Origin of the sequence: Pueribacillus sp. YX66 (assembly GCF_041725775.1) — a bacterium.
Classification (GTDB): Bacteria; Bacillota; Bacilli; order Bacillales; family UBA6769; genus Pueribacillus.
Genome location: NZ_JBEUEL010000006.1, coordinates 1 through 57671, shown reverse-complemented (window position 1 = coordinate 57671; position 57671 = coordinate 1). Strand labels below are relative to the sequence as shown.

Below are 57671 nucleotides of genomic sequence, written 5' to 3'. Positions count from 1 at the left end.
TTATTTTGCAAATGCAGCGTACTTGGAAGAGAAGCTGTGTGAACGAATCGAAGCAAATCCCGATGTTAAATGGGTCATAATCGATTTTTCAGGAGTGAATTCGATTGATGCGATCGCTATTCATTCGCTGAAAGAAATGGTCGATTCATGCGGCCAAGGGAAAATCGAATTTTTATTTGCTGGAATAAAAGGTCCTGTCATGGATGTGCTGAAAAAAGCAAGGTGGGAAGGCGAAAATAAGCAGCAACTTTCCTACTTGTCAATTAATCATGCGATCAAAGCGATTGGGAAATGACAGGGAGTGATTGATGTGGAAGACTTGCGAAGAAAAAATGAAGAATTTATTCGTAAAATAAAAGAAATCAATCCCGCTTATTTTGATGAATTAAAAAAAGGGCAGGCACCTGAATATTTTGTTTTGTCGTGCAGTGATTCACGAGTAAGTCCTTCCGTCATTACACAAATGCCTCTCGGTCATATGTTTGTGCATCGCAATATTGCGAATCAAGTCGTATCAGATGATGAAAGCTTTTCAGCTAGCCTGTATTTCGCGCTAAAGCATTTAAAAGTTAAAGCGATTATTGTAAAAGGGCATACTGGCTGTGGGGGAATAAAAGCGGCTTCGTCAGACAAAGAAGAAAATGAATTGCGCGGATGGATTTCACACATTCGAAACAGTTTTCCGAACGATAGTTCCGAACTTTCGTTAGATGAACTAGCAAAAATTAACGTCTTACAACAAGTGGAAAATTTAAAAACACATCCGATCTATAAAGCTTATGGAGATAATGTAGAAATTAGAGGTTGCTTGTTTCACGTGGAGTCAGGAGAATTGGAGAGATTAACGTAGAAAAGATTATGCGCTTAGCAAGAGTAAAAGGGTTGGGGTACTTAAAAATGAACGATAATAGCCGACAAGAATCTAAGTACATTCAACAACATATTTAGCATGGGTTCGCACTGCTCTTGGAATGATTGGAGTTGGATTCTTAGCAACGACATTACATTTTTACACACCGCTAAATGAAGTCATCGACAATACTCTTGCATTAATGATTAGTCTTTTTTCATTAGTATTAGGATTAATTACGATTTTCTTTTCAACGTTTAAATATTTTCAAAATCAGAAAAATATTAATTCACAATCTTTTCGCTCTTCATCTAAAATCATCGTGTTTAATGATTTGCGTCATTTTGCTGTTAATTGCGGCTTATTACGTTTACGTCATGACTTGAGGTTTGACAATATACCACCGTGGGTATATATTAAACATTGCATACCGTTATCCAGTCGAATACTTGTTTGCTTATTAAAAGGGAGCAAAGAACGGAGAAATAAAAGCAAGCATATAGAAAGTTTTTCGAAGTAAACAGAACTTGATTACTCATTCAAAATGGTATAAATGCAGATGAAGGAGGGAGTCGAATGGAATACGACACGAAAGTTAAGAATAGAGTGCGTAGAGTTGAAGGTCAAGTTCGAGCTATTTTGCGAATGATGAATGAAGGTAAAGATTGCAGAGAATTAGTTTCGCAAATGTCCGCTGCAAGGAATGCTATGGATCGGGCAATTGCAATTGTTGTAAGCTCTAACTTGGAACATTGTGTAAGAGAACAAATTGAAAAAGGCGAAGATACAGATTCTCAAATTAAAGAAGCTGTTGACCTTTTAGTAAAAAGTAGATAAAGCGAGATTTATTAGGATTCTACCTCCCGTTTGAACTAAAGTAAATGACGGGTGATTGAATATGGAAAAGCTAAACACGTGCGGTTGCGACATCATAAATGAACGAATTTTTTTAATTAAAAATATACCCACGTGGGTATATGGAAATAGGAGTGTTTGTATGTCTGAAAAGAAAACAACAAATATTATTTTATTTAGTGGAGATTACGATAAGGCAATGGCAGCGTTTATCATCGCGAATGGCGCTGCAGCATATGACCATGAGGTGACCATTTTTGCAACATTTTGGGGTCTGAATGCGTTTAGAAAAGACGAACCTGTCCCTGTGAAAAAAGGGTTTTTAGAAAATATGTTTGGAAAGATGATGCCACGGGGTGCCGAAAAAATGGGACTTTCTCAAATGAACTTTGCAGGCATCGGACCTAAATTAATCAAACGTGTTATGAAAAAGCATAATGCGTTGCCGTTAGGAGACTTGATTTCCATGGCTCAAGAACAAGATGTAAAACTTGTTGCATGCACGATGACAATGGATCTTCTTGGGCTCCAAAAAGAGGAACTCATTGATGGAATTGAGTATGCCGGTGTTGCTGCTTATTTAGCTGATGCTGAAGACGGAAATGTAAATCTGTTTATTTAAGGAGTGGTCCAGTGGGTTTCATCATTTATGGTCTTTTATTTACCTTAGTTGCTTTGTTTTTCGTAAGTCGAATGTTACCTGCAAAAGGAGTGCGTCAAATATCAACTACAGAATTAAAAGGGTTGCTGAACCAAAAAGGCTATCAATTCATTGATGTTCGAACTCCTCAGGAATTTAAAGCAAATCATATACGTCGTTTTATAAATATTCCATTAACTCGTTTAATGAATAGTCAAAACAAACTATCGAAAGACAAGGAAATTGTCGTCATTTGCCAAACCGGGGCAAGAAGTAACAATGCAACGAAGATATTAAAAAAGCGAGGCTTTACAAAACTCGCAAATGTAAGAGGCGGGATGTCAGCATGGAGATAACGAGCAATGGTAACGTCAAAAGATTTATGAAAACTCTCCGAAAATTGAAGGCTTGACATTGAGCCTCCACGAGCATGACTCTTTACGCAAAGACGTAGCAATCCTTGTTGCGTAAGGCTTTATAGCCTATCATTCTCGTCACTCAATGTAAAGCCTCAGTATCTCCTCTCATAAAGGGGGGGAGAACACTTTTTACCCTTAAGTACATTAATACCAAGGGTTTTACAGTTTTTCATTAAAAAACTTTTGACAGTACGCGAGCAATTGGGGGGGGATTTGTTATGAGTGTCATTACACCGGAGGAAGTGGAGAAATTGCTAGAAACAGAAGAAATTACATTAATTGATGTTCGTGAATCCGATGAAGTTGCATTCGAGAAAATACCTGGAGTTCTTCATATTCCACTAGGTGAGTTGAATTTACGTTTAGGAGAGTTGAATAAAGAAACTAAATATGTGATTGTCTGTCGTTCAGGAAATCGGAGTGGTATTGCGACGCATCTAATGAACTTGCAAGGTTATCGAGCACTGAACATGGTTGGTGGAATGCTGCAATGGAAAGGGAAAGTTGTGTCAACGGTTTGAGAATTTAACAACGATATTTAATGGAGGAATAAAAAATGACAGTTCAAGCAATTACAGCAAAGGAAGTAACTCAGAAAGTATTGAATAAAGAAAAAGTTTTTATTCTTGACGTTCGTAATGAAGATGATTTTAACGATTGGAAAATTGAAGGGGAAAACTTTGAATATGTAAATGTTCCTTACTTTGAATTAATTGATGGAATTGAACCTATTCAAGATCGGCTCCCAAAAGATAAAGAAATTCTTGTCGTTTGTGCGAAGGAAGGCTCTTCCTTGATGGTTGCAGAAATGCTTGTAGAAGCAGGCTTCAAAGCTGTATACCTTCAAGGTGGAATGAGAACGTGGAGTGAACATCTCGAAAAAGTTAAAGTCTACGAAGATAACGACATTACAGTGTACCAATTTATCCGTGTTGGAAAAGGCTGTCTTTCCTATATGGTCGTATCAGAAGGTGAAGCACTTGTTGTTGATCCAGCACGTTTCATTGAAGAGTATGAAGCAGCAGCAGGTGAAGTTGGAGCGACAATTACACACGTCGTTGACTCTCATCTTCATGCAGACCACATTTCAGGCGGAAAAGCGCTATCTGATAAACTTGGTGCGAAATATTATTTAATGAAAAGCGAAGGCGCCATCTTTAACTTTGAACATTTAGAGAATTATGAAAAAATTGAGTTTAGCAAAGTATCTGTTGAAGTGCTAGCAGTAAAAACACCTGGGCATACACCTGGAAGTGTATCATTCTTCGTCAATAACAAATTGCTCTTTTCCGGAGATACGATTTTCATTAGTGGATTAGGTCGTCCCGACCTCGGAAACAAAGTGAAAGAATGGGCAGAAGATCTTTATAATACAGTTCATTCGAAAGTATCAGGGATTGCTGACGAAGTTGTTGTCCTGCCAAGTCACTATGCCAACTTAGATGAAGAAATTAATGAAGTTGGTTACATCGGTGATACGCTAGGTAACATTCGTGCACGAAATGAAAAAATGTTTACTGCGCCAAAAGAGGAATTTCTCGATAGTGTTGAACAGTCAGCAAGCTCAGTAAAACCACCGAACTTTGAAGAAATCATTGCGATTAACCGCGGACACGAAACAGCGACTGTTGAACAAATGTCAGAGCTAGAAATTGGACCAAACCGTTGCGCTGTTCACCATACGCATTAAAATAATGAAGCTGTCATGAATTCATGGCAGTTTCTTTTTTGAGCTATTAGTGTTGGGATTAGAAGGAAAAAGGAAAATTTGTTAAAATGATCTTTAATATATGTTTTAGGAGGCGATTTCGTGGCAGTTGAAGTCGGAAAACGAGCACCAGAATTCGAATTAAAAGCAAATACAGGCGAAAGCGTTAAGCTTTCAGACTTTAGAGGGAAGTACGTTATCGTTTATTTTTATCCGAAAGATATGACGCCAGGTTGCACAACACAAGCGTGTGATTTTCGCGATCATCATGAAAGTTTTAAAGAACTAGATGCGGTCATTCTTGGGATTAGTCCTGATCCGATTGATCGCCATCAAAAGTTTATTGACAAGCATGATTTGCCTTTTTTACTATTAGCTGATGAAGATCATAAAGTCGCTGAAGCGTACGATGTTTGGAAACTAAAAAAAATGTTCGGAAAAGAATATATGGGTATCGAGCGCTCCACCTTTCTCATTGATAAAGAAGGCATCGTCATGAAAGAGTGGAGAAAGGTGAGAGTAAAAGGTCACGTTGAAGAAGCGCTCGAATATTTAAAGGAAACAAAAGCATAAAGCTAAGCAAAGGAGAATCTTGGAAAAGACTCTCCTTTTTATTTTTTATATGGATCATTCTGGTCTTCATGGTACGATTTATTTTGTACGTTTTGATGATATGTTGTACCGTCTTGGACATCGGTTTCATCAGCAAACTCTGTCGAAAACGATTCGTTTAGAGTTTGGTTATCTTTATTTTGTCCATCAAATACTTGTGCATTGACGTAGGAATGATAAAACCATTCTCCCACTGCAATCGCTAATGAAGAAATTAGTGATGCAGTTGCAACGGAAATGGGTTCATTTATGACAGCTGTACCGATTAACCAAATCGTAATGAAAGAAAGACCAAAGTCTGCAAAGGTCGCAATTGTATTATTGAAATTGCGAAGAATAAGTAGATCACCAATCACATATGCAAGTGGTGTTAAAATGACTGAAATCGTAATAATTTCACCAAAATCAACACCGAAGAAAAGCCCGAGTATAACCCAAAGAACGGCGGTCACCATGATAAACTTTATAATTAGTGCTTTCACATGCTCCACCCGTCGTTCACCTCCTTGTGTTTAGTCTTTCTATAGCGTTTTCTTATTCCAAAAAATTATCCATGACCGTGAAACTTTTTTTCAGTAAAAGATGTCTAAATAATTAAAGGTTAATTATTGCTTCATCAATTCTCACAGTTGAACGAAACGGCGAGTGGAGTTAATTGCAGGCTCGGACGTTGCCACAGGATTCAAACAAAGCACTGAGAGTACCTAGAACAACAGAAGGTGTCTTGAACGTGGCGTTCTTAGTCAGCGTTACATAGCGTCTGCATCGGAAAAGCGAAGGATTTTGTCAGAACGACTTAAGCTAACTTTCCTCCGAAAGAAATTACGGATTGAAGACCTCTATATGAAGGGAATGTCGCAAGTATTCCATTTCGGCTAATACTGTATGGGGAGAAAATCGATAGTTACGTAAAGGAGTCTTCTTTTTTTATGAGCGTATCTTTTGCTGTCCTTGTATTTTGTAGTAGACCGTGTTTGGAATGGAACAGCTCGATTGCTAAGTAAATTGATGCGTTAAATAAAGCGTAGGTAGGGTAGTTCACTTACGGCAGTTTATCGATATTGTACTTTTTCGATAAATCCAAAGAATAAAAGGGTGGTTTTAAATGAAAAATGTATTAAAGTCAACGATGCTTTTATGTTGTCTATTTCTGTTCACGGCATGCAACAGTAACAGCTTTGAAGATGATACTCGATCGAGCGACCAGTTAGCGACAACGGAGCAAACAAAAATGGAACAAGAGGAAAGTGATATCGCGATTGAACAAATGGAAAGTGGGCAAAATAATATTCCAGAAACGCGAAATATAGCTAAAGATGAGCGGAAAGTGATGTATACCGCACATATGGAAATTGTAGTCGCTGATTATGCTGAAACTGTAGAAAACGTTACAGAACTTGTAAAAAAAGAAAAAGGGTATATCGTCAGTTCGACCGTTCATCGTGATAACACGAATAGCATATATGGTTATGTAACAATCAAAATTCCCCAAGAGAGATTTGAGCCAGTTCTGAAAAATATTGCCAATTTCAGTCTTGAAGTGAAAGAACAACAAGTACAAGGCGAAGATGTAACAGAGGAGTATGTTGATTTAGAAGCACGTTTAAAAGCAAAGCGTGATGTGAAGGACAAGTTAGAAGCATTTTTAAAAGATGCGACAGAAACAAAAGATTTACTCGCGATTTCAGAACAAATTGGCAACGTACAAGAAGAAATTGAACAGATAGAAGGAAGATTGAATTATTTAAAAAACGAAACAGATTATTCAACCGTAACGATTTCAATGACAGAGAGGAATGTAAATGTCGGAGAAATCGGCTCAAAAGAACAAAATACGTGGGTACGTGCGAAACAATTGCTCGTATCAACAATGAATGGAATTCTTTCGGTCATTTCAGGAACAATCGTAATTGTCATTGGTCTTTCCCCAATTATTATTCCAGTTCTAATCATCGCCATTGCAATTTTGATTTATCGGAAGCGGAAAAAGAAAAAAGAAGCAAGTCGGGAGTGACGCACTCCCACTTATTTCTCTTTAACAATCTTAAATAGCTCTTCAAGTGAGGTAATTTCGTAATCAGGGACAATTTCTTCATCGTGTTGTTTATTATCACGGTTAATCCAGACAGATGTGATGCCCGTTTGATTTGCACCGTGTATGTCTGTCGTTAATTTATCACCGACCATAATTGCTTCTTCTTTACTTACATCAAGTAAATCAAGTGCATAGTTAAAGAGTGATACATCGGGTTTTCCACGACCGAATCCCCCAGAAATTACAATATGATCAAAGTAAGGAGGTAATTTTGGTACACCAGATAATTTTTCGTTTTGTAAATCAGGCGAACCGTTCGTAAGTAATAGCAGTTTGTAATTTTTTTTGAGCTCTTCTAAGACTGGATACGTTTCATCATAAACGTAATGTTTCGTGCGACGAATTTTAGGGAATAATTCAGCTAATGTCGCTCCGAGCTCTTTGTCTTCATAACCGAGCGCTTTTAACCCTGCCGTCCAAGCGTCTTTTCGGTATGTAGGAACGATGTTTGCAAGTTTACGAAAATCATCCGTATCATCACGGAATTTCCCCCAAAACCCTTCAAATGGATTAATCCCAATCATTTTTGTAAATTCAAAAGTTTCATATGAAGCATATAATTTGCGTGCTGCTTTTTTCACTTCTTCTTCTAACTTCTTCGGATCGAGCTGGTATTTTTCCGCAGCCACTTGGCACGTTTCCGCAAATGCCTCATTTACACTTCGATCATCCCATAAAAGAGTATCGTCTAAGTCAAACATAATCGCTTTGATCATTTCTTTCCCTGCTTTCCCTCAGTCATTCAGCCTATTTTCTTATTCGTAATACGTATAGTGTAGCACGAAAACGCTCTGTTACAAAATAGTAATCTAGTAAACATAGATTTGAAATACAAATTTTGTAATATGGAACGTGAGCAGCTAAGAATGGAACAACAAGGGGGACATCAAATGGTACAGACATCAGGAAAAAACCTTTTTAAAAAAGTAACAATTTCAGTAGCGTTAGCAGGAGCTTTTGCATTTACGTCATTTGTCATTGATTTTGATAGTCATGTTGCATCTGCTTCGCAAGAGTATAACGTCAATCAAATATTAAAAGTAGGCTCTCGTGGTGCAGAAGTAACGAAACTGCAAAAAGAACTCAAAGCGCAAAAACACTTTTCTTCCAAAGTGGATGGCATCTATGGTCCGTTAACGAAAAATGCTGTCGTTAAGTTTCAGCAAAAGCACAACTTGCAAGTAGATGGCATAGCTGGACCACAAACATTACGAGCATTGAACCACTCCTTGTCAGCGACAACATCGAAGCAAACATCGTCTACCGTATTACGAAATGGAAGTCGCGGGCAAGCAGTGAAAGACTTGCAATCTCAGTTAAAAAAGCTAAATTATTATAAATCAGCAGTCGATGGGATTTACGGTTCACAAACAATGAGTGCGGTTCGTGCGTTTCAGCGCGATAATGGGTTAGCAGTAGATGGCATAGCTGGATCTCAAACTTTTGCAGCTTTAAAAAATCCAGTGAAATCTTCCACTGAAAAAGCGCAAGTAAAAAGCAACGTTATCGTCGATATGTCTGCACTCGTAAAAACAGCGAAAAAGTACAAAGGCGTTCCTTACAAATGGGGTGGAACAACACCGAAAGGTTTTGACTGTAGTGGATTTATTAATTATGTATTTAAAGAACACGGAATTTCACTGCCACGGACCGTTGCATCCATGTGGAGTAGCGGAACGAAAGTAAACAGTCCAAGCGTTGGAGATATAGTCTTTTTTAATACGTCCGGATCTGGTGCTTCACATGCTGGTATTTATATCGGAAATAACGAATTCATCCATGCTGGCTCATCGACAGGGGTAACAATTGCAAACTTAAATAATAGCTATTGGAAACCACGTTATTTAGGTGCAAAAAAACTACATTAATATAGAAGCGACACCTTCACCCAACAATCGGGCAAGGTGTTTTTTTATTATTGCTAAATTCAAATCGGACTTTAGTCCGAGATAAAACCAACCTGTAGCTCGTTATGAATCGTTAAGATGAAAGGTAACATGAAAGATAAGAAAGTAGCGAAAGGGAGGTGGTTCCTATGATGGCAAAAACAGTTTTCGGAATGATTTTTCTATTGTTTGGTGGCTTGATCTTTTTCAATGTCCTTGGCTTAGGCTGGCTTGTAAGACTAGTCTTTTCTCTCGTCATCATCGTTTATGCAATAAACAAATTAAAGCAGACAGAAACGTCGAAACAAAAAGGCTTTTGGATCGTCATTCTTCTTTTTGGAATGCTTCTCTTGTTTGGTGGTGTCCATCTGTTGTTTGGCTTGTTAGTCGGTCTTTCTCTCATATTTGTCGGGTTTAAAATAGTGAAGAGCGATGATAGGTGCAATGCACCAGGTGATCCATTAAAACTTTACGGAAACACAGCTATGTATGAAGACGCGTTTGACATCGAATGGAATAAAAGAATGAAAAAGTAAGGAGAATGGTAATATGGTATTTAAAAGAATCCGAGATTTTACAACCGCTACGATCCATGAATGGATCGATGGTCTTGAAGATCCGATGATGATGCTAAAACAGTATATTCGTGACATGGAAGTTGAAATTGAGAAGGCTGAACGTGCAATAGCAAAGCAAAAAGCATTAGTGAGTAAATTTCAAAGACAGGCTGACGAGGCGAGAAAGTTTGTTGTAAAGCGTACTGGTCAAGCTCAGTTAGCTGTTGAAGCGGGTGAAGAAGATCTCGCAAGACAAGCTTTGCATAGTAAGTTACAATATGAAGAACAAGTTCAACAATATGAAAAATTTCAAAGAGATGCAGACGTACAACAACAACAGTTAATGAAACAACTACACGAAATGAAAGAACGCTACCAACTTTTAAAAGATCGTAAACATGCGATGGCAGCAAAAGCACAAGCCGTGAAATCGAAGGAATCAATTAGTGAGATGATTGCAAAATTAGATTGTGACAGAATTATTTCGAGTTTTTCACGAATTGAAGACAAAATCTTTGAAATGGAACATCGTTCAAAATTAAATATGAACGAGTCATACGATCTCCGAATGACAAAGCTAGAGCATCATAAAGCCATCGAAGAGGAATTAAACAAACTAAAAGCGTAATCTTATTCTATAATCTTGTTTAAAGCGAGACATCCATTGGTGTAGCCAATAGTTAGTGAGACTTATCAGAGTCTTATAGCATCCGGAGGAACGATGAGATGTACGGTACGCTTAACCGTAGAAAAGCAAAGCTTATCAGGTTATTAGCGCCCGTTTATCATAAGGTGCTACGGGCGCTTAACATGTTGAAAAGGAAAGCTTATTAGGTTCAACTGTAAAGCATTTATGTGTGTTTGACTCGTGGAAATAACGAGACGGACATCGTAATGGATGTCCGTTTTCAAACGTATCGATAGAGTGGAAGGGAGGACGCGATGCAAACACAAAACAATCGTTATATCGGGCTAGCTATCATTGTGATTGGTGTCATCATTTTAATTAATAGTTTACAAATTCATGCGTTTGTTAGTCGGTTTTTATTGCCTGTCATTTTTGTAGCCATCGGTCTTCACTTCTATCGGCATCATCATCGTTTACTAGCAGGTATTTTGTTTGGATTAGCGATTATTTTATTTTTTAAGATTAATATTTTCGGGCTCATTGTCGCAGGGCTATTCATTTATTTTGGGTATAACATGTTAAAAAAGGAAGATCCAGATGACGAGTATCAAAATGGCAATGAAAAGACTTTTCATACGCATCAGAGTGTAGGCAATGTAAAAAAATCTTTCATTGGGGAAGTGCATTATACTCATGCCCGTTTCGACCTTGAAGATTTAACGATCCAGCAAGGCATTGGTGACGTGAAAATCGATTTAACAAAGGCGATCATTAAAGACGGTGAGACGGTCATTATCGTAAATGGGTGGGTCGGCGATATTGATATTTATGTTCCTTATGATCTGAATGTCAGTGTTGATGCATCGGTGAGCTTTGGCGATCTTAAAGTACTAGGACAAAGTGAAGGTGGCGTGAATCGGAACATTTCTATAAGAACCGCACAGTATGAAGAATCGTCGAAAAAAGTGAAACTCATTCTCTCCCTTTTTATCGGAGATATTGACGTGAGGTACTTATAATGAAGCGAAGAAAACGATTATTGAGCATTCAATGGCAATTTGTCCGTGTTGCGATCGGTCTTTGTTTCGTGATGACCATCATTCTTTTGCTTCTGCTTTTTAATCATCCGAAAGAGTTGTTTCTACTATTTAAACAAGTAAAATGGGGTCTTCCCACAATTCTTTTACTATTGTTTACACCGATTGTAGTTGGAGCCATATTTGGTTATATCTATGGAAATTACGTTAAAAAACGGCTTGAAGTGATTACAGAAGGAACACTTGCTTACGAACGTGGAAATTTCACGTATCGAGTACCACATATCGGGGAAGATGAAATTGGGCAAATGAGTATGCATTTAAACGAAATGGCAAAAAGAGTTGAAGACCAAGTTGCATCTTTACAGCGACTGTCCACTGAAAAAGCAGAATGGAATGAAACGTTGAAACAAGCGGCAATTACCAAAGAAAGGCAACGACTTGCTCGCGAACTTCATGACGCAGTCAGCCAGCAATTGTTTGCAATTTCAATGATGACATCTGCTGCCGGAAAAACTGTCGCTCACCAGCCCGACAAAGCTAAAAGCCAAGTTGCAGCGATTGAACAGATGGCAAATGAAGCACAATCTGAAATGCGAGCGCTTCTCCTTCATTTGCGTCCGACACATCTTGAAGGAAAAAAGTTAAAAGAAGGAATCGACAATCTTCTTGATGAATTAAAAACGAAATATCATTTATCAATCTCTTGGCAAGTTGAAGAAATTACAGGTTTGTCAAAAGGGATTGAAGACCATCTCTTCAGAATTATTCAAGAAGCGATTTCGAATACGCTTCGTCATGCGAAAGCATCTGCGATCGAGCTTATTTTGTATATGGTTAACGAACAAGTGCGATTAAAAATAACAGATAACGGAATCGGATTCAACGTAAATGAGCAGAAAACATCGTCTTATGGGTTACGTACGATGGTAGAGAGAGTCAATGAAATCGGCGGAATGATCGAAATTTTTTCGCGTCCGCAAAAAGGAACTGAAATCGAAGTAAAAGTTCCTGTCGTTAAAGGAAGGGATAGCGATGATTAAAGTATTGTTAGTCGATGATCATGAAATGGTAAGAATGGGGCTAGCTGCTTATTTAGCAACGACAGAAGATATTGAAGTCGTTGGTGAAGCAAGAAACGGAAAAGAAGGTGTTGAACTCGCAAACGCACTCAAGCCAGATGTTATTTTAATGGATCTTGTCATGGATGAGATGAATGGAATCGAAGCGACGAAGCAAATTACAACCCAATTGCCGAATACGAAAGTCATTGTGCTCACGAGCTTCGTCGACGACGAAAAAGTGTACCCGGTAATCGAAGCGGGTGCGTTAAGCTATTTGCTGAAGACATCAAAAGCATCTCAAATTGCTTACGCAATTCGAGCTGCTGCTAACGGTGAGCCTGTCGTTGAAAGCAAAGTGGCAGGAAAGATGATGTCACGTTATCGCAAAATGAATGATCCACTTCCGCACGATGCACTAACCGAACGAGAACGTGAAGTTCTAAAACTCATTGCCCATGGAAAATCGAATCAAGAAATTGCTGATGAGCTATTTATAGGAATTAAGACTGTTAAGACACACGTGAGTCATATTTTTCAAAAGTTAGCTGTAGAGGATCGGACACAAGCGGCAATTTATGCACTCCGAAATAAACTTGATGTTTAATTTAGGATTCAGTGAATGATTCGTCGTTAGGCAACGTATTCTATTGTCGGAGACTTTAAAATTTAGGAAGAACATGACTTTTACAAAAAAATGAGAATTTAATGTCGGGAACGGTCTGACCATTGGTTTGGAATTCTTAACAATGATTATAACGTTAAATCATTAGCAAGCTAGAGGCAGGTACAACACATAAAAAGGTTTTTGAAAATTACACATTCAGAAATTTTAACGGCGGCTTTTTTTGACACCATCAATTTCACTACCAATGGTCCCTTCAGTCAGTGTATCGCTCATTAGTTCATGAATTATCGCAAGACGCCATGATAACTCAGAATTTCTGTTTAATCTTCAGACTCATAATTTTTAGTCATTTGTTCGGATGTTTTTCGTCGTTCACGATTATAATCCCCCAGGTTTTTTGACCTCTCTTTAGTTTATTAAGTTTTTATTCATATTTATTTCTCTTTTTTGTTATGTCATGATATTAAAAACATAACAAACTACGAAAAAAATAAATTTAATTTTAACACTTGATTTATTGGAAAAAACAAGATATTATAAATGCAACCATTAAACCTAGTAAGTGGATATGAAAAGTGTTTTTAGTAAGTCTTCGTATGAAGGGGGACTGCTGGTTGGATAAACGACAGAAAGAATTAAACGGGTTAATGGAGCGACTTGATGAGATGTTACAAACACTTGCATACGGTTCCATCACGATCATTGTTCAAGACGGCAAAGTTGTTCAACTTGAAAAACATGAAAAAATGCGAATCAGAGAGCGCTGACTAGACAACTAGAGGCGGTTTATCGTTCGGTCATTAACTGGATGATAGCCGTCTTTTTTGTTTCAAAGGAGGGATAGGTTTTGGAGATTTTAATGTATTCAACTTGGAATAACGAGCGTGTGAACCGCTTGCAAAACATTTTTAAAGATAGTCTTGATGTGTTGAAATGGGCGTATTCCGAGTACAGTGATGAGATTTTATATGCATGTAGTTTTGGTGCGGAAGGAATCGTTTTGATTGATCTCATAAGCAAAGTGAAAAAAGATGCGAGAATTGTATTTTTAGATACGGATCTTCATTTTAAAGAGACGTATTTGTTAATTGATGAAGTAAATGCTAAATATTCGGATTTGCAAATCGAAAGCGTCAAACCTCTGTTAACAGTTAAACAGCAAGCAGAAAGATACGGTGATCGACTATGGGAGCGAGCACCAGACCATTGCTGTCATCTTCGTAAAATTGAACCGTTAAGCGAACAATTAAATGGTGTGTCTGCTTGGATTTCAGGATTGCGCCGTGAACAATCACTTTCGAGGCGCCAGACAAACTACATTAACAAAGATGAAAAATTTCAATCGATAAAAATCTGTCCGTTGATCGATTGGACGTGGAAAGAAATTTGGACGTATATCGAACTTCACGAATTGCCGTATAACATTCTTCATGACAAAGGCTATCCAAGTATCGGTTGTGAAAAATGCACCGTTCCTGCCAGTAACTCTGAAGACTTTCGTTCTGGAAGATGGGCAAATAGCGAAAAAACAGAGTGCGGATTACATGAATCAAATTAAAAAACAAAGGGGTTGCACGATATGAGTAGCATTCAGCCACATGGCGGTACACTTATTCAAAGAATGGATCCGAATGTACAAGTAGCCACAATTGCAAAAGAAATTGAGATTGATAGCTTTGCGCTCAGTGATTTGGAGTTAATTGCAAATGGCGCTTACAGTCCGTTAGAAGGCTTTCTCGGAAAACAAGACTATGAATCGGTCGTTCGTGAAATGCGTCTCACAAACGGAGACATTTGGAGCATTCCGATTACATTGCCGATTAGTGAAGAAAAAGCAAATGAACTAGACATTGGTGAACGAGTCAAGCTCACATATAACGGGATCGTATATGGCGTCATCGATGTTCAAGAAATGTATCAACCGAATAAAGTGACAGAATCTAAGCTTGTCTATGGGACGAACGACAATGAGCATCCTGGTGTAGCGAAACTGTTTCAAAGAGGGAACGTGTATGTTGCAGGTCCAATCACGCTTGTTAGGCGACCGGATAAGCGATTTGCTGAATTTCATCTCGATCCAATTGAAACGAGAAAACAATTTGAAAAGTTTAATTGGAAAACTGTCGTTGGTTTCCAAACGCGTAATCCTGTGCACCGTGCTCACGAATATATTCAAAAGTCTGCACTTGAAATTGTCGACGGGTTATTTTTAAACCCGCTTGTTGGTGACACGAAATCTGATGATATTCCAGCTCATATCCGTATGGAAAGCTATCAAGTTTTGCTTGAACATTATTATCCGGAAAACCGTGTGTTTTTAGCTGTATTTCCAGCTGCAATGCGGTATGCGGGACCGCGTGAAGCGGTGTTCCATGCGATTGTTCGTAAAAATTACGGCTGTACACATTTTATCGTCGGTCGTGATCACGCAGGCGTAGGCAATTATTACGGAACGTATGAAGCTCAAGAACTCATCAGCCATGTAGAAGATGAGCTTGAAATGACAATTTTAAAATTCGAACATAGCTTTTATTGCAAAAAATGTGAAAATATTGCTTCATCAAAAACGTGCCCACATGATGAAGCGGATCATCTCATTTTATCAGGAACTAAAGTTCGAGAAATGCTCCGTAATGGGGAACGACCACCGAAAGAGTTTAGCCGGAAAGAAGTGATTAACGTCTTAATTCAAGGAATAAAGGAAAAAAAGGAGCGAGCGCTTTAACGATGGTGAATAACATTATTTGGCATGAATCTACGGTTTCGAAAGTCGATCGCCAACGACTTAATGAACATAAAAGTGCTGTTTTATGGTTCACAGGTTTATCAGGATCAGGCAAGTCGACGTTAGCCAATATGGTCGATGCGAAATTGTATGCACGAGGCGTTCGCAGCTATGTACTTGATGGTGATAATATCCGCCATGGCTTAAACAAAGGGCTAGGATTTAGCGAGGCGGATCGGAAAGAAAACATTCGCAGAATTGGGGAAGTAGCGAAGTTGTTCGTTGACAGCGGACAAATAGTGCTAACAGCGTTTATTTCACCCTTTTTAGATGATCGTTTAACCGTTAGACATTTTTTTCATAACGGGGAATTTTTCGAAGTTTATGTAAAATGTCCGCTTGCAGAATGTGAAAAACGCGACCCGAAAGGACTGTATAAAAAAGCAAGAAATGGAGAAATTCCAAATTTTACAGGAATTTCATCTCCATATGAAGAACCGATAAATCCCGAACTTGTCATCGAGACCGATCAGTTGACAATCGAGGAGGCAGCAGATGAAATCATTATGTTTTTAGAAAAGAAAAAACTTATTAAGAGGTGACAACGTGAACAACGGAAAAGTCTATATTGTAGGTGCGGGTCCAGGCGATCCGGAGTTAATTACGGTGAAAGGGTTAAGGGCAATTCAAGAAGCAGATGTCATTTTGTATGACCGTCTTATCAACAACGACTTATTAGGCTATGCAAAACGATCAGCGGAACTCATTTACTGCGGGAAACTTCCTAACTATTATCCGTTACAGCAAGAAACGATTCATAAGTTTTTAATTAAATATGCAAAAAATGGAAACGTTGTGACGAGGTTAAAAGGTGGCGACCCGTTCGTATTCGGAAGAGGAGCGGAAGAAGCGGAAGTGCTTCAAGCGCATAACATTTCTTTTGAGATTGTACCTGGGATTACTGCAGGAATTGCTGCACCCGCTTATGCGGGTATTCCAGTGACTCATCGACAGTATAGCGGTTCGGTAGCTATTGTAACGGGGCATAGGCAATCAGGTGAAGTTCAATGGGAAAACATCGCAAAAGGAATTGATACGATCGTCATATATATGGGTATGAGGAATCTAGCTCACATTTGTGAACAACTAGTCACACATGGTCGCGGAAAACAAACACCAGTTGCAATCATTCATTGGGGGACGAAGAAAGAACAGCGTACAGTTACCGGAACGCTTTCCGATATTGTTGAAAAAGTAAGTACTGAAAACGTAACAAACCCGGCGATTATTGTTATTGGTGAAGTTGTGAAATTGAACAACAAACTTTCATGGTATCAACATGAGTTGGCCAACATTGATTTGCCATTAATCATATGAGAAAGAGTGATGACCATGCAGGCAGTTCTTTACGTGAGCCACGGGAGTAGGTGTCAAGAAGCACAAGCACAGGTGGCTGAACTCATGGTGCGAAGCATGCATAAAATAGACGTTCCGATACAGGAATATTGTTTTCTTGAATTAGCCAAACCAACGATGTTAGAAGGGATTTTTAGATGTATTGAACGTGGGGCAACAAGGATCGCAGTCGTTCCTTTATTGTTGCTTTCAGCGGGTCACGCAAAACATGACATCCCGAAACTACTGAAAAAAATGCAAGTTCATTTTCCGAACATTAAGTTCACATACGGGCGTCCGCTTGGCGTACACGATGCAATCATTGATATCGTGATCGAACGAATGTTGGAAAAACAAACATCGATTGAAAAAGAAGCACGCATTTTACTCGTCGGAAGAGGGAGCAGTGATCCGGATACGAAACGATATTTTCACGAAATTGAACAGCAGCTGAAACGAAAAACAGCGGTAGCAAACATCACGACATGTTATCTCGCTGCATGTGAACCTGATTTTAAAACAGGTTTAGCTTCTGTTTTAGACAGCCATGCAAAGCAAGTGTTTGTCATTCCTTATTTATTATTTACAGGTGTGTTAATGCAAAGAATGGAACAGGTTATTGCACAATTACCTGACTGTAATCGCACCGTCTTTTTATGTAAACATTTATATTTTCATCAAAATATCGTGCAACTATTGTTAGAAAGAGTCCGTGAAACAATGATTGCGAGGTGAGATTCGTATGAAAGGCTATCCTGTTATGCTTGATCTTTTTAATAGACGTGCTGTCGTCATCGGTGGAGGGAAAATTGCGACGAGAAAAGTGCAAACATTGCTAGAGTCGTCGGAAGCGAACGTTACTGTTGTCAGTCCTGACATCACTGAAACGTTGGAACAACTCGCTTATAAGCAACAGATTCATTGGCACAAAAAAAATTTTCATGCGACGGATATAGAAGATGCTTTTCTTGTCATTGCCGCAACGAATGATAAAGCGTTAAATCGGATGATCGCCAAGCAATGTCATCCCCATCAATTAGTGAACGTCGTAAGTGAGGCGACACATGGAAATTTTGTCGTCCCAGCTTCACTGCGACGAGGAAATTTAACGATTGCAGTTTCAACAGATGGTTTGCATCCGTCTGCAGCAAAGCGAATTCGTAATGAATTAGCTTCTGTTTATGATGAAACTTTTTCAACTTACATTGACACTTGGGAAAGCAGCACGTTCCGTAACGGTAAAACGTTTCATTAATTTAAAGGGAGACGTATGTGGTTTTAACCGTATCGATTGGAACAATGATAAATTTTGAGTGAGGGAGATATCGTGCAACTTGAAGTGAACAATAGTCCTTTTAATGAGGAGCAAATTCAACTATTAAACACACTTTTGCCAAAGTTAACTTCTTCTCAGCAGTTATGGCTTAGTGGCTATTTAACGGCGTTAACGAGTTCGGCAACTAATGTTTTAGAATCACAGGAACTTGCAGAGCAAGCACCAGTGCAAGTGACCATTTTGTATGGTTCACAAACAGGTAATGGGCAAGGCTTAGCAGAAGAGTTGGCTGAAAACTTAAACGCTCAAGGTTATAAAGTAATCCTTTCTTCAATGGCCGAATTTAAACAAAATACATTAAAAAAGCTTAAATATTTATTCATTATCGTCAGTACGCACGGAGAAGGTGATCCACCTGATAATGCGACACTTTTTTATGAATTTTTACACAGTAAACGAGCACCGAAATTAAAAGACCTACATTTTTCAGTGCTTTCATTAGGAGATCGCTCATACGAGCTTTTTTGCCAAACAGGTAAAGAGTTTGATGAACGTTTAGAGCAGTTAGGAGCAACAAGGCTTTGTCCTCGCGTTGATTGTGACTTGGACTTTGATGAACCAGCAACCGAATGGTTTGAAAATGTGATCAGTGCATTACAAGATCAGCAAAATGTGAAGTCTCCAAGCTCGAACGCAATCAGTACATTTACAAAATCGGCGGAATTATATTCACGAACGAATCCGTTTCATGCAGAGATTTTACAAACAATAAATTTAAATGGACGTGGCTCGAACAAAGAAACACGTCACCTTGAATTATCAATTGAGGGCGCAAATTTTCACTTTGAACCTGGAGATAGTCTTGGCATTTACCCAGAAAACGATCCGATGCTCGTTGATGCGATAACGCAAGCAATGGGGTGGAACGAAGAAGAACTGATCGCTATCCACCGTTCTGGTGAAGAAAAGACGTTACGAGATGCGCTGCTTAACCATTTTGAATTAACGGTATTAACAAAGCCATTACTAGAGAAAGCGATACCGTTTTCGCGTAACCGCACGGACTTAATTGCACTTTTAAAGAATGAAAAAGCGTGTAGAAATTATATTTACGGACGTGACTTACTTGACTTTATTCGTGACTTTTCGCTGTCAGACGTACTAGCGCATGACTTTGTCTCGATTCTTCGAAAAATGCCTGCGCGACTTTATTCGATCGCAAGTAGTTTAAAGGCAAATCCAGACGAAGTCCATCTGACAATCGGAAAAGTTCAGTATCATGCTCACGGTCGTGATCGATTCGGTGTTTGCTCTGTTCAGTGCGCAGAACGGCTACAAGCAGGTGATACTGTTCCCGTCTATATTCATAAGAATCCAAACTTTAAATTACCAGAAAACCCTGATACACCAATTATTATGATTGGACCAGGTACAGGTATTGCACCTTACCGGGCTTTTTTACAGGAACGTGAAGAAATTGCTGCACAAGGAAAAACGTGGTTATTTTTCGGTGATCAGCATTTTGTCACTGATTTTCTTTATCAAGTGGAATGGCAACGATGGCTTAAACAAGGAGTATTATCGCAAATTGATCTTGCGTTTTCCCGAGATACCGATAGAAAAGTTTACGTACAGCACCGCATGCTCGCAAAAAGCAACGAAGTGTACCGATGGTTAGAAGAAGGCGCAGTTGTCTACGTTTGTGGTGATGAAAAGCAGATGGCGAAAGATGTACATGAAACGTTAAAAACGATTCTGATGAACGAAGGCAACTTGAAGGAAGATGAAGCTAACGAATATTTAGCATCCATGCAAAAAGAGAAGCGGTATCAACGAGATGTGTATTAGTTTAAGAAGGAGAGAAAAGATATGGAGCAAAATAAACGATTGCAAACACATGACGGCCCCCCTAGTGATGTAGAGTGGATAAAAACAGAGAGCAATTTCCTTCGAGGAACATTAGCAGAAACATTAGATGATCAAGTAAGTGCTGGGATTCCCGACGATGACAACCGTTTGATGAAGTTTCACGGAAGCTATTTGCAAGATGACCGAGATTTACGCATCGAGCGACAAAAACAAAAGTTAGAACCAGCGTATCAATTTATGGTTCGTGTGCGAGCGCCAGGAGGAGTCACAACGCCAGAGCAATGGCTCGTCATGGATGAACTTGCCCGACGATACGCAAACGGTTCTCTTCGGCTTACGACGAGACAATCGTTTCAGTTACATGGCATTTTGAAATGGAACATGAAGCAAACGATAAAAGAGATTAACGCCTCATTACTGAACACACTCGGGGCTTGTGGAGATGTGAATCGAAATGTAATGTGCAACCCGAATCCGAATCAATCTCATATTCATGCGACAGTGTATGAATGGTCGAAAAAGTTGAGTGATCATCTTTCGCCTCGAACAAATGCTTATCATGAAATTTGGCTTGACGGTGAAAAAGTAATTGACAGTAACAAAACTGAAGAAGACATAGAGCCGATTTACCGCTCTCAATATTTGCCTCGTAAATTTAAAATCGGAATTGCTGTACCTCCTTCTAATGATGTCGACGTATTTTCTCAAGATATCGGTTTCATTGCAATTGTGGAGAATGCTCAACTCGTTGGTTTCAACGTCGCAGTCGGGGGTGGCATGGGAATGACTTATGGAGATCCATATACGTATCCGCAATTAGCGAGAGTAATCGGGTTTTGCCAGTCAGAAAAAATCATTGAAGTTGCAGAAAAAATCATGACGATACAGCGAGATTTCGGCAATCGGTCAGTAAGGAAATATGCACGGTTCAAATATACAATCGACGATCGTGGTCTTGATTGGTTCATGGCAGAGCTTCACGATCGATTGGGCTGGAAACTTGAAGAACCGAGACCATATCAATTTAAGCATAATGGCGATCGGTACGGATGGATTCAAGGGCATGATAACAACTGGCACTTCACACTCTTTGTCCAAAACGGACGCATTCGAGATCATGTTATGACAGGATTAAGAGAAATTGCCAACGTACATCAAGGAGATTTTAGGCTCACACCTAATCAGAACGTCATTATCGCAAACGTTCCACATGAGCAAAAAAAGGGTATTGATAATATTCTTGAAAAATACCAATTAACGAACAACGACTCACCATTGCGAAGAAATTCAATCGCATGCGTCGCTTTACCAACGTGCGGGTTAGCGATGGCAGAATCGGAAAGGTATTTGCCAACATTATTAACGAAAATTGAACAACTGTTAGCAAATGAAGGTTTGCAAGATGAAGAGATCGTCATTCGCATGTCAGGTTGTCCGAACGGATGCTCCCGACCTGCATTAGCAGAAATCGCTTTTATCGGAAAAGCTCCTGGTAAATATAACATGTATCTTGGAGGAAGCTTTACCGGTGAAAGATTAAATAAATTGTATCGTGAAAATATCGGTGAAGTGGAAATCATTGAATCGTTAAAACCAATCATTCATCATTATGCAAAGGAACGAAAAGGATCAGAACGATTTGGAGATTTTGTCATTCGTAAAGGCTATGTGAACGAAATAAAATCAGGTCAAGATTTCCACGACTAATCCACTCTTGGGAGTGGATTTTTTTTGAAAAAATAGGTAAGAACTACAATATTTACTTTTATTGCGCTGTAATAGAATGAAAGAATAAATGATAAAAAAATGGCTAGAATGATTAGGAATATGGACGGGTAACGATCACATTATATGTATATGAGCGAGTATTACCAGAAAGGGATAGGAAGTTTTAACGACTATATAGTCCACCTGTTCAATAATTCTTAGTAAACATAAAACGGTTGATTAAGCTAGACGGTTATCTTCAAACGAAACGAAAAGAAAAGCATTCCCTCGCTTAAATTATAAAATAATAATAAAATGACTTTGAAGTCGAGAAAATTATGCTACAGTGAAAAATAAGGGGGAATTCATGTGAAGGCGCGGTTGCTACTCGTTGAAGATGATCCGGAAATTGCTCGTGTCGTGCGCGACATGCTCAAACGTGAAAACTATGAAGTAACGTGGGCAACGACAGGCCTAGAAGGATGGGAAGACTTTCAGTCGACATCGTATGATCTCGTATTAGTCGACTTAATGCTTCCAGAGATGGATGGATTATCGCTTTGCAAAAATATTCGCTGGAAAAGTAACGTACCGATTATAATTATTAGTGCAAGAAAAGAAGATGAAGACAAAGTCGAAGGATTACAGCTTGGGGCGGATGACTATTTAGCTAAACCGTTTAGCTTAATTGAGCTGAAGGCTCGAATTGAATCACTACTTCGTAGATGGAGACGCTACGAAGGAAAGCAATTTAGCGAACAAAAGACAGAATATGTAGACGGTTTAACAGTGTTTTGGGATGAGCAAAAAGTCGTCATGCAATGTAAAGAAATTCCGCTGACAGCAAAAGAATTTGCAATTTTAAAAGTGCTTTTACAAAATCCAAACCGAATTTTTTCCAAAAGTGAATTGTATCAGCACGTTTGGAAGCAAGCAGATGCAGACGGTCTGCATACGGTTACGGTACACATTCGATCACTTCGGGAAAAGCTTGAAGATCCTGTAAAAAAACCACGGTTCATCCGAACGGTTTGGGGCAGGGGCTATCAATTTATTGGTGAACAGAAATGAAGCTGAAAACGTGGCTTCTAGTTAGTTATTTTATTGTCATGTCGCTTCCACTTGTTGTCGCCTACGTGCTTTTTGCTTGGATTCAGTCATACAACAATGAACAGAAGGTTGCAGAGTACATCCATGCTTCGTCTGAAATTCAAGAAATTACGACTATACTTCGCTCAGCCGAGCTTTACAAGCCAAATGCCGATCGAAAAGAAGTAGAAAAACTGAACGGTGAACAAATCATCATCGAACTTTATCATCGTGATGGCTTTCTCTTATATACGTCAAATGTCGCATTTAATCGCCAATCTCCCCCATTAAATAATGAACAGCTTTACGCTGACTTATATTCATTAAAACAAGGTTACCAATCATTTACTTACAAAGAGCCTGTCTTCGTAAACAATGAAATCGTCGGTTTTTTTCAAGTGCATTTTCCTCGACATGAATGGAAAAATGCGGTTACAAAACGTACTGTAATTATGGTTAGTGTGTTTATCACTTTGTTTTTGATGATATACGCATTCATCATTTATTTCGTTAATAAAAAGGTGAATCGTAGATTACAAGATTTAATGGAAGAAATGACGAATTTTGCCGAAGGAAAACAAGTGAGCGAAACCGATTTTAACAATGATGAAATTGGACAGTTAAAAGCACATTTTTATACCATGCGTAGGCAAATTTTGTCCGCACGAGAAGCGATAGAACGACAACAACAGGAGAAAGAATACATGATCGCGACGCTTTCTCACGATTTAAAAACACCGCTCACATCGATTCAAGCCTATGCAGAAGCACTCGAAACAGAACGTAGTCTAACAGAAGAAGAACAACAAGAATATCGAGAAGTCATCGTAGAAAAAGCGAACTTTATGAAACAAATGCTCGATGATTTATTGACGTATACATTGTTGCAGTCATCCACGTATGAAATCGAGTTTGTCCACGTGGATGGAATGGAATTTTTTGAGATGCTTCTTTCTGACTATGAGCCGTTATGCAATGAAAAAAACATCATTTTGGAGACGATTTGTGATACTGACGGAATGTATGCCGTTAATCCAAAACAAATGATTCGGGTTGTCGACAATATTATGAGCAACGCGATTCATCATACGGAAGCAGGAAAGCAAATTTTGTTAGCTGCAGTGACGGATGAAAAAGTAATCAAAAATAAGCTGTTTGATTACGTGTTTCAGAACGCTGTCTTCGAGGACGGTTACGCTTATCTCATCGTACAAAACGAAGGGACAGGAATAAACGAAGAAGCGCTCAAATATGTTTTTGATCCTCTTTATCAAGCCGATCAAGCACGAAGTAAGAAAGAGGCACGCGGGACAGGATTAGGGCTAAGTATTACGAAGCAAATCATCGAAAGACATCGAGGCGATGTTAAGATTTTTTCAAAAGAAAATGTAGGGACTTGTGTGATTTGTCGCATTCCTCAAATTTCGAAATAGGATGATAAAGATGAAACGATTGTTAGTTTTACTTACACTGGTCATGTTTACTTTATACGGTTGCTCGTCTTCCTTAAACGAATATTCTCCAGATCAAGTGATTCAAAACGCATTAAACGAAAAAAATGAAGGTGAAGCGTATTACGCCGAATCAACATGGACGACGAAGGAACAAGGAAAAGTTACAGAGACAATGACAATGAAGGAATGGTCCAGTAAGGACGGAAAAAAAAGAGTTGAAACAATCGGGAAAGACGAAAGTGAGAATGGAATTACAGTCAATGACGGTGCTCGGTTAATCACATATATGCCGGGAGATAAAAAAGCATTCATTTTTGAAAGCGAAGAACTAGCTTCATTAAATCAACAATCACCGAAAGAACAAGCAGAACAAATGCTAAAATTGATTAAAGACACACATGAAATTGAAGTGATCGGGGAAGAAAAAATTGCTGATCGAAATACGTTTCACCTCAAAGCAACAGTGAAGGAAGATCAATCACTTATCGGAAACCAAGAGATTTGGATCGATAAAGAAAACTGGTTCGTTCTAAAAACGAAATCGGACACTGATGAAGTCACCGTTAAATGGATGTATACGAAAATAGAGTTTAATCCACAAATGCCAGATGATTTGTTTACAATTGATCTTCCGGATGATGTAGAAATTGAAAGCCTCGAAAATATGCTTGATACGAGGGAGGTTACTTTTGAAGAAGCAAAGGATCAACTACGCACGTCATTCTTGTATATTCCTGACACGAAAGACCTGAAAATTGCTTATGTTGGGCTGTTAGATTTAGGCAGTGAAATGGAGCGTAAGGAAGTGACGCTAGAATATGAAAAAGAAGGGTTGCCCTATCTTTCTATAAGTATATTTGAGACACTGGCTGAGACTGAAGACGGGCAATCAGAAGCTATAATTGGTGAAGAGATGATACATGTTCGTGGTCAAGAAGGCATGTGGTCGGAAGAGTTACGTACACTCTATTGGCAAGAAGAAGGCTTAACGTATTCAATCATCGTGTTAGATCCGAACCTTTCTATTGAGAAACTTCAAAAGTTGCTTGAACGAATGGTTCATTTCAATTGAGGTGAAGCTAGACGATGTATACGAGTATCGCAAGTTTATTAACGGCTGTTTTTATTGCGACAGTGTACTATTTGCTTGTCTTGTTTCAATTTCCACAAGTCCCGTTGTCATCAGGATATTGGCTTGGAGCTTTCGTGATTATTGTTGGTGTTATTAAGCTTTTCGTTGCGAAAACAGATGGACAGCAATCTGATGCTAAAGTAATTATGCTTGCTGGCGTCCTCCTTGCTATTGCAACGTATCTTTTACTTTATAACGATATACAAATTTAGTTGATCAAGGTGTTGTTGGGTTGTGCTTCCACATTTAACTACAATATTTTTTACTTTTATTGTTGCTTTTATCATATCAATGATGGGGTTGTTATTTTCTAAAAAACTCGGTTCCTTCGTCGAAGTCGCTCTCGTCGTTGCCTATATATCGTTTTTATTTAAGTTTTTTTCATTTCAAGAAGCGATTTTTCTCTTTACGATTGCGGCAACGACATATGCTTACGCTGAACCATTATTTAATCGAAGTCGTTATGAAATTTATCAAAAACTCGTAGAGCGGCTTCAGGAAACGACATACGTTGAAATCAACCAGACAAAAAAGGCTTCACGGCTTATCATTGATTTTATATTAACGGTTTTCGTCATGGCGGGTAGTATCATTTTTTTACTGTTTGCACCAGAAACGTATGCGCTTCTCAAATTTTTTATTATCCTTGCGTTTATCGCAATTTTAGTAAAAACGATTGAAAGAACGAGTAACTTTGTTTCTAGTACAATCTACTGGCTTCCAGGCGAAGAAAAGCTAGTCATTCTTACGCGCTTTCAACCGCGTGAATACCCGCTTTCTGATTTGAAAAGGCTTGATATTGAAACATCACCTGATTTATTACGGCTTCATCCGCTATTTACGTTTTTATCAGCGACTGTCGATTGTACGAGCTCCTTTCAACGAGTGTTAAAGCTTTCTTTTCCCGGTGAACATCTTTATTTAACACCGGACGACATTGAAAAGTGGTCTCATAAGTTTCGAGATTTTGCTCCGAAAGCGACAGAACAAAAAGTAAAAGAAGTTCGACCATTATGGCATCCAACCGTTTTAAAGCGATTGCTATGGAAAGGCTATTTTGCCATTGCGGTCAAAGGAATTTCAGCTTATACGGGACTTGTTTTTTTATTGATTTGGTTAGATGCTCCCGTATGGGTAGTCGTACTATCCGTAATCATGTGGTGGGTATTTAATTTGTACATCTCTGACCGTGTGTTAATTGCAGCAACCGACGCTAGGCGGGTAACTGAAGGAGAAATGTTTATACGAGCACGCGAGATTTTTCGGCGAGCCAACATTAAAAATGCCGAACTTTACATGACGGATTCTCCGATTTATAACGGTTTTGCAACAGGAATGAACATTGGGCGTGGAACGATTATCATTACGTCTGCAACGTTGGAACTACCGATGCAAGCCGTTGAGGCAATTATTGCACATGAGACCATTCACGTGAAGAAACGTGATGTCCTAACGATTCAATTTGCACGAATTCTTTTTTTGGGAGTGCTCGCTAGTAGTGTCTATCTTTTTTATGACACGATCGTGTTACTTGCTGACCATCCATTTGTACTTGTTACGTTCATCTATATGTTATTTTTGTTGTTTCCGATTTATTTATCATTCATTTCTCAATGGGCTGAAGGAAGAGCGGACAATCTTGGGGCAACACTGCTAGCTAAAGGCAGACAACAAATGGCGGATGGGCTCCGCGAACTAGCGATTCAAAGCGAAAAAGCTTTTGAAAAAACTCGAGAATATCAAGCTACTACTGTTAAAAAAAATAACTATCGCTCAGAGCTTGAGCGGCAAAATTGGTTTTACCGCTTGATCGAATTTCAATTTCAAGCCCATCCGCCCATGTACTGGCGCATTTATAGCCTTGAAACATATCGTTCATGGACAGAAGCGAGAAAGCATTGGATGCTCGCAAGAATTACAGAATCTTTACCGAGCTTTAATTGAAACTTAAAAAGTATATCGTATAATTCATATAAATACGTTAGAATAAGACTTGATTTTAACATATAAAAGGGGATGAATTCTTTGTCAGAAGAAATAAAAAACGTTGAAAAACCGTCATTATTTGGGATGATTCTCAATCCGACGGAGCAATTTGAAAGAATAAAAGAAAGACCACTCATTTGGGGCGCCATGGCTATCGTTACAATTTTAACTATGTTCGGTACGTGGCTCATGTCACTCGGAATTGAAATGCCTGAAGAAGTGAAAGACATGCCAGGCTTGGAAGCTGTTACACAAATCGGGATGGTCATTGTAGGATTATTTACACCGATTTTAACGGTTCTTATTTCCAGCTTTATTAGTTGGATTATTATTAAAATTGCTCGTTCTGAAGCGACATTTACGCAACTCTTTTCCATGAATACGTACATTATGCTTATTTCTGCATTAAGCTTGCTATTTAACGGTTTACTTACACCTCTTCTCGGCGGAGATGGCGAGATTATGTTTACAAGCTTAGGTTCATTATTGTCAGCTGAAGGAGCTATCGCTGGTCTGTTTGATAGTTTAGAAGTATTTACGATTTGGGGCGTAATCTTATCCGCAATTGGGTTACACAAAGTTGGAGAACTTTCAAAAGGACTAGCTTGGACTATTTCAATTGGCTTTTTTATTATAGGTATCATTTTATCAATGATTGGCGCGGCAATCAGTGCACCATTAGGAGTTTAATTGTATGAATAAAAAAATTTGGATTATAATTGGAGTCGCGGCTTTACTCGTACTATTAATCGGACTTAACATATGGAAATTAAAAGCTGATAGTAACGTAAAAATAGATGTGACGACGTTGCAAGAAAAAACGATTACAGAAACGGTATTAACGCCAGGTCAGCTTAAATTGGCAAACGAGCAAATTGTATATTACACAGCTGAAAAAGGTACAGTGAAAGAAATTCTCGTTAAAGAAGGCGACTCTGTAAAAAAAGGTGCGCCGCTCATACGTTATGAAAATAAGCAACTGACGTTAGAGAAAAAGCAAAACGAACTGCAAATAAAATCTACAAATTTACAAGTGTCGGACTTAGCTTCAAAACGGAAAGAAACCGAAAAGTTATTAAAAGACGATAAAGAGAATGAAGCATTAAAAGCAGAATTGGAGCAAATTAAACTTCAGCAACAACAAACACAAATTGAACTTGAACAATTACAGCTACAAAAAGAAGTCATTCAACAGCAAATTGCTGAACTTGAAGTAAAAAGTGAAGTTGATGGAAAAATCGTCGAAGTTAATGAACAAGCAGCGCTTGCTTCAAATCAACTTGAGCAACAGCCAGTTATTCGCATCGGAACACTAGATGACCTTATCGTAGAAGGAACAATCTCGGAATACGACACGCTAAAGATTGAAAAAGGACAGGCTGTCACATTAAAATCGGATGCTGTTCCTGATCAAGCTTGGGAAGGCGTTGTCAGTCTCATTTCCGATTTACCGAAACAGCAAGAAGGTCTAGAAATGGATGGCGGCGGTGTTCAATATCCGATTCAAGTAAAAGTGGAAGACGAAATTGAGCTTAAACCTGGCTTTCAAATGCTCATTGAAATTAAAACGAAAGAACAAAAAGCGAATGTACTTCCACTTACCGCTGTAAAGCAAGATGGTGAAGACAATTACGTTTTCGTTGTCAATGAAAATAAAGCGGAACGCCGCGATGTAAAAGTTGGTTCTGTTTCTAATAAGATGATTGAAATCATCGAAGGTGTTGAAGCGGATGAGCAAATTATCGTTGATCCAACTGATGAGATAAAGAACGGCACGGAAGTGACGATCAAATGATCAAGCTCACATCGATCGTCAAAAGTTACACCATTGGAAAAGAGCAAGTTGATGTTTTAAAAGGAATTGATTTACAGATTAAACAAGGTGAATTTACGGCAATTATGGGACCCTCAGGTTCTGGAAAGTCGACATTAATGAATATTATCGGCTGTCTCGATCGACCGACGAGCGGTGACTATTTTTTAAATGGTGAACGTGTTTCCGACTATGATGAAAATGCATTAGCTCTAGTAAGAAACCAATCGCTCGGATTCGTGTTTCAGCAGTTCCAATTGCTTCCTCGTCTCAATGCTCTTAGAAATGTAGAGCTTCCGCTGATTTATTCGGGAAAGCCGAAAAAAGAGCGAGAAGAACGAGCAATGGAAGCCTTAAACCGTGTTGGTTTATCAGACCGTATGAACCATCTGCCGAATGAACTTTCTGGTGGACAGAAGCAACGGGTTGCAATCGCACGTGCTATCGTGAACAATCCTAAAATTATTTTGGCAGATGAACCGACAGGTGCACTTGATTCAAAAACAAGCGTCCAAATTATGGACTTGTTTACAATGCTGAATCGTGATGGAACAACGGTCGTGCTCGTGACACATGAGCAAGAAATTGCGGAGTATGCAGAGCGCACCGTTTTTGTTCGTGACGGAAAGCTAATTGGAGAAGATGAAAGTGCAGAGGTGAGTGAATCGTGAGTGTAATAGAAAATATTAAAATGGCACTTTCATCACTGCGCGCACACAAAATGCGCTCGATATTAACGATGCTCGGTATTATTATCGGAGTAGGTTCTGTCATCGCTGTCGTCGCAATCGGACAAGGCGGCGAGGCCATGTTAAAATCGCAAATTGTCGGTGAAGGTAATACAATCGAACTTTTTTACATGCCATCAGATGAAGAACTGCAAGCGAATCCAAACGCATGGTTAGTGAACCCATTCACGCCAGAAGATATTCAAGCATTAGAAGAAATTCCCGAAGTGAGTAAAGTCGTCGCACTTAGTTCTGAATACACAAATGCGCGCTATCGTGAAGACGTTATTGACGCTTCCGTTACAGGCATTAACCAAGCGTATTTGGATGTCAATGGTCTAAATGTAGAGCAAGGAAGAAGTTTTCTCTCCGCTGATTTTTTGGCGGGGCAACGGGTAGCCGTTGTCAGTCACTCGATTCAAGATGAACTATTTGACGGAGAAAGCGCGCTTGGACAAGTGCTTTACATTCATTCTCAACCTGTTGAAATTGCTGGGGTCCTTGAGGAACCGACAGGAATATTCGCATTCGGTACCAACGAAGTTTATTTACCTTGGAAAACGTGGCGGACGGTTTTTGGACAAAGCGAATATAGCCAAGTGATGCTGCAAGCGGAAAGCGCTGACGATTTACGAGTGGCTGGTGAAAAAGCTACGGAATTACTAAATCGCTTGCACAATACTGATGAAGCCTATCAAGTAATGAATATGGAGGAAATTGCTGCTAGTATCGGTCAAATTACAACGATTATGACGATTATTATTGGAAGTATCGCAGGAGTATCGTTACTCGTTGGCGGGATTGGCGTCATGAATATTATGCTTGTTTCTGTAACAGAACGGACCCGCGAAATTGGCATTCGGATGTCTATCGGTGCAACGAGAGGACAAATATTATTTCAGTTTCTCGTAGAATCTGTCACTTTAACATTAATCGGAGGCTTAATCGGTATTTTACTCGGTGGTGGTGCGGCATCTCTCGTATCGTACTTTGCTGGCTGGCCATCACTCGTTTCCTTTCCTGTTATCATTGGAGGCGTTCTTTTTTCAATGATTATCGGAATCGTATTCGGAATTTTACCTGCGAACAAAGCATCACGCCTTGATCCGATTGAATCACTTCGTTATGAATAAAAACACACGTGTTTGCACGTGTGTTCAGCTTGTAGAGAAAGGGGTATTTTCTCTACAAGCTCTTTTTATTTTCTAAGTGGTTTTTTGTTTTAGTTAAGGAAACTTACTACAAAAATTAATAATATCATTTGTTTAAGCACCTATCCTACCTTGGCTAGGTGCATCGCTATCTTTTTCATGTTCTACAGGCAGCTGTAAGTAGCACCTGTTCCCTTGCGTTTTTTAGTCCTCTCAACCTGCAATAGCGAAGCCCATGCAGTTCTTTTGAATCTGCGAAGCTTCACTCAACGGTTTCTTTCCTTAATTTGTATAAGACTTTCCCTTCTTTAGAAAGTCAAACGTGGGGTTTGTTTCAGTGCCAAGAGGGTTCGGGTGCGATCAAATTGTCAACTCCTTAAATTCTCACTGCGTGGATCAGCTAACGCTGAACCACTTCGTTGCGATTTACCGTTGACAATTGCCACGCTTTCCTTCTCCCTCTAGCAACACAAAAACCAAAATAAAAAAGACACGAGAATAATCTCTCGTATCTTCTGTATCTAATCTTTTATTTTCTTTATTCAACAATAGCACCCGATAGCTTGCCTTAGTTCACTCTTTTGATTTAGAACAATCTATACAAATAATTTCACTCTCGTTTTTCAAATATGCTTTAATTTCTACCATCACTGCATGTTGTGGCACTTTCATTTTTGCATATATTACTTCCCCTGGTTGAACTTCTCGATTACAATTAGAACAATGCAACTTACGTTTAAACAATTGACTACCTCCTTACGTAATAAAATGGCTCATTTATCGAACTACTCTTTTACAAAATAATTTTGTCGTTCCCAATTCCACATCGCAACAATAGAAAAACCTTCTTCTTCCGCTTTTTCCTGTTCCTCATCTGCATGAATTAAATCGCCATCTTCGAGATCATCTAAATTTAATTTTTTATGAATTTCTTTTAACAATCCACCATACGAAATCAATCGTTTACGATGCAGCCCCTCTTCCAAATCAGATAAACGTTTCAAGTTCTTTTTCTCGTCATCTGTCATGAAGTCAGTATCTTTCACAGGATACTTTGCCGTTTCGTTAATTGCCGATTGCATAGCGTTCGTGTCCTTATTTTTCGGACGGACAATTGAAATTTTAACGCTTGGATCATAGTCCAATTTCATCGCTTTTCGCCAAAAGTGAATCCATTGTTTTTGATTAATATAATTTTCAGCGTTATAAAAATAAGTGCTTTCTACACAAATCAATACATGCATATGTTGATTATACGAGTTATCAATTTCGTTTACTGTTACTTCTGTTGCACGCATAAAATCAACCAAATTCTTAGTGATTTTTTATATTTCATCATGCGATTAAAACCTTTCGCCATATCTGATAAACTTTGGTTTAATTCTTCACCATCGTAAACATTTTTCACAGTTAATGTGAGAAACAACCAACGAACCGTTGGCTTTTGCCTAATAACTTCAGCAACAACCTTTTGTGACTGAATACCATGCTTCATAGCCCGTCTCCAATTACACATTGGACACAAACGAGATTTACAAAACCAAACACGATATAAATTAATTTCGCTCGTTTCTATGTCCATTTTATATTCTAAGATCTCCGCACAATCTTTCACACGTTCAGCCTTTTTAAACTCCAAAATATGCAGCAGTTCCCAATAACTTATATTTGCTATTTTCTTTTCTCGCCATGGTCTTATTTTTCCACTTTTAGTTTTATCGACTAATACACTTGATTTTTCGACTGATCGAATCTATTATAATTACACATGATAATAAAAAAACCCCCTGTGTGTGTTTTGCGTACTGTCAAAAGTTTCTTAGTAAAAACTTGTTTTTCCGTTGATTTTACACAGTTAAACACAAAAAAACTTGTTGTTTCTAGTTTAACCTTACCTTTTCTTAGTGTTCTTCCCACACATGTCTCGTCACAACTTTTTGTTTGTTTTTTGACCGAGTGCATTGGGGAAGAAGCGGGCAAGTTGCACAAATCTTAGGATTCGATTTATATTCACGATACCCATTTCTCGTTGTTGTTCGATAGACAAGTTCTGTTCCATTTGGACAAATATAACGATCGCGTTCCTTATCGTATGTAAACTTCCATTTTGGAAAAAGCCCTCTCGTTGGTTGATATCTTCTATGAGCAATAACACCAAATATATCGCGTTCCGACAATCCCTTACAAATGGGAGTTGTAAGATAACCTGAATCAAGGGCAACAGCTTCAACTTGAAACCCAAACCGTTTCATTTGATGGTCAAGACGTTCAAGATAGGGCACGGAATCATGTACATTTCCTGGAGTAACATAGGCATCGGTAATGATGTTATATTTCATATCTGTTGTACGGTGATCAAGATAACAAAACATCTCCTGCTTATTCTCTCGAGACATAAAACCACTTTCAGGGTCTGTTTTACTTACTCGCATCGTCTTTGTTTCAACCACCTCCTCTTTTTTCTTTAACGGCTTTTTTCCAGCGTTCATCCGGTCTTCTTCAATGGCTTTGTTTAAGTCATCCACATATTCGCGTGTTCCAATTTCAACTTCTTTTCTTGTAAATTTATGTTTATTGGCGTTCGCTTTTAAGTGCGTTGAGTCTGTAAATAACACTCTGCCATCAACCATATTGTGATGATTCATGGCTTGAAGAACAATCTCATCAAAGATTTCTTGAAAGATGTTCGTGTCTTTAAAACGGGTTCGACGATTCCAACTGATTGTAGAATGGTGAGGAACTGGAACTGTGAGTTTTAAGCCTAAAAACCAGCGGTACGCAACATTAACTTTGATTTCTTTTTCTAATTGCCGTTCAGAACGAATTCCAAATAAGTAACCAATGAACATCATTTTAAAAAGGATAAGTGGATCAAGAGAAGGGCGTCCGTTATCCTCGCTATAATAAGGACGAACTTTTTCAATAATAAAGGAAAAGTCTATATATTTATCAATTTTACGCAAAAGATGATCATCGGGAACAAGCTCTTCAATGGAAACGAACTCAACTTCATTTTGAGTGGTTTTTCTTGTATAAAACATGGATATCACCTGCCAATTTTTATACCTATATTATACCAAATTAACGCGGTGAATTGTTAAAGAAAATAAATAAAACAGGCTGTCGAGAAAAACTTTCTCGACAGCCTGAACACACGTGTTTGCACGTGTGTTTTTACTTAATAAAATGTTTAAAATGCTCATATGATTGTACTTAGCTAAATAAAATTACGAAAAATTTTTCTTAGTCGAATAATGAAGAGAATGATTTTTACATGAAGCAATAAGATAAAACAAGGTGCGTTTCGTGGTGAATATCTTTTTTAAAGGAACTCGTATGAACGAAGCAGCGCTTTTTATTGTTCGGGATAAATCGCAAAGATCCCAAAATCAAATTGATGTTGTTTTGGGGTGATTTGTAGCTATCACATTATAGCCCGTCAAACATGATATCTCTGATTCCTGGATCAGATTGTTAATCAGCAAAGCTGGCGTTAAAATGTTAAAAAGTGAAAGAGGAGAGTATCTAATATAAACTTAGCTTCGGAAATCGCACTCGTTTTACTTCCAATTGCAGTATTTGTAGTTTTCAGAATGAATGAAACATAAATTTAAGCAAGGCGCTTTGGATAAAAAATTAAAAGGTGCTTAAAATTTTATACCACCACGGGTAATAATTGGTTGTGTTGTTGCCGTACTTCTTCGCTTATATTTCTTGATTTCCAATTGTATCTCCGTTTAGTTTCGGAGTAGGAATAGGATTATTTTATTTGGATATTTTACATATGAAATCTATAGCAAGAAAGGAGGAGTTGCTAGTAAATAGTTTTCTTCTAGAATAGAGCACTCACTCTAGCGGACTCACATACATAAGGAGCAGATTTCGAAGGGTGGATTGTAATGTAAGGATGATTTAAAAATAACTTATAAAATAGGGGGAATAAAAATGGGTGTCACCTATCCAATTGGGAAATTACAAGTTCCTAAAAACGTGACTTTAGAAAATGTTCAAGAATGGCTAAATGAAATTAAAACGTATACGATTCGATTAAGAGAGGTGGTTGAAACATTAAGTGATGAGGACTTAAGTAGAACATATCGTAATGGTAGCTGGACTGTTCGTCAACTTGTTCATCATATTGCTGATTCTCAGTTGAAAATGTATCAACGTTTGAAGCTTGCTTTAATTAGATCGGGCGTTTACTCACCAGAAAAACGGTAAAATTACAGTTGCAACAAAAGTTGCGAAATTAGCTTGGCATGAAGAGCACCATTTAGCTCATATAAAAATAGCGTTATCAAAATAATCCAAGGTGTATGGTTTAGGATTTTTTCACTTCTTTATTTAGCATAAACAGACACTTGGAACTACTTTAGATAAACATATTATACGAAGAGACGTTGCTTGTAACTCTCTAATTATGGACATCGTGGTTCGTTGTAGCAATTCTTCTTGTGATGCTCAGAACCGCAAAATAGGCTATCTAAGGGTAAATGCTCCTCTACTCCCGTTTTGTTTTTGATATCGGTGAACTAACTAGCTTTGTCATCGAAAACGACTACAGTAATTCAAATTATAGTCTACAAAAGATTGAAAAGTAAATTGTTGTGAATGAATTAGGTGCATGTGAAGCAACGACAACCATTGATTTAGCAATGCATGTAAATTCGCATATGAAAATAATTGTTCAAGCATTACAATCTAAGATACATGTCGTTGTGTTCGTTTTGTCTATAAAATACTGGCTAAACGAAAAGAAAATTTTGAAAAACATATAGACAAAAAAGAAATGCTTAAAAATAGAAAAATAAACTGCTGGGATTTTCACTCCAGCAGTTTATAAATTTTTACCTTCCGATTGGCCAATCAAATGGTTCGGAACCTGGTGGTGAATGTTGTATAATATCGATTACTGGGATTGTGTAGGCAAAAAGAATAAGCGCGACTGTAATGCCAATCCACAATTTCCAGTTTTCAAGAATCTTAGGTGTTGGCGGTGCATCATCTTCTTCTTGAGCGATTGGGTACTCTTCTTCGCCGTGCGGGGCAAAGAATGTAAGCTTAATGAAAGCATAAACCATCAATAAGATGGCGATGAATAGAATTGTACCGCCAACCGCCTGAGCAATTTGATAACCGATCCACGTCGATACTTGATCTCCTCCATCATACATGGAGAAAGCTGAACGTCTCGGTGCACCAAGTAATCCAGCAATATGCATACCAGCACTCATAACAAACATTCCGATTGCCCAAAGAATCGTTTGAATCATTCCTAATCGGTTGATGCTAGGTGTTAGTGTACGGCCTCTTAAATGTGGGACGAGCCAATACGTAACACCGAAAAATGTTAACATGACAGCTGTAGCAACTGTTAAGTGGAAGTGTCCTGTAATCCATACAGTGTTGTGCACGACAGTGTTAAGTTGGTGAGAAGCGTTAATAATTCCACCTATTCCACCAGGGATGAAAAAGAGCATTCCAACGAACGGTGCAAAAAAGCGGACGTCTTTCCAAGGTAATTTTTTGAACCAGCCGAAAAGACTTGTATATCCTTTTTTCCTTCCTGTTGTTTCAAACGTTGCAAATAACGAGAAAGCAGTCATTAATGTTGGCACAACGACCATCATTGTTAATGTAACTTGAATGAATTTCCACATCGGATCAATTCCAGGCTCTGTTAACTGGTGGTGAAACCCAACTGGAATGGAAAACATTAAAAATAAAACGAACGACAATCGTGCGAGACCGTCACTGAAAATTTTCCCGCCGATGACTTTTGGAATAATAGCATACCATGCCATGTACGCAGGTAAAAGCCAAAAATAAACGAGTGGGTGGCCAAAATACCAGAATAATGTTCGTGTTAACAATACGTTAATCGTTGCTTTGTATCCGAGTGACCACGGTAAAATGTGGAAAAGTACGGATACCGCTAGTCCAAGCGTGGCAATAAACCACATAATCATGTTGATCGTAACCATAAAGGCTAAAAGTGGTGATTTTTGTCCTTTATGTTCTTTTTTCCATAAGTATAATTGCCGAAAATTGATTGTAGCTGCAATCCATGTTCCAACGATGACAAGCGTTAGTCCGATATAAAAAATAGGGTGAGCTCTAAGCGGTGTATAGAATGTATATAGTACCGAGCCTTGCCCTAGTAAAATCATTGTCGCAGCCAAGATCGTACCGATGAGCATAACCCAAAAACTGACCCAACCGAATTTGAGCTGCTTATCCGTAATTCCGACCGTTTTTCCCATTAATGAAAATTGAAAGCCTATGATGAAAAATGTAGTTAACACGAGTCCAAGAATGACACCGTGTACAGTAAGTACTTGATAATAATCAATACCGAATGGCAGCGTAACTTTACCCGTCCGCTGGAGTACTTGTAATAACCCCATTAAGCCACCAATGAGTAAAGAGACGTATGTCACATACATAAAAGACATATATAATTTCTTTTCTTTTTTAGATAAAGGTAGTTCTTGCATTATTAATACACCTCCACTGTTGCGAACATGAGATGGTGTCCAACGCCGCAATACTCGTTACAAACGACCGTATATTCACCGGGATTTTTTAACTCTGTTTCATAACGGCTGACAAAACCAGGTTCGAGCATCATATTGACATTCGTACCCGCAACTTCGAAACCGTGAATGACGTCTTTCGTAGTGGCTTGGAATAAAACTTTAGATCCTTTTGGAATTCTAATTTTGTTGACAGGTTTCCCGTCTTCATCTTTTCCAAAATCATAATTAAAGGCTGTTGCCACCATGTTGACAATATATTGATCATCATCTACTTTTGTAACCCCTAGGTTTTCTGGTTTAAAATCATCAATTCGATCAAGTTCATTCGGATCACAGACTTCAATCGCACTTTGGGGTTGCATCCCTTTATAAAAGGCAGCAAAACCTAGGATAACTAGAAATAATGCGAGTGACCCCATACCGAACGCAAGCCAAATTTTTTCATAGCGGTGTAAGTGCATAGCTTAAACCCTCCGATTTCATTTTTACTTATCGACTCAAAAATAAACCGTAGACACCAAACCATGACACGACCATGAACGTACCGAGTAGCATAACAGCGAAAAAAGTGCCTGAGAGCTTCTCTTCACCGTGTTTTGTCTGTGTTTGCTTTTGAGTGTCCAGCTCTGTCTTCAACGTATTCACCTCCTTAAAGTAGTTCTAGAGTTTATTAGATTTTGTTATGTAATTTTAACCAGCAGTGAGGAGAGTGGGGTGAACCTCACTACTGGATTTTAACGGAGGTATTTTTTATCGATTTTTGTTTCATAGGTTATATACCCGTTTAATTCCTTTATACCCCTATTGCATTTAAAAAGGTGCATTCTAAATGCATGTTTAAAATTTCGTCACAATTGCTGTCACAAATCCGTAATTTTAACGTCACAAAATAGTAATATATCGCACTGAAAGACATCCTTATGCTAAACTTAAGTTGTACTTATTTTGAAAAGAGGGAGCGTATGAAGTTAACGAGTTACACAGATTATTCGTTACGAGTTCTTATGTTTCTGTCATTGCGACGCGATGATAAACTTTCAAATATAAATGAGATTTCCGAAGCGTACAATATAAAAAGAAATCATTTGACAAAAATTATTCACGAGTTAGGTCGACTCGGATATGTTGAAACGGTACGTGGACGAAATGGAGGTGTGCGTTTAAAGAAAGCACCGGAAGAGATTAATATAGGTGAAATCGTGCGCCGAACGGAAGAAGATTTTTATCTTCTCGACTGTTTCGATTCGAATGGAATGAACACGTGCGTATTAACACCAGTTTGTCGATTCAAAAGTATGTTGAATGAGGCGCTTAATGCTTTTTTTAAAGTGCTCGACCAATATACGTTAGATGATATTACGTCGAATCGAAGTCAATTACTCTCATTGTTGCAAATTCAAGAGTAGTCAATTAAGCAAGAAAGCATAGTAGCAAAACGTATCTTTTTTGCGAATGATCATTAAAGTTTGTTGCAAAAAGTTTTTCTTGTCAGTGTATCGAATATTCGTTACGATGAAATTGTAGTTTGTTCATATCCATTAAATAAGAAGCTGGGACAAAGTGTAAGGGAATCTGGTGAAATTCCAGAACTGCCCCCGCAACTGTAAGCGTCGATGAAATGAGGATACCCACTGTGCAAAAGACTGCAAGGTGTTTGCATGGGAAGGCTCAAAGTAAGATGAAACGCAAGTCAGGAGACCTGCTTTGTTCAAACTGTTTCACAATCTTCGGGGATGGAGGTGTTGAGGCGACACGAATGAGAGCATAAAGAGTATGCATGTGTTCACGAGTGTTGTTTAAAGTCCATCGGTCAAGATGGACTTTTTTGATTTTGGAAAAAATGTTGAATAGGAGAGAAAGTTTTGCGAAAAAGTTTACATTTATTTTTTACATTATTCATTGCAATTGGATTGTTAGTAGCATGCGGTCCAGTCGAGCAACAACAAACAGTAAATAATGATAACGAGACAAATCAGAAAGAATCTGAATTTCCGATCACGATTACAGACGCGTTAGATTACGAAGTGACACTAGAAACAAAACCTGAACGAGTCGTTTCATTAATTCCAAGCAATACGGAAATATTATTTGCGTTAGGTTTAAACGATGAGATTGTTGGAGTTTCAGAGTTTGATAATTATCCAGAAGAAGCGATGGAAAAAGAAAAAGTCGGTGGTATGGAATTTAATATTGAACAAATTATTTCACTTGAACCTGATGTTGTGTTTGCCCATGAGTCTAATGCTCATAATTCTGCTGAAGGACTTGAACAGCTACGGGAAGCGAATATTGATGTTATCGTCGTAAACGATGCGTCCTCGTTCGAAGCTACATATCATTCGATTGACATGATGGCATTAGCGACAGGAACGAAAGAAAAAGGTAACGAAATCATCAATACGATAAAAACAAAAATCGCTGAACTTGAGGAAAAAGCTAAAGATATACAAGATGAAGTGAAAGTATGGGTGGAAGTAGACCCAGAGTTATATACAACAGGAAAGAATACATTTATTGATGAAATGCTAAGTATCATTCGTGCTGAGAACGTCGCTGGCGACCAAGAAGGTTGGGTTCAATTTACGGAAGAAGATGCCGTGAAGTTAAATCCAGACGTTATCGTTACGACATACGGTGATTACGTTGAAAATCCAAAGGATGAAATTCTCGCACGGAAAGCGTGGCAAGACGTTCCCGCTGTGAAAAACGAACGTGTTTATGATGTTCATCCTGATCTTGTATCACGCCCAGGTCCACGCTTAGCTGAAGGGATCGAAGAACTTGCGAAAGTTATCTATCCAGACGTATTTGGAGAATAACCGATTTATCACATATAGCGTTGCGATTCTCTTTACGATTGGAGCAATGATGTTAGGGGTATCGATCGGGAGTGTATCGATCCCCCTCTCTGAAGTTGCGCATCTTATGATTCAGTCATTGCTTCATCTTGATATGGGTCTATCGGTTGATGAGACGACGACGAATATAGTAATGAAAATTCGACTTCCACGAGTTGTGCTTGCTTTTTTTGTCGGGGCATCACTTGCGATATGCGGGGCAGCATTTCAAGGTTTATTAAAAAATCCGCTTGCTGATCCGTACACGCTAGGTGTATCTTCCGGTGCTTCGTTTGGAGCTGTTCTCGTTATTTTTTATGGAATTACAATTTTTGGACCGTTCACGCTTCCGATTTTTGCCATTTTTGGCGGTTTTCTTACGATTATTGCTGTCATTATGTTTGCTCGGATCGTTCAGGAAACGCTTTCGATGGAAATGATTATTTTAACAGGAATTATTATTAGCTCATTTTTAGGATCGTTGCTCTCTTTAATGGTTGCGTTAAGCGGGGAGGAACTTCGCCAAATTATTCATTGGTTACTCGGCAGTGTTAGCATGCGGAGCTGGAATTATACGCTTATGATTTTGCCATTTTTTATTATCGGTAGTCTTATATTATTATTTAGTGCTAGTGAACTGAACGCACTTTCATTTGGAGAAGAGCGCGCGCACCATCTCGGTGTTAACGTTCAAACTCGAAAAATGCTTATCCTTTTATCCGCATCGGTCGTTACCGGTGCAGCGGTTGCCGTATCGGGGACGATTGGCTTTGTTGGGCTCGTCATTCCACATATGATCCGAATCGTATTTGGAACTGACCACCGCCATTTACTTCCACTGTCTATTTTTTATGGCGGAAGTTTTTTAATCTTAGCTGATCTCGTTGCACGTACAATCGTTGCGCCAGTTGAGTTACCAATTGGAGTGATTACGGCGATTATTGGGGCACCGGTGTTTGCTTTGATTTTATTCCGACAACGAAAAGAAAGAAGTGTGTAGTATGCTGAAAGTAGAACATGTATCAGGAGGATACGGTGGGAACAACGTTTTAAAAGAGATTAGCTTTTCCGTTAAGAAAGGCGAATTTCTCGGTGTACTCGGTCCAAATGGGAGTGGAAAAACGACGCTATTAAAAATGATTTCGGGTGTTCATCCACTTCAGCACGGTTCAGTTACACTTGCTCGTAAACCGTTACACGCTTTTTCTTCGAAAGAGCTTGCGAAAGTAATCGCCGTACTCCCGCAATCGGTCGAGCAAACGTACATGTATACGGTGGAAGAAGTCGTATCGCTCGGCCGTTATGCCTATCAAAAAGGGCTTTTTAAGTCACTGTCGGTCATTGATAAAGAAGTAATGAATGATGCGATGGCGCAAGCTAACGTATTGCAATTTGCCGAGAAATCGATTCATTCGCTAAGTGGCGGTGAGAAGCAGCGGGTATATCTTGCGCAAGCTTTAGCACAAGAACCGAAATTATTGCTTCTCGATGAACCGACAAATCATCTCGATCTCGCTCATCAAAAGAATTTACTCGATACATTAAGAAAATGGACAGAAGAAAAAGGGTTGACGATTGTTGCGGTCTTTCATGATCTAGATTTAGCTAGCCTTTATTGTGATCGGCTTTTACTGTTGCATGATGGAGCGGTTCATTCACTTGACACACCAACATCTGTTTTACGCGAAGAAACGATTGAGCGTATTTACCGTGCAAAAACAAAACGTCTCATTCATCCTGAACGTTCACGTCCATTAACAACTATATTACCTGACAAGACACAAAGTGAACGGGCAATGATTACATTTCAATCGCTATCGATAGAGCAAACGGAAGAATGGATCAAGCTTTCGTTTCCGTTTCAACTTAAGACGGTATCTTCAGCCGTACTCGGCTCAGGTTTTTCATGGAAGCAGACATTCATTAACCGCCACGTTCACAAAGATTATGTGTGCGATAATCCTGAAGAGGATATGCGTAAGTTTTTAAAAACTCAAAATATAGCAATCGATGATACTGTTGCGATGATGACTGCTGCAAGACTCGCACATTATAGTAGCCGGCTTATTAAAAAAGAATCGTTCGAACTGCTAGTCATCGTTACGGCAGGTATTGGTAATGCTGTCGATGTGTCAAAAGCGTCTGCGCATAAATGGGAAAAGCATGAAGTCGGCACGATTAATACGTGGGTATTTGTTAATGGTGAGTTGTCAGAGGAAGCCTTTATGCAAGCGCTTATGACATCAACAGAAGCGAAGGCGAAAGCGTTTTTTGATGAAAAGATTGTTGACCCAGTGACGAACACGATTGCGACAGGTACATCAACCGATAGCATACTCGTCAGTGCGACACAGCGCGGGAAAGCATTTCAATATGCGGGCACGATTACAGCACTTGGAAAAGCGCTAGGGAAAACAGTATATGAATGTACGGTAGAAGCGATTCGAAAAGGACGTCAAGCATGATAATCGATCATCTCATCTCAATTGTACTCGCATATTTGATCGACCGAATTGTTGGCGATCCGAAATCATTGCCACACCCCGTTCGAATGATCGGAAAAGGGATTGCATGTCTTGAGCAAAGACTTAATTTTGGAAAATTTCGCAGATTGAAAGGTAGTCTTGTAGTGTTTCTTCTCGTCATCGTTGTCATTGCGATAACCGTTCTTATTATGTATTTTTCCTATCGTATGAATAGAACATTTGGAATTGTAATAGAGTCGTCGCTCATCGCAACGACGATAGCAACGAAAGGGCTTGCCGATGCAGCGAACGATGTGTATGAACCGCTCATTGAAGGGGATATAGAGAAAGCAAGAAAAAATCTCAGCCTGATCGTCGCACGCGATACGGAACAGTTAACTGAAGCTGAAATTACACGAGCTACGGTTGAAACCGTTGCTGAAAATACGAGTGACGGAATAACCGCACCACTTTTTTGGGCACTTATTGGAGGAGCACCGCTTGCGCTTGCGTATCGGACAATCAATACGTGTGACTCGATGCTAGGATACAAAAATGAGCAATTCGCTCAATTCGGCTGGGCATCGGCCCGACTCGATGATGTCGTTAATTACATACCGAGCCGTCTCACTGGATTGTGGATGATTATCGTCAACCAACCTGTTCAACCGCGTTCGAGACGTGATTGCTTTCGGATCTTCACCCGTGATGCTAAAAAACATGCAAGTCCTAACAGTGGTTGGCTTGAATCGGCAACGGCTGCGCTTCTTGGAATCCAACTCGGTGGTACGAACATATACGCGGGCATTGTTTCAAAGCGCGCCTATATTGGCGAATCTATTTATCCGTTGGAAGCCAAACATATCGCACAAGCCGTTTCCATTATGCACCGTACAACTAATACGATGCTCATTTTATTTTTGTTAGGAGGTGGGCTCATTGTGTCTACCTGCTCATGGCTCGAATCCGCAGTATCTTTTTAACGCTCTTCATTTAGCAAAACCGAATCACGTAATCGATTTTAGTGTGAATGTTAATCCATATGGAATGCCAAGGTTGATTGAGAAGCAGTGGTCTCAATTTTTAACGTATGTTCGTGATTATCCAGACCCGCATTCGTTCGCACTGAAAGAAGCGGTGGCACAAAAAGAGTCGATTGAGAAAGACAATATTCTTATCGGAAATGGAGCGGCGGAATTAGTCTTTTTGCTTGCGAATCGATTTCGTGAACAAGATGTGCTCATCATCGATCCGACGTTTTCAGAATATCATACGGCATGTACGGCTCACGGATGTCGGGTTCATTCCGTCGTTTTAAAAGAAGACAATGACTGGCAAATTTCATTAGATGATATCGTTCCTCAGTTAGAAGGCAAAGTAGCACTATTTCTATGTAGTCCGAATAACCCGACAGGTGTACGATATGATAAAGATATTCTCCTTTCGCTTATAAAAGCGGCCTTTAAACAAAAGGTTATCGTCGTTATTGATGAAGCCTTTTATGATTTTTGCCTCGATCCGTATACACTCGTTCCATATGTGCAAACGTACCCAAATCTCGTCATTTTACGTTCGTTTACTAAAATGTTCGCGATTGCTGGCATTCGTCTCGGTTGGATCGCAGCTGATCCTACATTTATTTCTGAACTATCAACATTCCAGCCGCATTGGAGTGTCAATGCCATTGCTGAGCAAGTCGGACTTCTCTGTATTCATGAGGATGCCTTCGTTAAACAAACATCAGAACAAGTTGCTCGGGAGCGAAAGCGAGTGGTGTCAGAATTAAAGCAACTGGACTTCGTTATCTCGAATAGCGAAACAAACTATTACATTTTACGAGAGACAAAGAAGCAAAGCATGAAACCACTCCTTCGTTTTTTACTGAATGAAGGTTTAACAGCACGACATACCGAAAATTTCGCTGGATTGGACGGAAATTACTTACGCTTTGCAATTCGGACGAAAGCGGAGAATGATCGACTTATTACCGTTTTAAAAAGGTGGCGGCAACAATGCTCATTTTTGTAACCGGTGGAGTAAGAAGTGGCAAAAGTTCGTTTGCTGAAAAACTTGCGATTAAACAGGTCGAATCGAATCACCTTCATTACGTTGCGACAAGTATGGATACTGATACGGAAATGCATGACCGCATTCACCGTCATAAAGAGAGGCGAGAAGCTAGTAGTGCTCATTGGATCACGTGGGAGGTGGAACGTAATATCGGGCGCTTACATGAAAAAATCGCACAAAACAGTATCATTTTGTTCGACTGTTTAACGACACTTGTAAACAATGAGCTTTTTAAATTAAATGGTGAAAACTATGACATGTTAAATGAAAATGAACGAAAAGCATTATTTAATTTAATTATTGGTTCGATTCACAAGCTACAACATCGTCGCACGCTCATCGTTGTATCTAACGAAGTGTTTTACGAACCGTTTAAACGTGAGACGACATTCGCTTACGTTGAATTGTTAGGCAAGATCCATCAAAGGCTCGTCGCGCTATCAGATGAAGCGTACCTTTGTGAGAACGGAATTTCGATCCGAATGAAGTGAGGGAACGTGATGAAAGGATTCATGCTGCAAGGAACAGCATCAGATGTCGGTAAAAGTGTAATTGCAACGGCATTTTGCCGCATTTTCGCCAATCAAGGCTATGCAGTCACACCATTCAAATCACAAAATATGTCAAACGACACGTTTGTTTTTTCAAATGGAAAAGAAATTGCACGCTCGCAATGGATTCAAGCGGAAGCTGCACGAGTGTCCCCGTCTGTTTATATGAATCCGATCGTATTAAAGCCAAAAAGTGAAACAACCTCTGAAGTTATTTTACTTGGTAAAAAAATTGATACTTATTCAGGAAGAGACTATCGTGAGAGAGTTTATGAAATAGGATTAGCTGCTATTCAGCAGTCATTAGCGAAGCTCCAAAAAAAATTTAACATGATCATCGTCGAAGGAGCCGGCAGTCCGGTAGAAATGAATTTGAATGATCGTGATCTCGTCAATATGAAAGTGGCTGAACTTGCTGATGTTCCCGTATTTCTTATCGCTGATATTGAACGAGGAGGCGTTTTTGCAAGTTTAGTAGGAACGATTGAACTACTTACACCAACAGAAAGAGCACGAGTCAAAGGATTGATTATTAATAAATTTCGCGGTGATCTCTCTCTTTTTCATTCTGGGATTGATTGGATCGAACAAAGACTAGACATTCCTGTTGTTGGGATTATTCCAATGTTTCAGTCGATGACGATTGAAACCAAATCATCTTTATTTAAATCGTTCGTTTGACAAGAAAAAATATGACTACGATGGATTCGCAGCACATGTAGAACGTTATGTTGATATTGCTTATATGATTCGCGCGATGAACGAGTGGGGGAATGAAGTTGAAAGGAAAGTGTAGAGAATGTCTTGACAGTGTATTGCTCGCTCTGCAATTTTATACGACGCTCCCTATAAAAAAAGAGCTTTCGATGGATGAAGCAAGATTAAAAAAAGCCTTATATGTAGTTCCGTTCATTGGAATAGGGATTGGACTTATCCTCGCTGCGATCATAGTATTGAATGAACACGTTTTACATTTGCCAGCCACTGTTATTGCTATGCTCGTCGTAACGATACCGCTTATTATTACCGGTGGGCTTCATTTAGACGGTTTTATGGACGCAAGTGATGCATTTTTTTCTTACCGTGATCAACAAAAGCGACTTGAAATTATGGCTGATCCGAGAACAGGCTCTTTTGCTGTTTTGTCCGTTATTTTTTTACTTGCGTGGCGTTACGTGTTTATTCTTGAGACGATAAAGCTTGCATCGGACATAACCTTTGTTTTCATTGTGAGTGTTTATTATTTTGCACGCTTTTCAATGTGCTACGTGTTTATTTTTGGAAAACTAGCGAAGCAAGATGGACTAGCCGCTTTTTTCAAGAAAGGACTAGAGAGGAAAGATATTTTTGTATTTCTGATCGGCATACTCTTATTTTTTGTTTTTGTTGCTTATTTTAATATTCATGCGGTAAGTGGCACCGCTATATTATTGCTTATTGCGTTAGGATTTGCTGTCGTAAGTAAAGGATTTATTGAAAAACAGTTTGGCGGCATTTCAGGAGATACACTCGGCGCAACGCTGGAAGGAGGAGAAACGATCTTATGGTTCACACTGTGGCTCTTACACTCATTCGCCATGGGGCTACAATAAATAACGAACGTAACGTATATCAAGGCTGGTTAAATTCACCACTTCTTCCGAGTGAAGTCGACCGCTTGCGGCGAATTAAACATCAATACCCAAAGCCTCATTATGTGATTTCAAGTGATTTAACTCGCTGTCTCGAAACTGCGAAGCTCTTATTCTCTCATCATGAAATCGAAATGAGCGAAAATTTTCGTGAGTTTCATTTCGGTGACTTTGAAGGTAAAACCTATGAACAGCTTAAGGACGATAAAACCTATCAAAAATGGCTGGAAGATCCATTTTTACACCGACCTCCCAATGGCGAATCAATTAAAATGTTTACGAAGCGAATACAAGATGGATGGGACGGCTTACACTCAAAATTTCTAGACGGTGTGCGAGAAATAACAGTTGTGTCCCACAGTGGTGTCATTCGGCACTTGCTAGAAATGTATGCACCTCATAAAAAAACATTTTGGGATTGGATCATTCCGTTCGGCGGTGGTTATCGACTTGTGACGACAAGAGAGAAGCTAGGGAGGGGAGAACGGTGCATTTCGTTATCGGAGGTGCCTTTAACGGAAAAAGAAAATGGGTAAAACAACACTATAAAAATAAGTTCACGATAGATTGGCGTTCTGCGTATCGTCAGCCATTTAGATATGAACGATTTGAAGACATTTCAACATTTGCGACTTGTATAGTTCTTGAAGGAATTGAATATTATATCAAAGCAAAAATGACGTATGCTGAAGAAGCAGACAGTTTAAGAGGAATGTTTAATAAGCAGTTAATCGCTTGGCGTAACTGGGAAAACGAGGACGAAGAACGCACGCTAATCCTCATTGGAAACGATTTCTCAAAAGGAATTGTCCCGACTGAGAGAGAAGATCGACTATGGCGTGATGTGACAGGCTGGTGTTATCAAGATATAGTGGCTCAAGCGAGTCGTGTTGACAAAATCTGGTACGGCATTAGTAAGCAAATAAAATAGTAACGGAGGGATGTAATGTGAAAATTTATACGAGGACAGGAGACAAAGGTAAAACAAGTCTTATCGGAGGGCGTGTCGACAAAGATCATATCCGTGTCCAAGCATACGGAACGATCGATGAAGCGAACTCTTTCGTTGGGCAAGCGATTGCAGAGCTTGATCCTAATCAATTTCAAGATCTTATTAACGAATTAGAAAAAATTCAGCATGAACTATTTGACTGCGGAGGTGATTTGGCGAATGTGACGGGCAAAGGCGAATTAAAGCTAAAACAGGAGATGATCGATTTTCTTGAAGAGCGAATTGATGAGTACATTGAAGAAACACCAGAACTACAGCGATTTATTTTGCCGGGCGGTGTAAAACCAGCGGCGTTGATTCATGTTGCGAGGACTGTTACCCGTCGCGCAGAGCGTGAAGTCGTTACACTAGCAAAAGCAGAAGAACATGTCCCGCCGCTTGTGCAAATGTATCTCAATCGCTTATCAGATTATTTTTTTGTACTTGCAAGAGTAATCAATTTTCGTTCAGGAAAAAAAGATATTGAGTATGAACGAAGTGCGATCGTGTTTCGTAGTAATAGACGAAAGAAAAAAGAGGGAGAATAAAATGAATCAAGTTGAGATTCCACTTTTAGATAAAGACATTGGGAAAGAAGCGAAGGCGCATATCGATTCGTTAACTAAACCAATCGGCAGTCTTGGCAGACTCGAAAGTTTAGCCGTGGAGCTTGCTGAAATGACCGGTCAAAAGTTCCCGGTCGTCTCGCCACCAGCCGCGCTTCTTTTTGCGTCTGATCATGGTGTAACAGATGAAGGTGTGTCTGCGTATCCGAAAGAAGTGACGGCGCAAATGGTACTAAACTTTCTATCTGGTGGAGCAGCAATGAATGTGTTTAGTCGCCAAATCGGTGCCCAATTTTCGATTGTTGACGTCGGAGTAGCAGAGACAGTGACACACGAAAATTTAGTTTCGCGAAAAATTAGACGAGGAACGAGAAATTTTGTTATAGAGGATGCTATGACTGAAGCGGAAACATACGAAGCACTTAACATTGGTAGTGAAGAAGCTCAAACATTAATTAAAAAAGGTGCGAAATGTTTAATCGTTGGTGAAATGGGGATCGGCAATACGACTTCTTCAAGTGCATTGCTTGCCGTCATCACAGAGAAAAATCTTGCTGAACTTATCGGTCCTGGTACGGGATTGACGACGGAACAAATGAAAGTGAAAAAAAGCGTTATTGAACGGGCAATTGAGGAACGAAAACCTAATAAAAACGACCCGATTGATCTATTAAAAAAACTCGGTGGTTATGAGATTGCTGCAATGGCAGGGGCAATGCTCGCAGCTGCCAGGAATCGCATCCCAATAATCGTCGACGGCTTTATTTGTACGGTCTCAGCGATTATTGCAACGGCAATTAATGAATGTGCCTCGGACTATATGCTTGCAGGTCACTATTCAGCAGAGCCTGGTCATCAAGCAGCCCTTGAAAAACTAGGCAAAACCCCATTACTTAATTTACATATGAGACTTGGAGAAGGTACTGGCGCCGCACTCGCATTTCCAATCGTTGAAGCAGCGACAAAAATGCTTAGTGACATGGCAACTTTTTCAGAGGCAGGTGTTTCCGAAAAAGAGTAAATCTGATGCTCTAGATTCCGAAAGAAATTGAGTTCTAACCGATTTCTTTCGGTTAACAGAACTACTACAATGAGCCCCCCATTCAAATCAAAAAGACATGTCGAATGATTATATATCTTGTATGGCTGAACAGTTTTTTGATCAGTTTCAGCAATTATGATGTATAATTATGAAGTAAGGTATTTATGAACATGTTTGTTTGAGTCACTTTATTGATATGGATGTTGCATCTAACAAATAGATAGCGGTTATATAAATACGAATATTTTTATACAAAGCCGAGGAATTTGTAAAAATGATGGGGGTATTCTGTATGAAACGTAATGAAATTCAAACGATTGAAAGTACAAATCGTAAACAAAAACCGGCTGAGGATCAAATCGAATTCGGAAAGCAGTATACGGATCATATGTTTATGATGGATTATACGGAAGGACAAGGATGGCATAGCCCGCGGATCGTACCATATGCACCGTTGGAGCTTGACCCCGCAGCTAAAGCTTTTCACTATGGACAAACGGTATTTGAAGGGCTTAAGGCATATCGGAAAGATGATCAAATTTTCCTTTTTCGGCCCGAACGAAATTTTAAAAGACTGAATGAATCGAATGAGCGTATTTGCATTCCGAAAATTGATGAGGATTTAGCACTTGAAGCGTTAAAGCAATTAGTGACACTTGATCAAGATTGGATTCCAAAAGCAGAGGGAACGTCACTCTATATTCGTCCATTCGTTATTGCTACTGAACCGAGCTTAGGTTTAGCACCTTCGAAAACGTATCAATTCCTTATCATTATGTCACCGGTCGGTTCTTACTATAAAGAAGGTATTAATCCGGTTAAAATTTTGGTTGAGGAAGAATACATTCGTGCAGCACCAGGCGGGACAGGTGAAGCAAAAACGGGTGGAAACTACGCTAGCAGTTTAATCGGTCAAGAAGAAGCTGAGAAAATCGGCTACACTCAAGTGCTATGGCTAGATGGAAAAGAGAAAAAATACGTCGAAGAAGTCGGTAGCATGAACGTCTTTTTCAAAATCGATGGCGAAGTTGTTACACCTGCATTAAATGGTAGCATTTTACATGGAATTACGAGAGATTCTATCCTTCATCTTTTAAAACATTGGGAAATCCCCGTTGTCGAACGTAAAATTTCGATCGATGAAATTTACGAAGCTCACAAAAATGGAAAGTTAGAAGAAGCTTTCGGAACAGGTACAGCCGCTGTTATTTCACCAATTGGAGAGTTTTTCTGGAAAAATGAACAGCTTATCGTCAACAATGGGGAAATTGGCTCACTTACGAAAAAATTATATGATACATTAACTGGTATTCAATATGGAACAGAGCCTGATCCTTTCGGCTGGAGAATTCAACTGTAATTTGATATATAAATCAATCTTCCATTAGTTTTTAGTGGAAGGTTTTTTTGTAGTATAGGATACAAAAAAATTCCAGTCCAACCTTCGTCATATCTAACTCGGAATTTTCATATAGTTGGAAAAGAGTGGATGAAGGGGAGGATTGGAAGGAATGCAATTTTATTACGGTCAGCAAATGCCGCTCAGAATTTTAGATGAAGCTGAATTTTGGAAATTGCAAGAAGAAGAACATACGGTTGTCATACGTGAAGCATTAAACGATTTAGAAAAAGTATATGTCGAAGCATTGAAAGAATGGGAAAAATCGCTTTCAAACACACACAAAACCGTCGTTAGTTATGTTGAATCGGTCGTTCGTAGTGGCTATGTTTATGTCCAACTTCAAAGGCAAGTTATCCAATTGATAACATTTTGTTTAGAAGAGAGCGAGCAGTTTATCGAGCTATGTCGTCAAATTAAAGACAATAGCTCAGCAGCAAAAGATAAACCAATCGCGCAAACAATCCTTGACCATATCATTCGAGAGTCCGAGTACTTTATCGGTATCGCCCGACTCATTTTATTTGGTAAAGAAAATGTCCAAAAATAATGAGCAAGATGTAATTCGAATGGAAAGATTTTTAATGTGGGTCGTTCTATGTGTATAGATGTAGAGCAAGCGGTCTTATTGCTATTTAAATTAATGAAAAGTTGATACTGAAAATGTTTTAGCGATCATTGCAGAAGCTGAGTAAACAGTTTCTTTGTTAGTTTTTGATGGAATTTTGGCGTAGCTTCGGATAAGGCTCAGAAGCCGTCGTAAGTTTAGAAGAAGAAAAATGGATACTGGAAAACAGAAATACTAAGGACATTACATTAACGAAAATGTAATGTCCTTTTACAAACCAATCATTTACAATTTGCGATTTTCGTCAAAGCGTAGGACCTTATACACTGGTTTTGGAAGATTACCATAAATTTTTTCTACGTTATAAGCGTGAACCTCTTCGTATATTTTCTTCATATATTCAAAAATCGTTTTTTCAGATAGCTCACTTTTTGCCCAATATAAAACTTCTAATTGAGTTTCTTTATTTGTGATGAAATCCTGATGATAATAAATAATTGGTTCAGCGTGAGTAAACCCTTCTCGTTTATAAAAGCGGAGCCGCTTTTTAGTGTCCGGGTCGTCAGCAACTACCGGTTCAACCTCTAGTATCATCGGTTTATTTTTTGCTTTCATTTTTTCGATTAACTGGTGACCAATTCCTTTACCTCTCGTTTTTTCGGAGACCCATAAAAAGTCAATAAATACAAACGAATCGAACTCCGCGTACATTAAAATATGGGTATCCCCTTCGTCTTTATGGTAGATATCACCTTTATCTGCTAAGAGAGCATTAATTTGCTCTTTCGACTTCATCTCTTCAACTGGAAAGTATGTATTTAATTTGTCATACCAGTTCATTGTTCATTCTCCTTATGTTTAAGTTGCGATACAAACTTATTAGTTAGTAATGGATTGATTTTATCATTCTATTCAAGGACTCTGCTTGTCGTTTAAGGTGAAGAAAGAGTAAATAAGCACCTGCTGTTATTAAACTTTTTATTGTTGCTGTCAGTTGAGGCGTTAGTAGGTCTCTTGTATTTTATCAAAATTACAATATCCAACCAATTTCTGAAACTTCATTGACTGAGTCAAGCTTTTGTGGGAGTTTTCCTAACGCTTTAAGAAAACTCTCTTTTTATAGGCGATTTGTTAGCTTTTCTTTATAAAACTTTGGTTTTGAATCTTCTTGTTGTTGGGTCGTTCGCTCAAATAAGCCTAAGAGCGTCTTAATAGGCAAGTTGTCTTTTAAACCAACCATAAAGTTTAGAAACGCTTGTATCCCTTTATCTGACCAAGAACGACCGTTTTTCACCCGACTGGCAAATACACTCATTGTTGATTCTGCATTTCCCATCGGACGCATCCCTTCGGTTTTAATCCCTTTCTTTCGTAATCATACACGGTAATCTTCGAGCGCTTCAGGGTATTGGCTGAGCTGTTTAATCAGTTTTTCCAATTGTTCTTCTTTCTTCGGATCGGCTAATGTACCTACTGCACTGTTTAATTCCAAAAGAAAGCCTTTCGAATCATATTGAGCCAGCTTTTTTTGAATCTCTTTGTAACGAGGGTGCTCTTTAAAAATGGACTTGACCTCTCGAGCGACATGAAAACGATCGATGGTAAAAAAAGCGTTCTTTTTGTTTTTAAAATATTCACGACAGGATGTAATCCATTCCGCACCATCCCCGTTGATAATAAGAATATGATATGTAGGGTCATAACCATAATTTTCATAAAGAAATTGCTCAAATCCTTCCCAAAAAGACTGATTTTCTTGGTGTATATAATGACGCTTATTGATAAGAGAGGTGCGTTTCCCATTCTTTTTTCAGCCTTCATGAATAGCGGCTATTTTCGTTTCTTTACCTTTACGTCGTTCCCCTTGTCTTTTGATATATAAGCCATCCACTTTTACAAAAAGAACACGGTTTCTAGATTTCATCTCTTTTTTGAATATAGATAGAAAAGCAGAGAGATACGTTTACCTTCTCGATCAGTATTTAAAATTTGATGGGGCAAAAGGTGCAAGTCCGTTAGTTGAAGATTTAGCCTTAGAACTTGCCGTAACGGGGACAGCTTATCGAAAAGCCGAATCCACGTTAAAGAAATTTTTAGGGTATCACGTTATGAGTCATGAGACGATTCGTCAACGTCTTTTAGAGACAGATGGTAATACCTCCGTTTCATCGTAATCGGTCCAAACATCGTTTCAAACGTGGTCTTTCGTTTATCTTTACAGTAAAATCTTGATTTATCACGCTGTGAAGAAATTTCTTCATCAAGTTCTTTAAGAACTTTGGTTAAGACTTGGCTAAAGCATTTTTGTAACATAGAAAATAATTCGAGTTCAATTTCTTTTAAAGTTGGATAATTCATGTTATCTTTTTTCATAAGAGGCTCTCCTTTCGGTGATTATTTGGCAAATCTACCATACAAAAAGAGAGCCTCTTTTTCATGTTTTATGCTTAATCCCCCTATTGTGCTATGACTTGTTATCCTTTTCATTCCAAATCGAGCAAACATCATTCAAGAGGAATAGGTTTAAAACATTTTACTCATACATTTTTGAAAGATTTGATAGTTTGCTTGATTACTATGATCGTTTTATCCAAGAGACACTTGGTATTTCTTTACCGGTTGAAGATGGGAACAACGAAACAACTGAGTCTACGGATGAATCAACGGAATCTGAAGAAACAGAGGATTTATCAGTAGATGCTGGGGACGAAGATTCAACAGACGTTCCGGCTGAGGATGATGATGGTGAAGACAGCAGTGAAGCAGGCTGTTTTGATGAACCTTCAGCCAAAGATGAAAAAACTGAAACATCGTTAGAAGATGGAAATGATTCAAGCGATACAACAGAAGAAACGGTTGAAGAGGAGGATGCACTAGAAAATGCGGAAGAAGGTGACACTGAGGAACCTGATGAGCAGCCAGTTGTTTGGGACAAGCTAGTCGGCTATTATTAACAATTGGTCTCCGCTTATAAAACATTTATAAGCTTTTTAAATCTTTAATATAGCAAGCCTCCAGATGTACCTCTCTTTCTGAAGGGGCAGTTTAAAAAGCCCCTTCAAGCAAAACAGGTGGAAAATAATTTTACTCCACCTGCTTTCGTAATTTATGTGTATTTTCCTAATAAGCGTTTGAAGACTTATTCGATTGCTTTCCTGCGTCTTACGAATACTATACTACCAATGACTACGAGGAAGCTACCAATTAACATGAGAGTTGGTAAGCTTGTCGCTGTTTTTGGTAGTTTTCCACCTTTAGAAGACTTACCTTTTCCATCTGTATCGCTGCTTGTTGATGTTTTTGTTTTGCCTGTTCCACCACCATCATCGCCTGAACCGCTACCACCACCTGATCCAGCAGAACCTTTCGGTCCTTTTTGACCTTGTGGACCAGCCGGTCCTTGCAAGTTCGCTATTTTCTTCCATCCATTAGCCGTTTTTTCGTACACGTTACCTGTATTCGTATCAAGATACAAGTCACCGATATCCCCCGCATCCGCAGATGGTGCACCTGAACTAGTAAGGATTGCAGAACCTCGCTTGCCATCGTCACCTTTTAGGTTGCCGATTTTCGTCCATGTGTCCGGCTCACGTTTATACACGTCACCGGTCGTCGTATCGAGGTATGAATCTCCATTGTTTCCAACAATGTCATTAGGCGGACCTTCGCCTGTATACCACGAACCGAACGGTTCAACAATGTTCACAGTGCGTTCAACTGTTGTTTCGTTACCAACACTGTCGCTCACGGTATACGTCACCGTATACGTGCCAATTGTGTCTGTATCCACGTCACCAGAAATTTTTATTTGACCGGTCAGATCACCGTCAAGGTTGTCTTGCGCCGTTGCACCGGGTTCTTCGTACGGGTCACCTTGTTTGATTGTCATTGGGTTGTCACCGTTTAATGAGATGACAGGCGCTTCGTTATCAATCAATACCTTTGCAAGAACAAACTCTCTTTCTTGCGTTAGACATGTAAATCCGATAGTCAGAGGCATACCAAGATCTAGCTCGACATTCATACGAATTTCATCTGTCTTTAAGATGACTTCACCTACTTCACCGGCAATGAATGGACCAACTTCGACTCCGCCTTCAGGTGTTAAAGGTACTTTAACAGGTCTAGGAACGTCTGAAGGAGCATTTAATTCAGCGTTATTGTCGAGAAATTTATGAATTACTCCTGAATCATTCTCTGAGTTTATTTTGAAGTTTATCCCTTCGAATATTGCATGTTCATCAGAATAATTCCAATTAAAAGCAATCGAGACGTTGTTCAAATAAAACTCCTCGCCAGCTTTAACCCATTGAGGTGCAGTAGCATTGAAAATAACGTCCACTGGCTCAAGACTCGGCTCTATACCTGGAAAAACAATGCCACACCCGTATTCAAAAATCATCTCTACCTCTTGACTGTTATCCGAAGCCTTTGCCTGATTCGTTGTAAATGCATACAAAAAGATCATAGTCAAAGTGAACATTGCAACAGTTATTTTTGAAATATTCCTAATTTTTAAATCCCCCTTATTTTATTTTTGTCTGTACAAAAAGGACAGACCTTATTTACTACAATAAAGGTTTCTTTTTCTTTTCACCATTCCGAGAAAAGTCGTAAAATTCAAAAAACAAACCTACATTTGTAGGTGTCTGAACCGTTAAATGGTATGTAGTAACAAATTACATGATAATTACAGATTTAGAATCATATAAAAACTGCACAAAAGTCGAAATGATGACTTTCGTACAGTTTAAACATAGTAGAGTGATAGTAATCGTTTATGAACGGACGAACTGCCGCAAAAACGTCGCCCGTTCTGGAAGCGGTGCTTCGAAAAACTCAGTAAGCTGTTCTTCTGTAAGCAAATCCGCTGTAATCCCAGCTTGATATATTTTTCCGCGCCGAAGCATTAACGTTTTTTGAAAGACAGGTAAAATTTCTTCAATATGGTGTGTAACGTAAATCAATGTTGGTGCATCATTCTGTTTGCTTAACTGGTCAACGGTTTCGAGCAAATGCTCGCGCGCGAACACGTCAAGCCCCGTACACGGTTCATCTAAAATTAACAGTTTTGGATTTGCCATCAGCGCTCGCAAAATTAACACCTTTTGCTTTTCGCCTTGGGATAATGTTGCATAACGGCGATGAATAAAACTACTTAAACCAAACTCTTCCATCAAATTTAATGCTCGATCAATATCTGTTTGCTCAGGGTCTTCGTATAGTTTTGGAGATGCAAATTTACCAGATAAGACGATATTTTCGGTATATTCATTCCCGTATAATTTTTCTTGCATGGATGTGCTTACCCAGCCGATAAGTTTGCGCAGTTCACCGAGCGGATACGCTCCGAATTGTTTGCTGAGTACCGTCACTTCACCAGTCGTTGGCCAAATGTAGCCATTAATGATGTTAAGCAATGTCGTTTTTCCCGAACCGTTCAATCCAAGTAAAGCCCAATGCTCACCTTTTTGAACTATCCAATCAATGTTTTTTAAAATCACTTTATTTTGTCGTTGATAGCTTATATTTTTAAGTTGAATGACCATCGTTATCAGCCACCTTTTATATTGCCATGAAATAAGTATTATTATATCAAAAATAGAAAAACGTTGTGTAAAATGAAAATGCTTTGGTATGTGTCAAGTTATTCTCGGTTGTTCTTTTACACCAATATTTTCAGCACTCTATTTTTGTACGCTTTTTAGGCT

Annotated in this window: 61 protein-coding genes, 6 pseudogenes and 1 riboswitch (1 of these 68 running past the window's edge); of the genes and pseudogenes, 52 read left to right on the top strand and 15 right to left on the bottom strand. The window is 38.9% G+C overall.

The genetic code is table 11. The features are described 5' to 3' along the window. From ABU914_RS04335 to bcp, 9 genes are all read left to right on the top strand, one after another. Positions 1 to 295: the 3' end of a SulP family inorganic anion transporter gene (locus tag ABU914_RS04335; RefSeq protein ID WP_379668529.1), read on the top strand. The gene continues 1367 nt to the left of window position 1, outside the view; 295 of the gene's 1662 nt are visible here — the last part of the coding sequence; its start codon lies off the left edge, out of view; its stop codon occupies positions 293 to 295. 15 nt (positions 296 to 310) lie between these two features. Further along, positions 311 to 850, top strand: a complete 540-nt coding sequence (locus ABU914_RS04330; protein WP_379668528.1) for a carbonic anhydrase — start codon at positions 311 to 313, stop codon at positions 848 to 850. A gap of 121 nt (positions 851 to 971) precedes the next feature. Beyond that, complete coding sequence (locus ABU914_RS04325) at positions 972 to 1370, top strand: YidH family protein (protein WP_379668527.1); 399 nt, start codon at positions 972 to 974, stop codon at positions 1368 to 1370. A 56-nt stretch (positions 1371 to 1426) separates the two neighbouring features. Next, positions 1427 to 1687: a metal-sensitive transcriptional regulator gene (locus ABU914_RS04320; RefSeq protein ID WP_379668526.1), complete on the top strand. Its 261-nt coding sequence runs from the start codon at positions 1427 to 1429 to the stop codon at positions 1685 to 1687. Between the two features lie 160 nt (positions 1688 to 1847). Next, positions 1848 to 2327: a DsrE/DsrF/DrsH-like family protein gene (locus ABU914_RS04315; protein WP_379668525.1), complete on the top strand. Its 480-nt coding sequence runs from the start codon at positions 1848 to 1850 to the stop codon at positions 2325 to 2327. Positions 2328 to 2398: 71 nt separating this feature from the next. Then, positions 2399 to 2701 carry a rhodanese-like domain-containing protein gene (locus ABU914_RS04310; protein WP_379668601.1) on the top strand — a complete coding sequence of 101 codons (303 nt, stop codon included), beginning with the start codon at positions 2399 to 2401 and terminating at the stop codon, positions 2699 to 2701. Positions 2702 to 2982: 281 nt separating this feature from the next. Further along, positions 2983 to 3285: a rhodanese-like domain-containing protein gene (locus ABU914_RS04305; protein ID WP_379668524.1), complete on the top strand. Its 303-nt coding sequence runs from the start codon at positions 2983 to 2985 to the stop codon at positions 3283 to 3285. 35 nt (positions 3286 to 3320) lie between these two features. Then, complete coding sequence (locus ABU914_RS04300) at positions 3321 to 4454, top strand: MBL fold metallo-hydrolase (protein ID WP_379668523.1); 1134 nt, start codon at positions 3321 to 3323, stop codon at positions 4452 to 4454. Between the two features lie 120 nt (positions 4455 to 4574). Continuing rightward, positions 4575 to 5045 (top strand): thioredoxin-dependent thiol peroxidase, encoded by a 471-nt coding sequence (bcp, locus tag ABU914_RS04295; RefSeq protein ID WP_379668522.1) that lies wholly within the window; start codon positions 4575 to 4577, stop codon positions 5043 to 5045. 38 nt (positions 5046 to 5083) lie between these two features. Here the strand turns inward: bcp and ABU914_RS04290 are convergent, their stop codons facing one another. Then, complete coding sequence (locus ABU914_RS04290) at positions 5084 to 5575, bottom strand: YndM family protein (RefSeq protein ID WP_379668521.1); 492 nt, start codon at positions 5573 to 5575, stop codon at positions 5084 to 5086. Between the two features lie 614 nt (positions 5576 to 6189). Between ABU914_RS04290 and ABU914_RS04285 the strand changes: the two genes are divergently transcribed. Then, positions 6190 to 7098: a DUF4349 domain-containing protein gene (locus ABU914_RS04285; protein ID WP_379668520.1), complete on the top strand. Its 909-nt coding sequence runs from the start codon at positions 6190 to 6192 to the stop codon at positions 7096 to 7098. Positions 7099 to 7109: 11 nt separating this feature from the next. On the opposite strand, the gene ABU914_RS04280 is transcribed toward ABU914_RS04285, so the two are convergent. Next, complete coding sequence (locus tag ABU914_RS04280) at positions 7110 to 7895, bottom strand: HAD family hydrolase (protein ID WP_379668519.1); 786 nt, start codon at positions 7893 to 7895, stop codon at positions 7110 to 7112. Positions 7896 to 8069: 174 nt separating this feature from the next. On the opposite strand from ABU914_RS04280, the gene ABU914_RS04275 reads away from it, so the two are divergent. The 6 genes from ABU914_RS04275 (at position 8070) to ABU914_RS04250 (ending at position 12955) form a co-directional block, all read left to right on the top strand. Next, the gene (locus tag ABU914_RS04275; protein ID WP_379668518.1) at positions 8070 to 9047 is read left to right on the top strand and encodes a C40 family peptidase; all 978 of its coding nucleotides are present in this window, start codon (positions 8070 to 8072) and stop codon (positions 9045 to 9047) included. A 167-nt stretch (positions 9048 to 9214) separates the two neighbouring features. Beyond that, a complete protein-coding gene (locus ABU914_RS04270; protein WP_379668517.1) occupies positions 9215 to 9601 on the top strand; it encodes a hypothetical protein in 387 nt (128 codons plus the stop codon). Positions 9602 to 9614: 13 nt separating this feature from the next. Beyond that, positions 9615 to 10250, top strand: a complete 636-nt coding sequence (locus tag ABU914_RS04265; protein ID WP_379668516.1) for a PspA/IM30 family protein — start codon at positions 9615 to 9617, stop codon at positions 10248 to 10250. Positions 10251 to 10564: 314 nt separating this feature from the next. Further along, positions 10565 to 11269, top strand: a complete 705-nt coding sequence (gene liaF / locus ABU914_RS04260) for a cell wall-active antibiotics response protein LiaF (protein WP_379668515.1) — start codon at positions 10565 to 10567, stop codon at positions 11267 to 11269. Beyond that, positions 11269 to 12330, top strand: coding sequence for a HAMP domain-containing sensor histidine kinase (locus tag ABU914_RS04255; protein ID WP_379668514.1), 1062 nt, complete (start codon positions 11269 to 11271; stop codon positions 12328 to 12330). Before liaF ends, ABU914_RS04255 begins: the two co-directional genes overlap by 1 nt. Beyond that, positions 12323 to 12955, top strand: a complete 633-nt coding sequence (locus ABU914_RS04250; RefSeq protein WP_379668513.1) for a response regulator — start codon at positions 12323 to 12325, stop codon at positions 12953 to 12955. Before ABU914_RS04255 ends, ABU914_RS04250 begins: the two co-directional genes overlap by 8 nt. Before the next feature lie 225 nt (positions 12956 to 13180). On the opposite strand, the pseudogene ABU914_RS04245 reads toward ABU914_RS04250, so the two are convergent. Then, positions 13181 to 13285 (bottom strand): annotated as a pseudogene (locus ABU914_RS04245) (YozQ family protein); the annotation flags it as partial. A 338-nt stretch (positions 13286 to 13623) separates the two neighbouring features. Between ABU914_RS04245 and ABU914_RS04240 the strand changes: the two are divergent. The 18 genes from ABU914_RS04240 (at position 13624) to ABU914_RS04155 (ending at position 31283) form a co-directional block, all read left to right on the top strand. Then, positions 13624 to 13743 (top strand): DUF2292 domain-containing protein, encoded by a 120-nt coding sequence (locus ABU914_RS04240; protein WP_379668600.1) that lies wholly within the window; start codon positions 13624 to 13626, stop codon positions 13741 to 13743. A gap of 86 nt (positions 13744 to 13829) precedes the next feature. Beyond that, positions 13830 to 14534 carry a phosphoadenylyl-sulfate reductase gene (locus ABU914_RS04235; RefSeq protein ID WP_379668599.1) on the top strand — a complete coding sequence of 235 codons (705 nt, stop codon included), beginning with the start codon at positions 13830 to 13832 and terminating at the stop codon, positions 14532 to 14534. Positions 14535 to 14555: 21 nt separating this feature from the next. Beyond that, the gene (gene sat / locus ABU914_RS04230) at positions 14556 to 15701 is read left to right on the top strand and encodes a sulfate adenylyltransferase (RefSeq protein ID WP_379668512.1); all 1146 of its coding nucleotides are present in this window, start codon (positions 14556 to 14558) and stop codon (positions 15699 to 15701) included. A gap of 2 nt (positions 15702 to 15703) precedes the next feature. Beyond that, positions 15704 to 16303 carry an adenylyl-sulfate kinase gene (gene cysC / locus ABU914_RS04225; RefSeq protein WP_379668511.1) on the top strand — a complete coding sequence of 200 codons (600 nt, stop codon included), beginning with the start codon at positions 15704 to 15706 and terminating at the stop codon, positions 16301 to 16303. Positions 16304 to 16307: 4 nt separating this feature from the next. Next, entirely contained in the window at positions 16308 to 17078 is a 771-nt protein-coding gene (gene cobA / locus ABU914_RS04220) for a uroporphyrinogen-III C-methyltransferase (RefSeq protein WP_379668510.1), read from the top strand. Between the two features lie 15 nt (positions 17079 to 17093). After that, positions 17094 to 17831 (top strand): sirohydrochlorin chelatase, encoded by a 738-nt coding sequence (locus ABU914_RS04215; protein WP_379668509.1) that lies wholly within the window; start codon positions 17094 to 17096, stop codon positions 17829 to 17831. 7 nt (positions 17832 to 17838) lie between these two features. Beyond that, positions 17839 to 18351: a precorrin-2 dehydrogenase/sirohydrochlorin ferrochelatase family protein gene (locus ABU914_RS04210; RefSeq protein WP_379668508.1), complete on the top strand. Its 513-nt coding sequence runs from the start codon at positions 17839 to 17841 to the stop codon at positions 18349 to 18351. 72 nt (positions 18352 to 18423) lie between these two features. Then, positions 18424 to 20220, top strand: a complete 1797-nt coding sequence (locus ABU914_RS04205; protein WP_379668507.1) for an assimilatory sulfite reductase (NADPH) flavoprotein subunit — start codon at positions 18424 to 18426, stop codon at positions 20218 to 20220. A 21-nt stretch (positions 20221 to 20241) separates the two neighbouring features. After that, a complete protein-coding gene (gene cysI, locus ABU914_RS04200) occupies positions 20242 to 21948 on the top strand; it encodes an assimilatory sulfite reductase (NADPH) hemoprotein subunit (RefSeq protein ID WP_379668506.1) in 1707 nt (568 codons plus the stop codon). A 369-nt stretch (positions 21949 to 22317) separates the two neighbouring features. After that, positions 22318 to 23019, top strand: a complete 702-nt coding sequence (locus tag ABU914_RS04195; RefSeq protein ID WP_379668505.1) for a response regulator transcription factor — start codon at positions 22318 to 22320, stop codon at positions 23017 to 23019. After that, positions 23016 to 24470: a sensor histidine kinase gene (locus ABU914_RS04190; RefSeq protein WP_379668504.1), complete on the top strand. Its 1455-nt coding sequence runs from the start codon at positions 23016 to 23018 to the stop codon at positions 24468 to 24470. The genes ABU914_RS04195 and ABU914_RS04190 overlap by 4 nt, the downstream gene beginning before the upstream one ends. A gap of 10 nt (positions 24471 to 24480) precedes the next feature. Further along, positions 24481 to 25563, top strand: coding sequence for a LolA family protein (locus ABU914_RS04185; protein WP_379668503.1), 1083 nt, complete (start codon positions 24481 to 24483; stop codon positions 25561 to 25563). Between the two features lie 14 nt (positions 25564 to 25577). After that, the gene (locus ABU914_RS04180; RefSeq protein WP_379668502.1) at positions 25578 to 25835 is read left to right on the top strand and encodes a hypothetical protein; all 258 of its coding nucleotides are present in this window, start codon (positions 25578 to 25580) and stop codon (positions 25833 to 25835) included. Between the two features lie 22 nt (positions 25836 to 25857). Then, a complete protein-coding gene (locus tag ABU914_RS04175; RefSeq protein ID WP_379668501.1) occupies positions 25858 to 27567 on the top strand; it encodes a M56 family metallopeptidase in 1710 nt (569 codons plus the stop codon). Positions 27568 to 27648: 81 nt separating this feature from the next. Further along, positions 27649 to 28299, top strand: coding sequence for a YknW family membrane protein (gene yknW, locus ABU914_RS04170; protein WP_379668500.1), 651 nt, complete (start codon positions 27649 to 27651; stop codon positions 28297 to 28299). Between the two features lie 4 nt (positions 28300 to 28303). Next, positions 28304 to 29404: an efflux RND transporter periplasmic adaptor subunit gene (locus ABU914_RS04165; RefSeq protein ID WP_379668499.1), complete on the top strand. Its 1101-nt coding sequence runs from the start codon at positions 28304 to 28306 to the stop codon at positions 29402 to 29404. Then, positions 29401 to 30093 (top strand): ABC transporter ATP-binding protein, encoded by a 693-nt coding sequence (locus ABU914_RS04160; protein WP_379668498.1) that lies wholly within the window; start codon positions 29401 to 29403, stop codon positions 30091 to 30093. The genes ABU914_RS04165 and ABU914_RS04160 overlap by 4 nt, the downstream gene beginning before the upstream one ends. After that, positions 30090 to 31283: an ABC transporter permease gene (locus tag ABU914_RS04155; protein WP_379668497.1), complete on the top strand. Its 1194-nt coding sequence runs from the start codon at positions 30090 to 30092 to the stop codon at positions 31281 to 31283. Before ABU914_RS04160 ends, ABU914_RS04155 begins: the two co-directional genes overlap by 4 nt. Positions 31284 to 31423: 140 nt before the next feature. On the opposite strand, the pseudogene ABU914_RS04150 reads toward ABU914_RS04155, so the two are convergent. The 4 genes and pseudogenes from ABU914_RS04150 to ABU914_RS04135 all read right to left on the bottom strand — a co-directional run. Then, positions 31424 to 31617: pseudogene (locus ABU914_RS04150) on the bottom strand (transposase); the annotation flags it as partial. Positions 31618 to 31874: 257 nt separating this feature from the next. Continuing rightward, entirely contained in the window at positions 31875 to 32045 is a 171-nt protein-coding gene (locus ABU914_RS04145; protein ID WP_379668496.1) for a Fe3+ hydroxamate ABC transporter substrate-binding protein, read from the bottom strand. Between the two features lie 41 nt (positions 32046 to 32086). Continuing rightward, positions 32087 to 32883: pseudogene (locus ABU914_RS04140) on the bottom strand (protein rep). Positions 32884 to 33205: 322 nt separating this feature from the next. Beyond that, positions 33206 to 34348 (bottom strand): annotated as a pseudogene (locus ABU914_RS04135) (IS1182 family transposase); the annotation flags it as partial. An 898-nt stretch (positions 34349 to 35246) separates the two neighbouring features. Here ABU914_RS04135 and ABU914_RS04130 point away from each other — a divergent pair. Further along, positions 35247 to 35607, top strand: a pseudogene (locus tag ABU914_RS04130) (DinB family protein). 541 nt (positions 35608 to 36148) lie between these two features. Here ABU914_RS04130 and ABU914_RS04125 read toward each other — a convergent pair. From ABU914_RS04125 to ABU914_RS04115, 3 genes are read right to left on the bottom strand one after another with little or no spacing between them, the layout of a single operon-like run. Continuing rightward, entirely contained in the window at positions 36149 to 37798 is a 1650-nt protein-coding gene (locus ABU914_RS04125) for a b(o/a)3-type cytochrome-c oxidase subunit 1 (protein WP_379668495.1), read from the bottom strand. 2 nt (positions 37799 to 37800) lie between these two features. Beyond that, on the bottom strand, positions 37801 to 38301 hold the full coding sequence (locus ABU914_RS04120) for a cytochrome c oxidase subunit II (protein WP_379668494.1): 501 nt from the start codon (positions 38299 to 38301) through the stop codon (positions 37801 to 37803). A gap of 28 nt (positions 38302 to 38329) precedes the next feature. Beyond that, complete coding sequence (locus ABU914_RS04115; protein WP_379668493.1) at positions 38330 to 38476, bottom strand: cytochrome c oxidase subunit 2A; 147 nt, start codon at positions 38474 to 38476, stop codon at positions 38330 to 38332. 326 nt (positions 38477 to 38802) lie between these two features. Between ABU914_RS04115 and ABU914_RS04110 the strand changes: the two genes are divergently transcribed. The 15 genes from ABU914_RS04110 (at position 38803) to ABU914_RS04040 (ending at position 51942) form a co-directional block, all read left to right on the top strand. Next, complete coding sequence (locus ABU914_RS04110; protein ID WP_379668492.1) at positions 38803 to 39246, top strand: Rrf2 family transcriptional regulator; 444 nt, start codon at positions 38803 to 38805, stop codon at positions 39244 to 39246. A gap of 135 nt (positions 39247 to 39381) precedes the next feature. Next, positions 39382 to 39561, top strand: a riboswitch (cobalamin riboswitch). 141 nt (positions 39562 to 39702) lie between these two features. Further along, the gene (locus tag ABU914_RS04105; RefSeq protein WP_379668491.1) at positions 39703 to 40659 is read left to right on the top strand and encodes an ABC transporter substrate-binding protein; all 957 of its coding nucleotides are present in this window, start codon (positions 39703 to 39705) and stop codon (positions 40657 to 40659) included. Then, on the top strand, positions 40622 to 41677 hold the full coding sequence (locus ABU914_RS04100; protein ID WP_379668490.1) for a FecCD family ABC transporter permease: 1056 nt from the start codon (positions 40622 to 40624) through the stop codon (positions 41675 to 41677). Before ABU914_RS04105 ends, ABU914_RS04100 begins: the two co-directional genes overlap by 38 nt. Position 41678: 1 nt before the next feature. Next, positions 41679 to 43142, top strand: coding sequence for an adenosylcobinamide amidohydrolase (locus tag ABU914_RS04095; protein ID WP_379668489.1), 1464 nt, complete (start codon positions 41679 to 41681; stop codon positions 43140 to 43142). A 2-nt stretch (positions 43143 to 43144) separates the two neighbouring features. Continuing rightward, positions 43145 to 44125 carry an adenosylcobinamide-phosphate synthase CbiB gene (gene cbiB, locus ABU914_RS04090; protein ID WP_379668598.1) on the top strand — a complete coding sequence of 327 codons (981 nt, stop codon included), beginning with the start codon at positions 43145 to 43147 and terminating at the stop codon, positions 44123 to 44125. Beyond that, a complete protein-coding gene (cobD, locus tag ABU914_RS04085; RefSeq protein ID WP_379668488.1) occupies positions 44082 to 45170 on the top strand; it encodes a threonine-phosphate decarboxylase CobD in 1089 nt (362 codons plus the stop codon). The genes cbiB and cobD overlap by 44 nt, the downstream gene beginning before the upstream one ends. Beyond that, complete coding sequence (locus ABU914_RS04080) at positions 45155 to 45703, top strand: bifunctional adenosylcobinamide kinase/adenosylcobinamide-phosphate guanylyltransferase (protein WP_379668487.1); 549 nt, start codon at positions 45155 to 45157, stop codon at positions 45701 to 45703. The genes cobD and ABU914_RS04080 overlap by 16 nt, the downstream gene beginning before the upstream one ends. 9 nt (positions 45704 to 45712) lie before the next feature. Then, positions 45713 to 46444, top strand: a complete 732-nt coding sequence (locus tag ABU914_RS04075) for a cobyric acid synthase (protein WP_379668486.1) — start codon at positions 45713 to 45715, stop codon at positions 46442 to 46444. Positions 46445 to 46542: 98 nt separating this feature from the next. Next, the gene (gene cobS, locus ABU914_RS04070; protein ID WP_379668485.1) at positions 46543 to 47355 is read left to right on the top strand and encodes an adenosylcobinamide-GDP ribazoletransferase; all 813 of its coding nucleotides are present in this window, start codon (positions 46543 to 46545) and stop codon (positions 47353 to 47355) included. Beyond that, a complete protein-coding gene (locus ABU914_RS04065) occupies positions 47307 to 47930 on the top strand; it encodes a histidine phosphatase family protein (RefSeq protein WP_379668484.1) in 624 nt (207 codons plus the stop codon). The genes cobS and ABU914_RS04065 overlap by 49 nt, the downstream gene beginning before the upstream one ends. Then, positions 47882 to 48325, top strand: coding sequence for a bifunctional adenosylcobinamide kinase/adenosylcobinamide-phosphate guanylyltransferase (locus ABU914_RS04060; RefSeq protein ID WP_379668483.1), 444 nt, complete (start codon positions 47882 to 47884; stop codon positions 48323 to 48325). The genes ABU914_RS04065 and ABU914_RS04060 overlap by 49 nt, the downstream gene beginning before the upstream one ends. Before the next feature lie 17 nt (positions 48326 to 48342). Continuing rightward, on the top strand, positions 48343 to 48933 hold the full coding sequence (locus tag ABU914_RS04055) for a cob(I)yrinic acid a,c-diamide adenosyltransferase (RefSeq protein WP_379668482.1): 591 nt from the start codon (positions 48343 to 48345) through the stop codon (positions 48931 to 48933). Position 48934: 1 nt separating this feature from the next. Continuing rightward, on the top strand, positions 48935 to 49972 hold the full coding sequence (gene cobT, locus ABU914_RS04050) for a nicotinate-nucleotide--dimethylbenzimidazole phosphoribosyltransferase (RefSeq protein WP_379668481.1): 1038 nt from the start codon (positions 48935 to 48937) through the stop codon (positions 49970 to 49972). Positions 49973 to 50285: 313 nt separating this feature from the next. Further along, positions 50286 to 51353 (top strand): branched-chain amino acid aminotransferase, encoded by a 1068-nt coding sequence (locus ABU914_RS04045; RefSeq protein WP_379668480.1) that lies wholly within the window; start codon positions 50286 to 50288, stop codon positions 51351 to 51353. A gap of 151 nt (positions 51354 to 51504) precedes the next feature. Further along, a complete protein-coding gene (locus ABU914_RS04040) occupies positions 51505 to 51942 on the top strand; it encodes a DUF2935 domain-containing protein (RefSeq protein ID WP_379668479.1) in 438 nt (145 codons plus the stop codon). Between the two features lie 303 nt (positions 51943 to 52245). On the opposite strand, the gene ABU914_RS04035 is transcribed toward ABU914_RS04040, so the two are convergent. Next, positions 52246 to 52800, bottom strand: a complete 555-nt coding sequence (locus ABU914_RS04035) for a GNAT family N-acetyltransferase (RefSeq protein ID WP_379668478.1) — start codon at positions 52798 to 52800, stop codon at positions 52246 to 52248. Positions 52801 to 53077: 277 nt separating this feature from the next. Beyond that, a pseudogene (locus ABU914_RS04030) lies at positions 53078 to 53884 on the bottom strand (UPF0236 family transposase-like protein). On the opposite strand from ABU914_RS04030, the gene ABU914_RS04025 reads away from it, so the two are divergent. Beyond that, complete coding sequence (locus tag ABU914_RS04025) at positions 53832 to 54134, top strand: UPF0236 family transposase-like protein (RefSeq protein WP_379668477.1); 303 nt, start codon at positions 53832 to 53834, stop codon at positions 54132 to 54134. The pseudogene ABU914_RS04030 and the gene ABU914_RS04025 overlap by 53 nt on opposite strands. On the opposite strand, the gene ABU914_RS04020 is transcribed toward ABU914_RS04025, so the two are convergent. Beyond that, positions 54067 to 54333, bottom strand: a complete 267-nt coding sequence (locus ABU914_RS04020; protein WP_379668476.1) for a UPF0236 family transposase-like protein — start codon at positions 54331 to 54333, stop codon at positions 54067 to 54069. The two genes, ABU914_RS04025 and ABU914_RS04020, sit on opposite strands and share 68 nt — an antisense overlap. Positions 54334 to 54524: 191 nt before the next feature. Between ABU914_RS04020 and ABU914_RS04015 the strand changes: the two genes are divergently transcribed. Continuing rightward, positions 54525 to 54914 carry a hypothetical protein gene (locus ABU914_RS04015; protein ID WP_379668475.1) on the top strand — a complete coding sequence of 130 codons (390 nt, stop codon included), beginning with the start codon at positions 54525 to 54527 and terminating at the stop codon, positions 54912 to 54914. A 185-nt stretch (positions 54915 to 55099) separates the two neighbouring features. On the opposite strand, the gene ABU914_RS04010 is transcribed toward ABU914_RS04015, so the two are convergent. Further along, positions 55100 to 56362, bottom strand: coding sequence for a DUF5011 domain-containing protein (locus tag ABU914_RS04010; protein ID WP_379668474.1), 1263 nt, complete (start codon positions 56360 to 56362; stop codon positions 55100 to 55102). 376 nt (positions 56363 to 56738) lie between these two features. Beyond that, positions 56739 to 57509: an ABC transporter ATP-binding protein gene (locus tag ABU914_RS04005; protein ID WP_379668473.1), complete on the bottom strand. Its 771-nt coding sequence runs from the start codon at positions 57507 to 57509 to the stop codon at positions 56739 to 56741. Positions 57510 to 57671 lie beyond the last annotated feature (162 nt).

Bases quoted from the DNA above. Each gene is read 5' to 3' on its own strand.
- ABU914_RS04325 (WP_379668527.1), top strand. From the start codon at position 972: ATGATTGGAGTTGGATTCTTAGCAACGACATTACATTTTTACACACCG.
- ABU914_RS04320 (WP_379668526.1), top strand. From the start codon at position 1,427: ATGGAATACGACACGAAAGTTAAGAATAGAGTGCGTAGAGTTGAAGGT.
- ABU914_RS04315 (WP_379668525.1), top strand. From the start codon at position 1,848: ATGTCTGAAAAGAAAACAACAAATATTATTTTATTTAGTGGAGATTAC.
- ABU914_RS04310 (WP_379668601.1), top strand. From the start codon at position 2,399: ATGTTACCTGCAAAAGGAGTGCGTCAAATATCAACTACAGAATTAAAA.
- ABU914_RS04305 (WP_379668524.1), top strand. From the start codon at position 2,983: ATGAGTGTCATTACACCGGAGGAAGTGGAGAAATTGCTAGAAACAGAA.
- ABU914_RS04300 (WP_379668523.1), top strand. From the start codon at position 3,321: ATGACAGTTCAAGCAATTACAGCAAAGGAAGTAACTCAGAAAGTATTG.
- ABU914_RS04285 (WP_379668520.1), top strand. From the start codon at position 6,190: ATGAAAAATGTATTAAAGTCAACGATGCTTTTATGTTGTCTATTTCTG.
- ABU914_RS04280 (WP_379668519.1), bottom strand. From the start codon at position 7,895: ATGATCAAAGCGATTATGTTTGACTTAGACGATACTCTTTTATGGGAT.
- ABU914_RS04275 (WP_379668518.1), top strand. From the start codon at position 8,070: ATGGTACAGACATCAGGAAAAAACCTTTTTAAAAAAGTAACAATTTCA.
- ABU914_RS04270 (WP_379668517.1), top strand. From the start codon at position 9,215: ATGATGGCAAAAACAGTTTTCGGAATGATTTTTCTATTGTTTGGTGGC.
- ABU914_RS04265 (WP_379668516.1), top strand. From the start codon at position 9,615: ATGGTATTTAAAAGAATCCGAGATTTTACAACCGCTACGATCCATGAA.
- liaF (WP_379668515.1), top strand. From the start codon at position 10,565: ATGCAAACACAAAACAATCGTTATATCGGGCTAGCTATCATTGTGATT.
- ABU914_RS04255 (WP_379668514.1), top strand. From the start codon at position 11,269: ATGAAGCGAAGAAAACGATTATTGAGCATTCAATGGCAATTTGTCCGT.
- ABU914_RS04250 (WP_379668513.1), top strand. From the start codon at position 12,323: ATGATTAAAGTATTGTTAGTCGATGATCATGAAATGGTAAGAATGGGG.
- ABU914_RS04240 (WP_379668600.1), top strand. From the start codon at position 13,624: ATGGAGCGACTTGATGAGATGTTACAAACACTTGCATACGGTTCCATC.
- sat (WP_379668512.1), top strand. From the start codon at position 14,556: ATGAGTAGCATTCAGCCACATGGCGGTACACTTATTCAAAGAATGGAT.
- cysC (WP_379668511.1), top strand. From the start codon at position 15,704: ATGGTGAATAACATTATTTGGCATGAATCTACGGTTTCGAAAGTCGAT.
- ABU914_RS04215 (WP_379668509.1), top strand. From the start codon at position 17,094: ATGCAGGCAGTTCTTTACGTGAGCCACGGGAGTAGGTGTCAAGAAGCA.
- ABU914_RS04210 (WP_379668508.1), top strand. From the start codon at position 17,839: ATGAAAGGCTATCCTGTTATGCTTGATCTTTTTAATAGACGTGCTGTC.
- cysI (WP_379668506.1), top strand. From the start codon at position 20,242: ATGGAGCAAAATAAACGATTGCAAACACATGACGGCCCCCCTAGTGAT.
- ABU914_RS04190 (WP_379668504.1), top strand. From the start codon at position 23,016: ATGAAGCTGAAAACGTGGCTTCTAGTTAGTTATTTTATTGTCATGTCG.
- ABU914_RS04185 (WP_379668503.1), top strand. From the start codon at position 24,481: ATGAAACGATTGTTAGTTTTACTTACACTGGTCATGTTTACTTTATAC.
- ABU914_RS04180 (WP_379668502.1), top strand. From the start codon at position 25,578: ATGTATACGAGTATCGCAAGTTTATTAACGGCTGTTTTTATTGCGACA.
- ABU914_RS04165 (WP_379668499.1), top strand. From the start codon at position 28,304: ATGAATAAAAAAATTTGGATTATAATTGGAGTCGCGGCTTTACTCGTA.
- ABU914_RS04160 (WP_379668498.1), top strand. From the start codon at position 29,401: ATGATCAAGCTCACATCGATCGTCAAAAGTTACACCATTGGAAAAGAG.
- ABU914_RS04125 (WP_379668495.1), bottom strand. From the start codon at position 37,798: ATGCAAGAACTACCTTTATCTAAAAAAGAAAAGAAATTATATATGTCT.
- ABU914_RS04120 (WP_379668494.1), bottom strand. From the start codon at position 38,301: ATGCACTTACACCGCTATGAAAAAATTTGGCTTGCGTTCGGTATGGGG.
- ABU914_RS04110 (WP_379668492.1), top strand. From the start codon at position 38,803: ATGAAGTTAACGAGTTACACAGATTATTCGTTACGAGTTCTTATGTTT.
- ABU914_RS04095 (WP_379668489.1), top strand. From the start codon at position 41,679: ATGCTGAAAGTAGAACATGTATCAGGAGGATACGGTGGGAACAACGTT.
- ABU914_RS04080 (WP_379668487.1), top strand. From the start codon at position 45,155: ATGCTCATTTTTGTAACCGGTGGAGTAAGAAGTGGCAAAAGTTCGTTT.
- ABU914_RS04075 (WP_379668486.1), top strand. From the start codon at position 45,713: ATGAAAGGATTCATGCTGCAAGGAACAGCATCAGATGTCGGTAAAAGT.
- ABU914_RS04065 (WP_379668484.1), top strand. From the start codon at position 47,307: ATGGTTCACACTGTGGCTCTTACACTCATTCGCCATGGGGCTACAATA.
- cobT (WP_379668481.1), top strand. From the start codon at position 48,935: ATGAATCAAGTTGAGATTCCACTTTTAGATAAAGACATTGGGAAAGAA.
- ABU914_RS04045 (WP_379668480.1), top strand. From the start codon at position 50,286: ATGAAACGTAATGAAATTCAAACGATTGAAAGTACAAATCGTAAACAA.
- ABU914_RS04040 (WP_379668479.1), top strand. From the start codon at position 51,505: ATGCAATTTTATTACGGTCAGCAAATGCCGCTCAGAATTTTAGATGAA.
- ABU914_RS04035 (WP_379668478.1), bottom strand. From the start codon at position 52,800: ATGAACTGGTATGACAAATTAAATACATACTTTCCAGTTGAAGAGATG.
- ABU914_RS04020 (WP_379668476.1), bottom strand. From the start codon at position 54,333: ATGAAAAAAGATAACATGAATTATCCAACTTTAAAAGAAATTGAACTC.
- ABU914_RS04010 (WP_379668474.1), bottom strand. From the start codon at position 56,362: ATGATTTTTGAATACGGGTGTGGCATTGTTTTTCCAGGTATAGAGCCG.
- ABU914_RS04005 (WP_379668473.1), bottom strand. From the start codon at position 57,509: ATGGTCATTCAACTTAAAAATATAAGCTATCAACGACAAAATAAAGTG.